This is a genomic window from Neobacillus cucumis (assembly GCF_002860255.1).
Lineage (GTDB): Bacteria > Bacillota > Bacilli > Bacillales > Cytobacillaceae > Neobacillus > Neobacillus cucumis_A.
In genome coordinates this window covers 115,344-173,014 of sequence record NZ_PGVE01000012.1, presented here as the reverse complement: position 1 = coordinate 173,014, position 57,671 = coordinate 115,344, and the positions used below count along the sequence as shown (strand labels likewise).

General features: G+C 38.5%; 54 protein-coding genes (2 of these 54 cut by a window edge). 41 read left to right on the top strand and 13 right to left on the bottom strand.

From position 1 onward, the window contains the following. Together CVD27_RS01705 and CVD27_RS01700 are read left to right on the top strand one after the other, a co-directional pair. Positions 1-11 carry the final stretch of a mechanosensitive ion channel family protein gene (locus tag CVD27_RS01705; protein WP_257984220.1) on the top strand. 1,105 nt of this gene lie to the left of the window's left edge, so only the last 11 of its 1,116 coding nucleotides appear in the window; the start codon falls outside the window, past its left edge; the stop codon is at positions 9-11. 283 nt (positions 12-294) lie between these two features. Next, on the top strand, positions 295-1,173 hold the full coding sequence (locus tag CVD27_RS01700; protein ID WP_257984219.1) for an alkaline phosphatase family protein: 879 nt from the start codon (positions 295-297) through the stop codon (positions 1,171-1,173). 85 nt (positions 1,174-1,258) lie between these two features. Here the strand turns inward: CVD27_RS01700 and CVD27_RS01695 are convergent, their stop codons facing one another. Next, positions 1,259-2,140 carry a VanW family protein gene (locus CVD27_RS01695; RefSeq protein ID WP_101646166.1) on the bottom strand — a complete coding sequence of 294 codons (882 nt, stop codon included), beginning with the start codon at positions 2,138-2,140 and terminating at the stop codon, positions 1,259-1,261. A 176-nt stretch (positions 2,141-2,316) separates the two neighbouring features. On the opposite strand from CVD27_RS01695, the gene CVD27_RS01690 reads away from it, so the two are divergent. The 12 genes from CVD27_RS01690 (at position 2,317) to CVD27_RS01640 (ending at position 14,079) form a co-directional block, all read left to right on the top strand. Continuing rightward, the gene (locus CVD27_RS01690; protein WP_101646165.1) at positions 2,317-3,162 is read left to right on the top strand and encodes a D-alanyl-D-alanine carboxypeptidase family protein; all 846 of its coding nucleotides are present in this window, start codon (positions 2,317-2,319) and stop codon (positions 3,160-3,162) included. Positions 3,163-3,733: 571 nt separating this feature from the next. Further along, on the top strand, positions 3,734-5,050 hold the full coding sequence (locus CVD27_RS01685) for an ABC transporter substrate-binding protein (RefSeq protein ID WP_101646273.1): 1,317 nt from the start codon (positions 3,734-3,736) through the stop codon (positions 5,048-5,050). 75 nt (positions 5,051-5,125) lie between these two features. Next, on the top strand, positions 5,126-6,073 hold the full coding sequence (locus tag CVD27_RS01680; RefSeq protein WP_101646164.1) for a carbohydrate ABC transporter permease: 948 nt from the start codon (positions 5,126-5,128) through the stop codon (positions 6,071-6,073). Positions 6,074-6,080: 7 nt separating this feature from the next. Then, positions 6,081-6,917 carry a carbohydrate ABC transporter permease gene (locus tag CVD27_RS01675; RefSeq protein ID WP_101646163.1) on the top strand — a complete coding sequence of 279 codons (837 nt, stop codon included), beginning with the start codon at positions 6,081-6,083 and terminating at the stop codon, positions 6,915-6,917. Then, a complete protein-coding gene (locus CVD27_RS28565) occupies positions 6,917-7,087 on the top strand; it encodes a hypothetical protein (RefSeq protein WP_257984233.1) in 171 nt (56 codons plus the stop codon). Before CVD27_RS01675 ends, CVD27_RS28565 begins: the two co-directional genes overlap by 1 nt. Then, complete coding sequence (locus tag CVD27_RS01670; RefSeq protein WP_257984230.1) at positions 7,038-7,925, top strand: four-carbon acid sugar kinase family protein; 888 nt, start codon at positions 7,038-7,040, stop codon at positions 7,923-7,925. Before CVD27_RS28565 ends, CVD27_RS01670 begins: the two co-directional genes overlap by 50 nt. A gap of 6 nt (positions 7,926-7,931) precedes the next feature. Then, a complete protein-coding gene (locus CVD27_RS01665; RefSeq protein ID WP_101646161.1) occupies positions 7,932-8,573 on the top strand; it encodes a GntR family transcriptional regulator in 642 nt (213 codons plus the stop codon). A gap of 160 nt (positions 8,574-8,733) precedes the next feature. Continuing rightward, complete coding sequence (locus CVD27_RS01660; RefSeq protein ID WP_101646160.1) at positions 8,734-9,759, top strand: zinc-dependent alcohol dehydrogenase; 1,026 nt, start codon at positions 8,734-8,736, stop codon at positions 9,757-9,759. A 43-nt stretch (positions 9,760-9,802) separates the two neighbouring features. Then, positions 9,803-11,350 (top strand): alpha-N-arabinofuranosidase, encoded by a 1,548-nt coding sequence (locus CVD27_RS01655; RefSeq protein ID WP_374703028.1) that lies wholly within the window; start codon positions 9,803-9,805, stop codon positions 11,348-11,350. Positions 11,351-11,545: 195 nt separating this feature from the next. Next, positions 11,546-12,526 carry an ABC transporter ATP-binding protein gene (locus tag CVD27_RS01650; protein WP_101646158.1) on the top strand — a complete coding sequence of 327 codons (981 nt, stop codon included), beginning with the start codon at positions 11,546-11,548 and terminating at the stop codon, positions 12,524-12,526. Further along, entirely contained in the window at positions 12,516-13,289 is a 774-nt protein-coding gene (locus CVD27_RS01645) for an ABC transporter permease (RefSeq protein WP_101646157.1), read from the top strand. Before CVD27_RS01650 ends, CVD27_RS01645 begins: the two co-directional genes overlap by 11 nt. Before the next feature lies 1 nt (position 13,290). After that, positions 13,291-14,079, top strand: a complete 789-nt coding sequence (locus CVD27_RS01640) for an ABC transporter permease (protein ID WP_101646156.1) — start codon at positions 13,291-13,293, stop codon at positions 14,077-14,079. A 110-nt stretch (positions 14,080-14,189) separates the two neighbouring features. Here the strand turns inward: CVD27_RS01640 and glsA are convergent, their stop codons facing one another. Then, positions 14,190-15,119, bottom strand: coding sequence for a glutaminase A (gene glsA, locus CVD27_RS01635; protein WP_101646155.1), 930 nt, complete (start codon positions 15,117-15,119; stop codon positions 14,190-14,192). Positions 15,120-15,668: 549 nt separating this feature from the next. Between glsA and CVD27_RS01630 the strand changes: the two genes are divergently transcribed. Then, positions 15,669-16,883: a sugar efflux transporter gene (locus tag CVD27_RS01630; RefSeq protein ID WP_101646154.1), complete on the top strand. Its 1,215-nt coding sequence runs from the start codon at positions 15,669-15,671 to the stop codon at positions 16,881-16,883. A 187-nt stretch (positions 16,884-17,070) separates the two neighbouring features. Here CVD27_RS01630 and CVD27_RS01625 read toward each other — a convergent pair whose 3' ends face one another. Next, positions 17,071-17,310: an HPr family phosphocarrier protein gene (locus CVD27_RS01625; RefSeq protein WP_101646153.1), complete on the bottom strand. Its 240-nt coding sequence runs from the start codon at positions 17,308-17,310 to the stop codon at positions 17,071-17,073. A gap of 111 nt (positions 17,311-17,421) precedes the next feature. Further along, entirely contained in the window at positions 17,422-17,904 is a 483-nt protein-coding gene (locus tag CVD27_RS01620) for a CBO0543 family protein (RefSeq protein ID WP_101646152.1), read from the bottom strand. A 223-nt stretch (positions 17,905-18,127) separates the two neighbouring features. Here CVD27_RS01620 and CVD27_RS01615 point away from each other — a divergent pair, with 223 nt between their 5' ends. Further along, positions 18,128-19,888 (top strand): PAS domain S-box protein, encoded by a 1,761-nt coding sequence (locus CVD27_RS01615; protein ID WP_101646151.1) that lies wholly within the window; start codon positions 18,128-18,130, stop codon positions 19,886-19,888. A 79-nt stretch (positions 19,889-19,967) separates the two neighbouring features. On the opposite strand, the gene CVD27_RS01610 is transcribed toward CVD27_RS01615, so the two are convergent. Beyond that, entirely contained in the window at positions 19,968-20,870 is a 903-nt protein-coding gene (locus CVD27_RS01610; RefSeq protein WP_101646150.1) for a LysR family transcriptional regulator, read from the bottom strand. Between the two features lie 133 nt (positions 20,871-21,003). Here CVD27_RS01610 and gltB point away from each other — a divergent pair, with 133 nt between their 5' ends. Further along, positions 21,004-25,548, top strand: coding sequence for a glutamate synthase large subunit (gene gltB / locus CVD27_RS01605; RefSeq protein WP_101646149.1), 4,545 nt, complete (start codon positions 21,004-21,006; stop codon positions 25,546-25,548). A gap of 16 nt (positions 25,549-25,564) precedes the next feature. Further along, entirely contained in the window at positions 25,565-27,031 is a 1,467-nt protein-coding gene (gene gltD, locus CVD27_RS01600; protein ID WP_101646148.1) for a glutamate synthase small subunit, read from the top strand. A gap of 126 nt (positions 27,032-27,157) precedes the next feature. Here gltD and CVD27_RS01595 read toward each other — a convergent pair whose 3' ends face one another. After that, positions 27,158-27,361 carry a hypothetical protein gene (locus tag CVD27_RS01595; protein WP_101646147.1) on the bottom strand — a complete coding sequence of 68 codons (204 nt, stop codon included), beginning with the start codon at positions 27,359-27,361 and terminating at the stop codon, positions 27,158-27,160. Between the two features lie 315 nt (positions 27,362-27,676). On the opposite strand from CVD27_RS01595, the gene CVD27_RS01590 reads away from it, so the two are divergent. Continuing rightward, positions 27,677-28,462: a C40 family peptidase gene (locus tag CVD27_RS01590; protein WP_101646146.1), complete on the top strand. Its 786-nt coding sequence runs from the start codon at positions 27,677-27,679 to the stop codon at positions 28,460-28,462. 67 nt (positions 28,463-28,529) lie between these two features. Here the strand turns inward: CVD27_RS01590 and CVD27_RS01585 are convergent, their stop codons facing one another. Further along, positions 28,530-28,748: a PCI domain-containing protein gene (locus CVD27_RS01585; protein ID WP_101646145.1), complete on the bottom strand. Its 219-nt coding sequence runs from the start codon at positions 28,746-28,748 to the stop codon at positions 28,530-28,532. Between the two features lie 98 nt (positions 28,749-28,846). Here CVD27_RS01585 and CVD27_RS01580 point away from each other — a divergent pair, with 98 nt between their 5' ends. The 7 genes from CVD27_RS01580 to CVD27_RS01555 all read left to right on the top strand — a co-directional run bounded on the left by CVD27_RS01580 (position 28,847) and on the right by CVD27_RS01555 (position 36,405). Continuing rightward, a complete protein-coding gene (locus tag CVD27_RS01580) occupies positions 28,847-29,641 on the top strand; it encodes a formate/nitrite transporter family protein (protein WP_101646144.1) in 795 nt (264 codons plus the stop codon). Between the two features lie 38 nt (positions 29,642-29,679). Further along, positions 29,680-32,664 carry a formate dehydrogenase subunit alpha gene (fdhF, locus tag CVD27_RS01575; RefSeq protein WP_101646143.1) on the top strand — a complete coding sequence of 995 codons (2,985 nt, stop codon included), beginning with the start codon at positions 29,680-29,682 and terminating at the stop codon, positions 32,662-32,664. Beyond that, positions 32,639-33,133, top strand: coding sequence for a DUF1641 domain-containing protein (locus CVD27_RS01570; RefSeq protein WP_101646142.1), 495 nt, complete (start codon positions 32,639-32,641; stop codon positions 33,131-33,133). Before fdhF ends, CVD27_RS01570 begins: the two co-directional genes overlap by 26 nt. A 17-nt stretch (positions 33,134-33,150) precedes the next feature. Then, on the top strand, positions 33,151-33,375 hold the full coding sequence (locus CVD27_RS01565) for a heavy-metal-associated domain-containing protein (protein ID WP_101646141.1): 225 nt from the start codon (positions 33,151-33,153) through the stop codon (positions 33,373-33,375). Beyond that, complete coding sequence (locus CVD27_RS27850) at positions 33,372-33,509, top strand: hypothetical protein (RefSeq protein WP_180960115.1); 138 nt, start codon at positions 33,372-33,374, stop codon at positions 33,507-33,509. Before CVD27_RS01565 ends, CVD27_RS27850 begins: the two co-directional genes overlap by 4 nt. A 39-nt stretch (positions 33,510-33,548) precedes the next feature. Then, positions 33,549-34,343, top strand: coding sequence for a formate dehydrogenase accessory sulfurtransferase FdhD (fdhD, locus tag CVD27_RS01560; protein WP_101646140.1), 795 nt, complete (start codon positions 33,549-33,551; stop codon positions 34,341-34,343). Between the two features lie 355 nt (positions 34,344-34,698). Next, entirely contained in the window at positions 34,699-36,405 is a 1,707-nt protein-coding gene (locus tag CVD27_RS01555; protein WP_101646139.1) for a bifunctional metallophosphatase/5'-nucleotidase, read from the top strand. Positions 36,406-36,541: 136 nt separating this feature from the next. Here the strand turns inward: CVD27_RS01555 and CVD27_RS01550 are convergent, their stop codons facing one another. Then, positions 36,542-39,439 carry a glycosyl hydrolase family 18 protein gene (locus tag CVD27_RS01550; protein WP_101646138.1) on the bottom strand — a complete coding sequence of 966 codons (2,898 nt, stop codon included), beginning with the start codon at positions 39,437-39,439 and terminating at the stop codon, positions 36,542-36,544. A gap of 379 nt (positions 39,440-39,818) precedes the next feature. Here CVD27_RS01550 and CVD27_RS01545 point away from each other — a divergent pair, with 379 nt between their 5' ends. After that, entirely contained in the window at positions 39,819-39,998 is a 180-nt protein-coding gene (locus CVD27_RS01545; RefSeq protein WP_101646137.1) for a hypothetical protein, read from the top strand. 79 nt (positions 39,999-40,077) lie between these two features. Here the strand turns inward: CVD27_RS01545 and CVD27_RS01540 are convergent, their stop codons facing one another. Next, on the bottom strand, positions 40,078-40,590 hold the full coding sequence (locus tag CVD27_RS01540; protein WP_101646136.1) for a DoxX family membrane protein: 513 nt from the start codon (positions 40,588-40,590) through the stop codon (positions 40,078-40,080). Positions 40,591-40,882: 292 nt separating this feature from the next. Between CVD27_RS01540 and CVD27_RS01535 the strand changes: the two genes are divergently transcribed. Then, positions 40,883-41,776 carry an AraC family transcriptional regulator gene (locus CVD27_RS01535; RefSeq protein ID WP_257984218.1) on the top strand — a complete coding sequence of 298 codons (894 nt, stop codon included), beginning with the start codon at positions 40,883-40,885 and terminating at the stop codon, positions 41,774-41,776. A gap of 284 nt (positions 41,777-42,060) precedes the next feature. On the opposite strand, the gene CVD27_RS01530 is transcribed toward CVD27_RS01535, so the two are convergent. Then, complete coding sequence (locus tag CVD27_RS01530) at positions 42,061-42,597, bottom strand: helix-turn-helix domain-containing protein (protein WP_101646134.1); 537 nt, start codon at positions 42,595-42,597, stop codon at positions 42,061-42,063. A gap of 239 nt (positions 42,598-42,836) precedes the next feature. Between CVD27_RS01530 and CVD27_RS01525 the strand changes: the two genes are divergently transcribed. Genes CVD27_RS01525 through CVD27_RS01515 form a run of 3 tightly spaced genes read left to right on the top strand, consistent with a single transcriptional unit; the run spans position 42,837 to position 44,721 of the window. Further along, complete coding sequence (locus CVD27_RS01525) at positions 42,837-43,481, top strand: alpha/beta hydrolase (protein WP_101646133.1); 645 nt, start codon at positions 42,837-42,839, stop codon at positions 43,479-43,481. 21 nt (positions 43,482-43,502) lie between these two features. Beyond that, complete coding sequence (locus CVD27_RS01520) at positions 43,503-43,925, top strand: DoxX family protein (protein ID WP_101646132.1); 423 nt, start codon at positions 43,503-43,505, stop codon at positions 43,923-43,925. 19 nt (positions 43,926-43,944) lie between these two features. Next, positions 43,945-44,721, top strand: coding sequence for a dioxygenase family protein (locus tag CVD27_RS01515; RefSeq protein WP_101646131.1), 777 nt, complete (start codon positions 43,945-43,947; stop codon positions 44,719-44,721). A 42-nt stretch (positions 44,722-44,763) separates the two neighbouring features. Here CVD27_RS01515 and CVD27_RS01510 read toward each other — a convergent pair whose 3' ends face one another. Continuing rightward, positions 44,764-45,126, bottom strand: a complete 363-nt coding sequence (locus CVD27_RS01510; protein WP_101646130.1) for a hypothetical protein — start codon at positions 45,124-45,126, stop codon at positions 44,764-44,766. Positions 45,127-45,357: 231 nt separating this feature from the next. Here CVD27_RS01510 and CVD27_RS01505 point away from each other — a divergent pair, with 231 nt between their 5' ends. Both CVD27_RS01505 and CVD27_RS01500 read left to right on the top strand, forming a co-directional pair. Then, a complete protein-coding gene (locus CVD27_RS01505) occupies positions 45,358-45,642 on the top strand; it encodes a DUF3219 family protein (RefSeq protein ID WP_101646129.1) in 285 nt (94 codons plus the stop codon). Positions 45,643-45,656: 14 nt separating this feature from the next. Beyond that, positions 45,657-46,655, top strand: a complete 999-nt coding sequence (locus CVD27_RS01500; RefSeq protein WP_101646128.1) for an LLM class flavin-dependent oxidoreductase — start codon at positions 45,657-45,659, stop codon at positions 46,653-46,655. A gap of 41 nt (positions 46,656-46,696) precedes the next feature. On the opposite strand, the gene CVD27_RS01495 is transcribed toward CVD27_RS01500, so the two are convergent. Beyond that, positions 46,697-47,863 (bottom strand): glycosyl hydrolase family 18 protein, encoded by a 1,167-nt coding sequence (locus CVD27_RS01495; RefSeq protein ID WP_101646127.1) that lies wholly within the window; start codon positions 47,861-47,863, stop codon positions 46,697-46,699. 200 nt (positions 47,864-48,063) lie between these two features. Here CVD27_RS01495 and trhO point away from each other — a divergent pair, with 200 nt between their 5' ends. Together trhO and pepF are read left to right on the top strand one after the other, a co-directional pair. Continuing rightward, a complete protein-coding gene (trhO, locus tag CVD27_RS01490) occupies positions 48,064-49,014 on the top strand; it encodes an oxygen-dependent tRNA uridine(34) hydroxylase TrhO (protein WP_101646126.1) in 951 nt (316 codons plus the stop codon). A gap of 154 nt (positions 49,015-49,168) precedes the next feature. Beyond that, on the top strand, positions 49,169-50,956 hold the full coding sequence (gene pepF / locus CVD27_RS01485) for an oligoendopeptidase F (protein ID WP_101646125.1): 1,788 nt from the start codon (positions 49,169-49,171) through the stop codon (positions 50,954-50,956). A gap of 45 nt (positions 50,957-51,001) precedes the next feature. Here the strand turns inward: pepF and CVD27_RS01480 are convergent, their stop codons facing one another. Further along, the gene (locus CVD27_RS01480) at positions 51,002-51,691 is read right to left on the bottom strand and encodes a hypothetical protein (protein ID WP_101646124.1); all 690 of its coding nucleotides are present in this window, start codon (positions 51,689-51,691) and stop codon (positions 51,002-51,004) included. Positions 51,692-51,883: 192 nt separating this feature from the next. On the opposite strand from CVD27_RS01480, the gene CVD27_RS01475 reads away from it, so the two are divergent. The 6 genes from CVD27_RS01475 to CVD27_RS01450 all read left to right on the top strand — a co-directional run. Further along, positions 51,884-54,037, top strand: a complete 2,154-nt coding sequence (locus CVD27_RS01475) for a sensor histidine kinase (protein ID WP_180960114.1) — start codon at positions 51,884-51,886, stop codon at positions 54,035-54,037. 13 nt (positions 54,038-54,050) lie between these two features. Continuing rightward, complete coding sequence (locus tag CVD27_RS01470; protein ID WP_101646122.1) at positions 54,051-54,716, top strand: response regulator; 666 nt, start codon at positions 54,051-54,053, stop codon at positions 54,714-54,716. 124 nt (positions 54,717-54,840) lie between these two features. Continuing rightward, positions 54,841-55,755: a hypothetical protein gene (locus CVD27_RS01465; protein ID WP_101646121.1), complete on the top strand. Its 915-nt coding sequence runs from the start codon at positions 54,841-54,843 to the stop codon at positions 55,753-55,755. Positions 55,756-55,779: 24 nt separating this feature from the next. Continuing rightward, the gene (locus CVD27_RS01460; RefSeq protein WP_101646120.1) at positions 55,780-56,421 is read left to right on the top strand and encodes a DUF4129 domain-containing protein; all 642 of its coding nucleotides are present in this window, start codon (positions 55,780-55,782) and stop codon (positions 56,419-56,421) included. Beyond that, positions 56,418-57,554 carry a DUF4350 domain-containing protein gene (locus CVD27_RS01455; protein ID WP_101646119.1) on the top strand — a complete coding sequence of 379 codons (1,137 nt, stop codon included), beginning with the start codon at positions 56,418-56,420 and terminating at the stop codon, positions 57,552-57,554. The genes CVD27_RS01460 and CVD27_RS01455 overlap by 4 nt, the downstream gene beginning before the upstream one ends. Next, positions 57,551-57,671 carry the 5' end (the start) of an AAA family ATPase gene (locus CVD27_RS01450; protein ID WP_101646118.1) on the top strand. It continues 809 nt past the right edge of the window, so the window shows 121 of its 930 coding nt (coding positions 1-121); it begins with the start codon at positions 57,551-57,553; the stop codon falls past the right edge of the window. The genes CVD27_RS01455 and CVD27_RS01450 overlap by 4 nt, the downstream gene beginning before the upstream one ends.

Below are 57,671 nucleotides of genomic sequence, written 5' to 3'. Positions count from 1 at the left end.
CTTTTGATTGATTGGGCTGCTTCGGCAGTCCTCTTTTTTTTGAAAAAATATCCCAAGGTAAGTAGTGAAGGGTATAAGCCACAGAAAGAAGTACAATCTAATATTGTTACAACCACATAAACTCCCACACTTGTCACCTGATAAGTAGAGGATGTGTATGTGGTGTTTTTTTAATTACAGTCAATCTGCACTTGCTTTTAGTAAGGGAATATAACCATATGATAAAAGATTTTTCACTCGTATTCCAGATTTAATAGTGGTATTCTTTTTGTAAAAACTAAAGGGGAAGAAGAAGTGAAGAAATACTTTCTTTTACTTGCAGGCATGATGATCGTATTAAATGCTTGTACGCCAAATGAACCAAAGAGCCGGCCTTCTAAACCAAAGATGGCTCAAAAGGAGATAGAAAAATCAATCCTACCAAAGATTGACCATGTTTTAATTGTGGTGGAGGAAAATCACTCTAAAAGCCAGATTGCTGGTAATGCATCCGCACCTTACATGAATTCATTAATGAAGCAGGGAGCAAATTTTACCAATTATCATGCAATCGAACATCCGAGTCAGCCAAACTATTTAGCTTTGTTTTCAGGATCCAATCAGGGAGTAACGGATGATAAAATGCCGAGATCAAAATTCTCTACTGATAACTTGGCTAGTGAATTGATTGAAAAGAACTACACATTTAAAGGGTATTCGGAAGGTCTGCCTTCCGTTGGTTATGATAAGGAGTCTGCTGGAAACGGATATGCACGAAAGCACAATCCTTGGACTAACTTTACGAATGTTCCGAGAGATAGTAATCAACCATTGGGAAATTTCCCAAAAGATTTCTCTAAATTACCCACAGTTTCATTTGTTATTCCGACACTTGATCATGATATGCATGATGGGACGATCAAGGAAGCTGATCAATGGTTAAAAGCGCATATGGATCCCTATGTACGATGGGCAAAAACACATAATAGTCTGTTGGTTGTTACATGGGATGAGGATGAAGGTTCAGATCAAAACATCATACCAACCTTCTTTGTGGGACCCATGGTAAAAACAGGTCAATATAACACAAATGTGAATCATTTTAACTTATTAAGAACTATAGAAGATATTTACGGTTTGTCACATGCAGGTAAGGCTAAAACTAGCCAACCTATTACGGGTATATGGAAGTGAATTTATTGTCTCAATGGAGGGCCGTTCTAATTAAGGAACGACCCTTCATTATGTTAATCCATAATGAGTTTCGTTTACTATCTTATTAATAACGAAGATATGGAACTTTTTTCGGGGTATAAGTGATTACATCAGATGAATAGATCTCAACCTTTAATTTGGTCCGTAACATTTTTGCTTGAATGAGTATTGGTTGATTGTATTCATTCTTGAAAATCAAATCAGGTCCATTCCAGCTGACCGTGGCATCCCGCCTTGGTGGAACGTAAGATACCTCTCTACTGTGTGAGTATCGATGAATTACTTTTATACCCGCATTATCAACGGCATTAAAAAGGGTAGATGATACTTGGCAAATGCCGCCGCCAAAGTCTTCTGAAAGTTCCCCTTTAACAATCACCGTAGCAGGCAAATACCCCTTCTCAGCGGTTCTTTTTCCCACAACCTTATTAAATGAAAAAACCTCACCTGGAAACATTACATAGTTATTAATCGCTTTTGCAGCCAGATAAATATTATGATTTCTTTCTTTATTATGGGAATTGAAGGTCGTTACATATGTCCCAATTTTTTCGCTTCGAATTGTACCAAGTAATTCACTATCTACTCTCGGATAAATGATTTGTAAAGGGACCTCCAATTTTGAGGAACGCTTTTTAAAATAATAGGAAAAAAACTTATCAGTGAACATTGGTCGGTTTAGACGGTAACCTACTTGTTCGGGTATAATATTTCCCTTTTGATCAATCAAGGCATTTTTTGGTTGGGAAGAAACCTTTTGATCAATTTCCTCCATAAACTTGTTTAACTTTTTTGTATTTATAAACGGTAATTCAGATAAATTCGTTGAGAATTCAGTTCGATTTACTGCTGAGATAGGATGCCCGTTATTTGTGATTACTAAATCTTCTGGCATATTCACTTGCTGATACATAATTAATAGTCCAATTAACCAAGTAGAATTCATATTCACCGAAACCTCCTTGTTCTTAGTAGTATGCAGTGAAATTCACCATTTCATGTAATTCACCCCATGTATGAAACGAATAAAGGGGGAATATTTCGCTGCAAAATAAAAGTAATTTTAGCAAAAATGGAACAAAATAATACGAATAATTGAGGTTATTATATTGGAGGTTCATTATGACAAACATCAAGAAGTTCGTAATAACAACTTTTTTATCTTTTTTGATTATGAATGGAATGTCAGCAAAAGAAGTGAGTACCGCAGAGGCAAATGTCCCGCCAATTGTGGGAGAGTTAGGAGTGACTATTGATGCCGTGTCAGGAGAGGTCCTTTATAACAAAAATGCCTATTCAAAAGCCTATCCTGCGAGTATGACGAAAGTCTTAACGGCTACTATTTTGGATGAAAGGATGAAAGATGGGGAAATGTTAATCGTTAGTCGAAATGCTGCTAATCAAGAATGCCTTTGTTTCGGATTTACAGCAGGTGAATTAATTTCAAAAAATGATGCCATGAAAGCTTTATTATTACTAAGTGCAAATGATGTAGCTGTAGCTATTGCTGAAAATGTGGCTGGAAGCGAAGAAAGATTTGCCGGCCTTATGAATCAGAAAGTCAAACAATGGGGCCTTAGAAACACTCACTTTGTTACACCAAACGGTCTTCATCATCCTAACCATTACACGACACCTTATGATATGGCGATTATCACCAAAGAGGCTATTCAACACCCTGAGGTTTTGAAAATCATGTCTACTCAAACCACCAGAATTAAAACAAATAGACAAGAAAGAACGATTCGAAACCTAATTAATTATCAAAGCAATCCTCACGTCATAGCCGGAAAACCAGGGTTTACCGATGCAGCTCAACATACGCTTGTTGAATATTTAACAAACGGTAATAATAAAGTTATTTCTGTTGTAATGAAATCGGATAAAAGGTCAAAATATAAAGACATTCAAACGATGGCGAATTATACGTTTGCAGAAATGAAAACACGTTCAATGGCTAATCAATAATATTAAAATGATTAAAAGGTTGCGGAGGCAGCCTTTTATCTTTGGAAAATCGTTTAAGATATAATTTTAGAAAATTCAAAATAGTTATTGAAATTAAAATGCTTACCATTTATTATTAAAATAAATAACAAACATACGCCACTGACTTTCTGTGATCCATAGTCACTAGAACTCTTTTTATGACACTCTACTATTAACAGCATAAATAATGCATACTATATGTTTTTATTGATAGCATTTTTCAAAAGCGTGCTGGAAATCCCCATTTTGCAATAAAATAATCCTCCAAAGATTTTACTATATTATATATGATTCCGATGCAGAGTTTATTTTTTAGCCCAACATAGATCTAAGTTGTATTTAACTTAGATACTTTATTAGGTGTTTTTTTACTTTTAATATAAATAGTAATCTGATTAACAATTTGTTTTTTTAGATCTTACAAAGAACTAAGTTATATTTCATTTAGATTTATCATAAAAATTGTAAGCGCTTATTTCGTAAGATAGTTAACTTATATTTTAAGTTGATTATAAATTTAACCATTAATCAAGGGGGAAAGTAAGTGAAGATCAAGAAGATTTATAGTGTAATAATTGCTTGTTTGCTAGTTGCATCACTGATTCTTGGAGGTTGTTCTAGTTCTAGTTCAGGAACAAGTGAGTCCGAAGGCGGTGCGAAGTCTGGGGGTCCTACTAAATTAACCCTTTGGACCTTTGTACCCTTACACCTAGAATTATATAAGGATGCCGAAAAAAGGTGGAATAAAGAACATCCTGATAAACAAATTAAGTTGGAAACTTCGAATTATCCTTATGATGATATGCACAATAAATTACTAGTCTCGCTTCAATCCGGAGTAGGCGCACCAGATATTTCCGATATTGAATTTAGTCAATTCCCCAATTTCTTAAAGGGAGAACCTCAGCTTGTTGACTTATCAGATATTGTAAATAAGGTTAAGAATGATTACGTTCAAGCTAGATTAGATATCTATAGTAAGGATGGTAAGTATTACGGGATACCTACTCACGTAGGAGCAACAGTAATGTACTACAACAAAGAGATTATGGATAAGGCTGGCGTAAATATTGATAATATCAAGACTTGGGATGATTACATTGCCGCAGGAAAGCAAGTTGTAGCCAAAACGAAAAAGCCAATGACTACTATCGAAACAGGTGGCCCATGGACATTCTGGCCATTAATCTCTCAACAAAACTCTGATTTCTTTGATAAAAATGGAAAAGTGACTCTCGATAATGAAACAAATGTAAAAACACTGCAGTTTATGTATGATCTCATTTATAAAGAAAAAATTGCTAAACTTACTCCTGGTGGAGTTCACAATGGTGAGGAATATTATGGATTTATGAATCAGGGCGGGGCTGCCTCTGTGTTGATGCCATTCTGGTACATGAGTAGATTTGTATCCTATATGCCGGATTTAAAAGGAAAAATTGCTGTAAGACCATTGCCTGAATTTACACCTGGCGGTAATCGATCTGCAGGTATGGGCGGTACAGGAACAGTCGTTACGAAACAATCAAAGCATATTGAATTAGCAAAAGAATTCTTGGCCTTTGCAAAAACAACTAAAGAGGCTAATATCCAAATCTGGAAACTGCTTGGCTTCGATCCTGCTAGAACAGATGTATGGGATTCACCAGAATTAAGAGAACCTAATAAATTTACGGAGTATTTTGGAAATGATATTTTTGATACTGTAAAACCATTACTTAAAGAAATAGCGCCAATTCATCTTACGGAACAATCGCCACAAGCCAGGTCTGTTCTCCAAACAGGAACTTTAGACGCGGTTCTTAGAAATAAAACGATGAAACCTGCAGAAGCGTTAAAGGATGCTGCTGATAAGCTTCCTAAATAAATGTAATTGGGGTTCAGTCATGTGATTGAACCCCAATCATAAAACTTGGATCTTTAAGAGTAAAAGGAGGGTATTATGAAACCTGAATTGAACCTTTCAATCAAAAATAAAGAAACAGTCCAACGTACAAAAAACAATATAATTAAAAATTTGTTATTTTCACAGAAAATAACTCCTTATGTTATGGTCTCACCGTTTATCATATTATTTTTAGTGTTTTTCTTATATCCATTATTAAGTACGATTAATATGAGCTTTTATAAAATCCTTCCAGGGGAAAGTACTTTTATTGGTTTAGAAAATTATAAGAGATTATGGAATCCTGATTTCTTTTTAGCGCTAAAAAATTCGGCTGTATATACCCTCTGGACTCTTGTTGTTCTAATCCCAATACCATTATTGTTTTCAGTCTTCTTAAACTCACATCATCTTCCAGGAAAAGAAATTTTCAGATCTGCTTTATTTATGCCAATTTTAACCTCCGTTATTGTTGGAGGGGTTATTTTTAAACTGATGTTTGCTCAATCTGATACAGCGTTGATCAATTCAATAATAACTAAACTAGGTTTTAATTCTCATGAATGGCTAATGGAAAAAGGGTCAGGAATGTTTATGATGGTCATGCTTGCTTCATGGCGCTGGTTAGGGGTCAATATTCTTTATTTCTTATCAGGGCTGCAAAATATACCTAAGGAATTATATGAAGCAGCTGATATTGATGGGGCAAATAAAATGAAAAAGTTCTTTTTAATTACTGTTCCATTGCTAAGGCCTGTCACGGTCTATGTAACGACCATTAGTATTTTTGCCGGATTTCGAATGTTTGAAGAAAGTTATGCACTGTGGCAAGGTCAGTCTCCATCGAATATAGGCTTAACAGTGGTTGGATACATTTATAGACAAGGATTTCAATTCAATGACATGGGGTTTGGAGCTGCTATTGGCGTTGTTCTTCTCATTATTGTACTAACAGTAAACCTGATTCAATTAAAGTATACGGGTGCTTTTAAGAAGGAGGACTAAATCAATCATGCAAACGAAAAATAAAGGAATAAGTATTTTGCTGTTTATCTTTTTTTTAGTTATCAGTTTGCTGGTTTTGTTTCCGTTTTTTGCTATTTTATTAGCTTCCTTTAAGCCCTCAACTGAATTAATGCGGTTCGGGTTAAATTTAAAGCTTCAAAGGGACCTATTAAGTTTACATAATTATACTCAAATCTTTACACAAGGTAAGGAGTATTTATTATGGTATAAGAATAGTATTTTCATCACTTTTCTTTACACTACCTTGTCCCTTTTCTTTTCTTCCATTGTGGGATATGCGCTCGGTGTTTATAAATTCAAAGGAAATAATACTATTTTTGTGTTAGTTTTAATTGTATTAATGATTCCGATCGAAATTATGATGATGCCTCTTTATAAGGAAATGATTGCGTTTAAATTAATGAATACTTATATGGGTGTTGTGTTCCCGTTTATCGCTACACCATATGCCATCTTCTTTTTTAGACAATATGCAATGGGCTTGCCAAAGGATCTATTAGATGCTGCAAGGATGGATGGTTGTAATGAATATGGCATCTATTTTAGAATAATGGCACCAATCATGAAGCCAGCTTTTGGTGCAATGGCTATATTGCAGGCAATGCATGGTTGGAATAACTTTTTGTGGCCGCTTATTGTTCTTCGTACAAATGATATGTTTACGTTGCCCATCGGACTTGCGGGGCTTATTTCACCATACGGAACGAATTATGACTTGCTTATTTCCGGTTCCGTCTTAACCATTATCCCTATTCTAGTACTCTTCTTATTCTTCCAAAGATATTTTATTTCGGGTCTTACATTAGGTGGGGTAAAAGGATAGTGGAAGGTAAGGGAGAAACTCAGTTGCTCCTGGCATTTTACGGAGATGACTTTACAGGTTTGACGGATGCTTTGGAGGCGTTGCCGTCATCCTGTCCTGTCCAGTCATCCTGTTACACCTATGAATGGGGCGGATTTACGAAACCATTTACGAAAGCAACTAGAAGCTGATATAGGATTAATGGATATAAATGAATTGAGCCAGGATGGTGAAAATGTTAAGGAACAGTATTTTAAAAAGATTCAAAGTCATGACATTTTACTGCTTGATGCATTAAATCATGAAAATATGAGAGTAATAGGAAGATTACTGTGGGAAAAACCCAATAAATCTACCCAATTTGTTGTGGGTTCTTCAGGTGTTGAATATGCCCTAGCAAGCTGTTGGAGAGATATAGGGATTCCTACTTTAAATTTTTCAAACTTTTATCGTAGTGGTACTATTAGGGAGAATGTGTTAGTAGTTTCAGGAAGTTGTTCAATGATTACCCACCAGCAAATTGCTAATGCCTTATCAAATGGATTTCATGGAATAAGAATTCCCATTCATTTATTTACGAACAACCAACAGTATTTAAAAAGCTTTATTGAAGAGGTTGTTGAGTTACTGATAGGTGGGAAAAGTGTTATATTATATACCGCGTTGGGTTCAAGAGATGGTTCCATTGGCGTTACAAGGGAACACCTAAATGCTTTGGGAATTCAACCTAGAGAATATGGCCATTTTATTGGTAAGCAATTAGGCATACTTACCAATGAGATTATGAATAAATGTAGGATTGGCCGTCTAGTGTTAGCCGGAGGGGATACCTCTGGTTTTATTACCAAAGAACTTGGGATTTATGGATTGGAAATGATTCACCAAGTATCACCAGGAGCTCCATTGTGCAGAACGTACTCTGATAATCGCCATACTGATCAAATTGAATTGGCATTAAAGGGAGGGCAATTAGGTGGTAAGAATTATTTTGAAGATCTATTAAAATTAAACATGATAAGAAAGTGTTGATTACTTATGGAAGAAGTAAAGAAATCTCTATTGTTAAAAGATATAGCGTATAACAAAATAAAAGAAAAAATACTTGAAGAAGAATTTAAACCTGATCGTTTTTTATCCGAAAGAGAGTTAATTGATCTATTACAAATGAGTAAAACCCCTATTAAATCTGCACTTGACCGCCTAGAGACAGAAGGGTTTGTAACGGTTTCTTCTAAACAGGGGATTGCCGTCAAAGATCTTTCCATTGAACAAATTATTGATATTTATCATTTGCGGGTGGCAATCGAAACGTATAATTGTGAGCAGATCTATAAAACGATAACAGAAGAACAACTGAATTTATTAAGAGAAAACTTAACTTTAACTAAAAACTCGGTTGAAAAGAGAGATGTAAAGGAATTTGCCAAAAATGACCATGAGTTTCACTTTTTAATCGCTAAATTTGCAAAAAACAAAGAAATTCAAAAAATATTGTTAAATTATAATTCACATCTTTTGAGAATCACACTAAGACATCTAAATAGAAATCCTAACCGGATGGAAAAGTTTCTACAGGAACATGAGGAAATTTATTTACAGTTGGAAAAGAAAAATAGACGATGTATTGATTTAATGCGTAACCACTTAAAAGATTCAATTAAATTGCTTTTTAGTTAAATCACTAAAAAGATAGTTCATCCATTTTAAGGAGCAAATAGAAGGGAGCTAAATTTGGGAGTTTATAAGCCTAGAAACAGGTGTTAAAAAATAGTATTTAACCTGTATAAATAAAATTCTATTTAAAGTTCAATTTAACGGGGCAGGGGGGAGTTCTTTTTTGAAAGCAATTTTTGTAGAAGAACCATATTTGGTCGTTTGCAAGGAAGTTGAGCCGCAATCAATTAAAGCAAATGAGGTAAAAGTTAAAGTAAAAGTTGCTGGAATTTGTGGATCCGATATACACACCTATAAAGGCATACATCAGTTTCGTAAACCCCCTGTAATTATTGGCCATGAAATCGCTGGAGAAGTGGTTGAGATTGGTGAAAATGTAAAAAAGGTCAAAGTAGGCGATAGAGTTACAGTTGAACCGCAAGAAGGTTGTGGCCATTGTGAGCCATGTTTGCAAGGTGAAACCAATTACTGTATGAATCGAGCAGCGCCAGGAATTAATGAATGGTATGGAGCAATGGCTGAATATTTTGTTGCACCTGAAAAAAGTGTGTTCATTTTACCTGATGAATTAAGCTACGAGCAAGGCGTGTTAGCTGAACCATTAGCTGTTGGTGTTCATGCTGTTGAAAAAGCAAATATTCGACCAGGTGATCGTGTTGCCATTATTGGGATGGGACCCATTGGATTATTAAGTTTAATTGCAGCTAAAGCAGCCGGTGCCACTACAATTTTAGCAGCAGATATTATGGACTACTGTTTGGAAAGCGCTTTAAAATGTGGCGCTACAATAACCATAAATATAAGAGATCAAAATAATTGGATGGAAGAAGCAAAAGCACTTGTTGATGGTGAATTCGATAAAGTACTTGTGGCAGCTGGAGTTCCAGGTATTGTTAATAATTCTTTAAGTCTTCTTAGAAGAGGGGGAAAGCTTGTTGCCATAGCCATGTTTCATAAAGAAGAGACAATAGATATTGTTCAACTGCAAAATCAAGAAAAAGAAGTGATAGGATCTTTTTGTTATACACATAAAGATTTGAAAAATGCTATTAATCTATTGAGGGATGGTAAAGTTTTTGAGGATGTCATCATTTCTCATCAACTTTCTTTTGAAGAAGCGGCTAAAGGCTTTGAACTAGTCGATAAAAAGTGGGATCAATCATTAAAGGTACTAATTCATTTTAAATAACCTGAGTTATAAAAAACTACTAAAAATTAAGAGGGTGAAAGATTTGGCATCTATTTTGGATTTAGACTTAAGTAAAGGCAAATATGTAATCAGTAAACATATTTATGGTCATTTTGCGGAGCATCTTGGCCGTTGTATCTATAATGGTCTCTGGGTCGGTGAAGATTCTCCGATTCCTAATACTCGCGGTATACGTAATGATATCGTCGAAGCCTTAAAAGAAATCAACATCCCTAATTTACGTTGGCCGGGAGGCTGCTTTGCAGATAATTATCATTGGAAAGACGGGATTGGACCTCGTGAGGATCGTCCCTATATGATTAACACAGATTGGGGGCATGTTGTAGAAAATAATCATTTTGGTACACATGAATTTATGGATTTGTGTGAACAACTTGAATGTGAACCCTATATTTGCGGCAATGTTGGAAGCGGTACCGTAAAGGAAATGCAGGAGTGGGTTGAATATTTAACCTTTGACGGCGAATCCCCTATGGCCAATTTAAGAAAGAAGAATGGCAGGGAAAAACCATGGAGTCTTAACTTTTTTGGTATTGGCAACGAAAACTGGGGCTGCGGCGGTCTTATGAAAGTTGAAACATACGTTGAAAAATACAGACAATATCAAACATATGTCAGCAATTACTCTGGTAACGAGATAAAGAAGATTGCTTGTGGTCCTAGTGAAGCTGATTATCATTGGACCGAAGTAGTCATGCGTGAATGTACAGGACAAACACCTCAACTTGAAAACTCAACACATGATAAACCGATAAAATCTGCTTGGGAATATTATCGACCACAATTATGGGGTCTTGGTCTTCATTACTATGTTAGAAATCGGCTAAATTATACTAGCGCTACAAAATTTAATGAAGATTTGTGGTTTGAATATATGCAAAGGGCAGTTTATATGGAGGAGCTCATTACAAATCACTCTAAAGTTATGGATAAATATGATCCGGATAAAAATGTTGCGCTTATAGTGGATGAGTGGGGATCATGGTATGAGCCGGAGCCAGGGACACATCCTAGGTTTTTATATCAGCAAAATACACTGCGAGATGCTTTAATTGCGGGGATCAATCTTAATATTTTTAACAATCATTGTGATCGAGTTAAAATGGCAAATATTGCTCAGCTAATAAATGTTCTGCAGGCATTAATTCTTACTGAAGGCTCCGAAATGATTTTAACTCCAACCTATCATGTTTTTGAAATGTACAAGGTACATCAGGACTCAACTCTTATTCCAATCAATATAGAAACAAGGGATTATCAGTTTGGAGGAGGATCTCTTCCAATTGTTAACGCCTCCGCATCCCGTGATCAACAAGGAAAAGTACATCTTACATTATGTAATCTCGATCCTCATAATAGCGAGGAAATTACTTGCAGATTAGATGGAGATAAAGCAATTTCAAGCGTGAATGCCCGGATTTTAACAGCAGAAACGATGAATATGTGTAACACATTTGAACAACCAGAACAGATTAAACCGATCACCTTCGATGATATTAAGATACAAGATAATCTTGTTTCGTTCGTTTTGCCTGGAAAATCTGTATTAGCCGTAGAACTAGAGTTTTAATAGATTGAAAAATCTGAAGAACCGCAGGTAAAAAAAAACCATGATTTCCTTACTAATAAGTAAGAAATCATGGTTTTTTCATAAGTAGGGGCACTATTAAAAATGTTACTCGCATTCTCATTTTTATGATTGTGCTCCATAAACTTTTAAACTAAACTTTTAGAGTATGATCATATTTTCATAGTTGGAGGAAACATGTCGATTCAAGTTCAAGATTTAAATAAGTTTTTTCGCGTTCATGTCAGGCAGGAGGGCTGGACGGAAGCATTACGTAGTTTGTTCAAACGGGAATACCAAACCGTTGAGGCAGTAAAGGATGTATCCTTTACCATAAATACAGGAGAAATTGTGGGATTTTTAGGTCCAAATGGAGCAGGTAAAACGACCACGATTAAGATGTTAGCTGGTTTGCTGCATCCTACTTCTGGAAGAATTGAAGTGAACGGTTTTAAACCACAGGATCAGAAAAATGAGTTCAAAAAAATGATGAGTTTGGTTATGGGGCAGAAGAGTCAATTGATTTGGGATATCCCCCCCATGGAGACCTTCCTAGTAAATAAAAGCGTCTATGAGATTGATGAAAAAGTGTTCCGTCAAACATTAGATGAACTCGTTGAATTGCTTGAATTAGCTCCTTTACTCGGAAAACCGGTTCGCAATCTAAGTTTGGGTCAGCGAATGAAATGTGAATTGGCCGCTTCGTTACTTCATCGACCATCGATTCTTTTTTTAGATGAACCGACGATTGGGTTGGATGTGGATACCCAAGAAAAGGTACGACAATTCATTGCCAAATATAATCGTGAACATAAAACAACCATTCTCCTAACCTCTCATTATATGGGAGATGTTACTGCACTTTGTGAGCGGGTATTGATTATTAATCACGGGAAACTTCTATACGACGGAGAATTACAAGTATTAACGGAGAGATTAACCCCTTATAAATTATTAGAGGTCCGACTTCCTTCTGGTTCACAAGGTCAATGGGATGCCTTCGGTGAAGTGGTTTCATTCGTAGATGGAAAATTGACACTTCGAGTTGCAAGGGACCGTGTACCTTTTGTCTCATCTGAACTGCTGGCTAATTTTGAAATCAATGACCTAAATATCCAAGATCCTCCGATGGAAGAAGTGATTACCTTAGCTTTTCAGGAGGAGTCACATGATTACTAAATATGGAGCTATTTTACGGATGAAGTATGTGGAGATGTTTTCTTATCAGCTCTCTACAATGGTTTGGATGTTTGGGACGATGGTCCAGCCTTTAATCACCATGATGGTGTGGATGAATATCTATCCTGAAAAAGGAGATTCTTTTATTTTATATTTTATTTCACTCATCATGGTAGAGCGCTTGACAAGTGCTTGGGATATTTGGGAAATGGATCGTCAGATAAGGGAAGGGACGTTCTCCTATCAAATTGTGCGGCCTTTTCATCCGATCCATTGGGCGATTGCAGAAAATGTCGTATATAAAGGTTTGTTCTTAGTTGTCCTTGTACCTTTATGGCTTATTCTATCTTTCTTCGTTCCTTCACTCCAATTACATTTGTCACTAAGTCAATGGATATTATTTTTAGCTGCACTCATACTCGGAGCTATTATTCGATTTGCTTTTAGTTATATGTTCGGTATTTTGGGCTTTTGGATGACCAAGGTAACCGCAGTTTATGCCACGTTTGAAACCGTATCGTTATTTATTTCTGGTCGGATTGCGCCTTTTTCACTTTTACCTCCCGTAGTCAAACAAATCAGTACCTTCTTACCTTACCGATATATGATTGGATTTCCTTTAGAAATCTTAACAGAGACAGCCGATCGGCAAACCATGTTGGTTGGGTTTGTCGGTTCCTTCATCTGGACTGTTCTTCTCATTGGGGCCATTGGGTGGCTATGGAAGGCTGGATTAAAGAAAAACCAGGCGGTGGGAGGATAACATGAGGCGATATTGGCGTATATTTAAAGAATTTTTTCGAACTTGTCTATTAGAGGAGCTTGAATATCGCAGCGAGTTTATAGGAAATCTCTTTTCGAGTCTATTTGGTATCATCGTCTCGATTTTGATGGTTCAAATTTTCTTCTATCAAACGGATGAATTGGGCGGCTGGGCCTATGCCGATGTTCTGATTCTTCTTGGTATTTTTAATACCTTACAAGGATTAGTGGATTTCGCCCTTCGTCCAAATATGCCGCGGCTGCTTTTACATATTCGGATGGGAACCTTGGATTATGTGCTGACAAAACCGGTTGATAGTATGTTTTTCGTGAGCCTGCGGCATTTGGTTTTCTGGCGCTTGATCGATGTTCTATTAGGGATAGGTTTACTGGTCTATGGTCTAGTTCAAAAGCATTTCTTACCATCCTTGCTTGATGTGGGGTTCTTTTTCGTCAGCATCTTTGCAGCGTTATTGATTATTTATTCTTTATGGATGTTATTGATGACCACGGCCTTTTGGGTAATTCGGATGGATGATTTGTCTTTCTTATTTAACTCTTTCTTTGAAACAACGCGGTTCCCAATCACTATGTATAAAGGATGGTTGCGTATGGCTTTAACGTATGTGTTACCTGCTGCGTTTCTAACGTTTACCCCGGCTAGCTCTTTAATTGGAAAGTGGGATGGGGGAACAACGGTTGCGTCACTAATTGTAGCTATAATTTTCTTTTGGCTGGCTCGTCGATTTTGGAAGTTTGCACTTGCCAATTACACTAGTGCAAGTAGCTAAACATCATAGTAGTTTTTAATCTTACGGAAGATCAGATGTAAAAAGGCAAGCGATTGAAGCTTGCCTTTTTACATTAAAAAAGAGTATGCCTTTATGGAAAAAAGCCCTCCTTAAAACATACTCAATTTATAATTTTTGGATAAAAGCTCCAAGAGTTTTATTCCCGCTACACTGTTCCCTTTTTCATCTAATGCAGGCCCAAAGATTCCAATTCCAAATTTACCCGGAACAGCTCCCAAGATACCTCCGGATACACCACTTTTAGCAGGAATACCAATTTTTATGGCGAACTCACCAGACGCATTATACATTCCACATGTAACCATAAAGGTTTTGCAAATTCGTGCAACATCCTCAGGCATGATTTGTTTGCCGTTAAGTGGATCTCTGCCATCCATGGCAAAGATCATCCCGATCCTCCCTAAATCTAAACAGTTCATTTCGATTGCACATTGTTTTGTATATAAATCCAATAATTCTTCGACATCTTCAGTGATGATTTGATGCTGCTTAAGAAAATAACATAATGCCCGGTTTAAATTCGCTGTTTCGTACTCAGAACGGGCTACTTTCTCACAATAGCCGATGGCAGGATCGTCAGCCAACTCCCTAATAAAGCCTAATAACCGATGAAATCGATCCTCTACTGAATCCCCATTAATCATGTGGGTCACAACAAGAGCTCCTGCGTTTATCATGGGGTTTAAAGGCTTAGCTGGTGCCATTGTTTCTAATTTGGCAATCGAATTAAAAGGATCTCCAGTCGGTTCCATTCCAACCCGCTCAAATACATAACTAAAGCCTCTGTCCATTAAAACAAAAGCTAAGCTAATAACCTTTGAGATACTTTGAAGTGTGATCTTTTTATCTATATCTCCAGCTGAGATACATCTTCCGTCAGGATAATGAATGGCAATGGACAAATCATCTGGATTTGCTCTGCCCAGTTCAGGAATATAATCTGCAACCTTGCCATCTTTTGTATATCTTTTTGCTTCTTTCACTAAAAGTTTTAATTCACCACTTGTTTGACATGGCATTATACATCACCCATAGTAGTATAGCCCCAATTGGTTGGCAATCATTCATTTATATAATGCATCGTAAGTTGTTGTGAGAGGAATAGGCAATCATTTGAGAGAATTGAGATAACGCTCGGTTGTTCGTTTGTCTCATAATAAGGCTATCAATCATTAAAGGGGAGGAAATCATTCAAAACTAGATATTTTATACTTTTTCGTATATTTAAAGAGATATTAAACAATTTTTATTTATTTGTTTAATAATAAACAGATTGTATGTATTTAACGATTGTAAGCAAACGTATTCTGTTTATAATTAAAATTAGATGACAATAATGATTTTAGATTATTGGATTGTTAGTGGTGTTCGCAGGCAAAACCTATTGGATTGTTACTGGTCACCAGGCAAAACCTAAATCGCTTAATTTGTAGACTTATTATGTCTTCAATTTTAGTGGTTTGGGTTTTTCTTTTAGAAAATTGGTACTTATAGTCGGACTAGACCCAGATTAAAAGATTAATTGATTCAGAATCATATGCATATTCAAACATTAAGGGGGCTAAAAGTTGTTTATACGGTTAAAAAAAATGTTTGAGATCAAAGGCTACAGCTTATTCGTCATTTGTATGCTTCTGGTTGGTATCGGAATTTCCATTTCCATGCCTTATTTATCCTTGTTTTCTACGGAAAAATTAGGGATGAGTGCAGGAGCCTTTGGCTTTTTTATGGCCGTGAGTTCATTGAGCGGAGTGGTGGTGAATTCATTTATAGCTAAACGTTCAGATAGCGGGCTGGATAGGAAATGGATTATTATCGCAGCCATGCTTTCATCCGCTTTGGGGTATACATCTTATTTGGTGTTTCAAAACTTCTATATTCTGTTGATTGCCGTGACTCTCTTTAATGGACTAGGGGCTGCAGCCATGCCTCAAATTTATGCCTACGCACAGGAATCAGCAAATGCAAGTAAATCAGAAGATAAGACCTTTGCGATGTCTTCCTTACGTTCTCTTGTGTCTCTCGGATTCCTCGTGGGACCATTAGGAGGAACATTCATATTGGGAGCTTTTGGATATAAAGGTCTCTTTTTGGGGACATCCGCCATATTTCTTACCATTGCATCTCTTGTTTTCCTATTTTTGCAGCAACGAAAAACTGTTCAAGGCATGAAAAGGCAGGGGAAAAGTACCTCATCACTTAAAAACAGGATGATCAGGCAGCCATTTATCGCCTTTATCTTTCTGTTTGCGGTTAATGCCATAAATGGGATCAACACACCGCTGTTTATTGTAAATGAGCTTCATGGTACGCATACCGAAGTAGGGTTGGTCGTTAGTGTTTGTGCTGGTTTGGAAATTCCTATTATGCTAGTACTTGGTGCAATGAGCAGGAAAATATCGAATCACGCCTTGATGATTATTGGCTGCTTCATCGCTGTTCTCTATTATACAATCTTAAGCTTATCGACCGATTCATGGCAGCTTATTGCTGCGCAGCTTCTGCAGGCATCGTTTGTGGCTATTGTCATGGGCAATGGATTAACCTATTTCACAGATCTGCTTCCTAACTCACCAGGGCTGTCCGCAACCATCTACTCCAACGGGTCAACGATTGGAAGGTTAGTAGGAAATCTTGGCGGTGGTTTTATTGCCCAGTTTGCCGGTTATCGTCATGTTAATTGGGTATGTCTCGTCATAGTGGTTTTATCGTTTCTCATCTTATGGAGAACAAGACCAGATGTGGATATGGCAGCAACAACAGGAAATCCTCGATCGGTATAATAATCTTTTGATGCCGGTAAGTTTGCAAAAATAAGGAATGAAAACCATAGTGCCTTCCCACACTATGGTTTTCATTCCTTGAATAATGTCACATTTTTATTATAATTGTAAATGAAGATACCTCCAAGTTTTCTTGAGAGATTTACTAACTCACTTTTTACATCACCATGTCACCACTCAATCCAAATCATAATAATAAATGGGATATGGCCTTTAATGCTTCTTCTTCATCATCCCCCTGTGTTATTAAGGTTACTTCTAAACCAGCCCTCACCAATGTTAGGACACCAATAATACTTTTGGCATCGATTGTAAAATTCCCCCCTTTTATCCTGATATCGCTTTCAAAAGTGTTGGCAGTTTCAATAAATTTAATTAAACTATCTACAGGTAAGTTTTTAATAATCTTCATTTCTTTTACTCTCATTTATTTTCTTCTCCTGTTATGTAGTAATATTATTATTTCTACGAATGTATGAATTCTCCTGCAAGTAAAATCATGAGTGAATTTGGTAAAAAAAGACAAAAACAACCAGCATTATTCTGGTTGTTTGTCGGCGGTTTTTCTAACTAGTGTCATCAGGAACCTAACCATTAAAAAAGTAGCAGCGATTGAAAAGAAACTATGTAAGGATGTCCAGGATTTTTTATATTTGACTAATTTGGTGTTTTTCTCAAGCCAATGTTCGGCAATAGTAGAGGGGACGCTAAAGACTAAACACTTAATCAGGATTCCTTTAATATTTGAATTTCTTGTTACTTGATTAAAATAAATACAGGTAATGGGATAAATTAAATAACTAAAAATAGCACTTATGTCAAAGGTCTTAAATAATTTGAAAGGATACTCAATATAACCCTTTTTCACAACAAAGGTATCTAAAATGGAGGCAATATAACTTTTTAATAAAAAGATAATTAACCAATCTTTCATGGGAGGCTTTCTGATTAAATTGAAAAAAGAAGCAATACCGAAAACGAACAGTAATCTTAAAACCGTTTTTTCAAAGCTTTTTCCCATTTTCTTTCCTCCTATCTCACAATAATTATGTTATCCAAAGGATTGGAGAAATATTGTATAAAGTAAAACTTTAAACCAGTTAGAAATAGAAAAAAAATTTTTTTAGGCTGAAAAATCCGAATAAATATATTACAAATAATTCCACTCTAATATACAATATATTTAGGGCAAAAGATTCGTAATAAATGCGCACAAGTACCATTCATTTATGAGGAGTTAAAATATGCACGCTCAATTAGAAGATGCTTTCGAAATATTAGAACGTATTACAGATGGATTTTTTGCAGTTGATAAATGTTGGAACTTTACATACATTAATAAAGAGGCCGCACGTTTGCTCTTTCGAAGTCAAGCTGATTTAATTGGTAAGAATGTTTGGACGGAATTTCCTAAAGCTGTCGATTTAAAATTTCATGAACAATATCATAAAGCCATTAACGAACAAGTTCCTGTAACATTTGATGCCTATTTTAGCCCACTTAGCACTTGGTTTGATGTTCGTGCCTATCCATCACCCAATGGTTTAACTGTGTATTTCCGAGATGTTACTAAAGCAAAAAGGGAATCAGTCCAAAAAGAACAGCACTATAAATCACTTTTTCAGCAAAACCCTGATGCGGTGTTTTCTTTTGATTTAAAAGGGAATTATCTTGCCGTTAATCCTGCAATGGAAAGGTTATTGGGGTACAGCGAAGAAGAATACCTGCAAAAGACATTTGAGCCAATGGTTTCAGAAGATGATAAAGATAGAACCTTACATCATTATAATATTGCTGTAGGGGGGACCACACAAAGATACCAGAACAAAGCCTTGCATAAGGATGGTTCAATTATTCATGTAGATGTAACCAATATGCCTCTCATTGTTAATAACGAAGTGATCGGTGTTTACGGAATAGCAAAGGATATCACGTCTAAAAAGAAATCTGAAGACGCATTAAAAGCGAAAACCTATCAATTAGAATCGTTTATTGAAAATAATGGCGATGCTATTCTAATCTTTGGTAAACAAGGAAAGGTTATTCAGGTAAATCAAGCATTTGAAAATACATTTGGCTGGTTCAAAGAGGAAATTATTGACCTGCCGTTATATAAACTGCCTATTATTCCATCAGAGGTTATTGATGAAGTAAAAAAATTCGAAGCAATGGTTAAGAAAGGTCATTATGTAATAAGGTCAGAAACCACTCGTTTACATAAGGATGGATCCACAATAAATGTATTGCTGTCTATCTCACCTATTAAGGATGCAATCGGGCATAATGATGGTTGGTCCGTGATTTTAAAGGATATTACCGAGTGGAAAAAATCTCAAGAAATGATGCAAAATACGGAAAAGCTATCCATAGCTGGTCAGTTAGCTGCTGGGATTGCCCATGAAATCCGAAACCCGATTACTGCCATCAAAGGATTTATTCAATTAATGAATTCAGACATTGATGGATACAATGAATACTTTGATATCATCATTTCCGAAATCAAACGAATTGAACTTATTCTAAGTGAACTATTAATTCTAGCTAAGCCTCAAGTAAAGAAACTTGAACGAAAAGATATCAATGTCCTGATGGATCAGGTGATTACTTTATTAGATTCGCAGGCAATCTTAAATAATGTAGAAATTATCACAGAGTTTGATACTGAAGATACCTATATCCAATGTGACGAGAACCAATTGAAACAAGTTTTTATTAATTATATTAAAAATGCGATAGAAGCTATGCCTAAGGGCGGTAAACTATTGATTCAAATAAAACAGCGGGATGAAGATAAACTAAATATTTGTTTTAAGGACGAAGGAGTGGGGATGACAATAGAAACTCTTTCTAAGCTAGGCCAGCCCTTTTATACTACGAAAGAAAATGGGACAGGCTTGGGCTTTATGATTAGTAAGAAAATCATTGAAAACCACTTAGGTGAAGTACATATCATGAGTGAGCCTAACCAAGGAACAACGATCGATGTGATCTTGCCTTTAGAATAAAACTTTATTCATTACAACGGAACGCTTAATAAGCCAATACATCTCATATATGTATTGGCTTAATCTATTTTAAAATTGATTATTTATACTGTTCCAACCTGTTGAAAAACTGGATAAGATATTGATAGAAATTTTTTTCGGATGGTGCTAGGTCTCTATTTTTCGGAATAATGACACCAACTGTACGCCTCGCCTTTGGTGACTCGAGCGATACTTTCACTGTGAATCGGGGAATAGAGTCATAGAAAGTGCTCTCAGGTAATAGGCTGACGCCAATGCTTGCGGAAACGAGTCCTTTTAACGCATCCATGTCTTCCCCTTCAGAGGCAATATTTGGTTCAAAGCCAGCCTCATGACAGGCCTCTACTGCTATTTTCCGAAGAACATACCCATTTGGAAATAAAACAAAAGGATCCGTCCGCAAATCACTTAAAGGCAAACTTTTTCTATCAGCCAATGGGTGGTGATTAGGGAGCAAGGCAACGATATTTTCCATAAATAAAATCTTAGCCTCAAGATCCGGATCCTTCATGGGAACGGGGCCGAGAAAGGCTAAGTCAATTTCACCGTTTTTAACCGCATCGATCAAGTATGCATAGGAGCCTTGACGCAAATGGAAGTTAACATGTGGCACCTCTTTCTTATAAGCTGAAATAACATTTGGAAGCCAATATCTGGCGAGACTCGTCGGATAACCAATTTTAATTGTTCCTGCTTGCGGATCGAGATATTCGTTTACTTTTTCCTTTGCTTCTTCAATTGTTTTTAGGGCATTTATTACATATTGTAAAAAAACATTTCCGATCTGTGTTACCTTGATGTTTCTACCCACTCGTTCTAATAGCTTAACCCCCAGCTCTTCTTCCAGCTTTGTAATTTGATAGCTGACGGCTGACTGTGCAACATTAAGATTTTCAGCTGCCTCTGTCACATGCTGCCGTTCCGCTACTTCGATAAAATAACGTAATTGACGAAGCTCCACTTTTGATTCTCCTTTTACTTATATAAATTTTAGATGAATTTAATATAAATAATATATTGTTTGTATTATTAAGGTAACCTAAAATGTATTTATATGCAATATTTCGACAACAAACTACAGGGAGAGATTTAATATGACATATCATCAACTACCAAAAGCGCAAGGTCTCTACCGTCCTGAATTTGAACATGATGCATGTGGAATCGGTTTGTATGCTCATATAAAAGGAAATGCCACTCATGATATCGTGGCAAAAGGACTAAAAATGCTTTGTCAATTGGATCATCGCGGCGGTCAAGGGAGTGACCCATTTACAGGCGATGGCGCGGGTCTTATGGTTCAAATTCCGGATTTATTTTTCCGCCAAGAATGTTCAGACATGAACTTACCTGAAAAAGGGGAATACGGTGTGGGGATGCTGTTTTTCTCAAAGGATGATGCGGAACGGGAAAAAATAGAATCATATATTAATCAATTGGTCGAACAAGAGGGACAAACGGTGCTTGGCTGGAGAACGGTTCCAGTCGATGCTGAAAAAATAGGGGAAACGGCGAAAGAAAGCTGTCCGGTTATTCGCCAAGTGTTTGTTGGCAACGAAAATAGTACGGATTCATTAACGTTTGAACGAAAATTGTACGTGATTCGGAAACAAGCAGAAAAATGGGCAAAGGACTCAGAATATCGCTTTTATTTTGCGAGTTTTTCAAGCAGAACCATTGTATACAAAGGTCTGTTAACACCAGAACAGGTAGATCAGTTCTATTTGGACTTGCAGGATGAGAATTTTATCTCTGCGTTTGCCTTAGTGCATTCACGCTTTAGTACAAACACCTTCCCAAGCTGGGAAAGAGCCCATCCAAACCGCTATTTAATTCATAACGGTGAAATTAATACCCTTCAGGGAAATATTCACTGGATGAAGGCGCGTGAAAAACAATTCGTTTCTGAAGCTTTTGGAACGGATTTGGAAAAAGTAATGCCAATTTTAGATACTGATGGAAGTGATTCCTCGATTTTAGACAATGCCCTTGAATTCTTGGTTCTTGCTGGCCGTAAACCAGCGCACGCAGCGATGATGCTTGTTCCGGAGCCTTGGTCTGAAAATCCTCATATTTCAGATGAGAAGCGAGCATTTTATGAATATCACAGCTCATTAATGGAGCCTTGGGATGGACCGTCAGCGATTTCCTTCACAGATGGTAAACAAATTGGAGCTATTTTGGACCGTAATGGTCTTCGTCCGGCCCGTTACTACGTTACAGAAGATGATTATATTATTTTTTCATCAGAGGTTGGGGTTATTGATGTAGAACCTGAAAAGGTATTATACAAAGAGCGCCTGCGCCCAGGGAAAATGCTATTGATTGATTTGGAAGAAGGCCGGATTATTTCTGACGAAGAAATCAAATCTGAAATGGCACAGGCACAGCCTTATCAGCAATGGTTAGACGAGCAGCTTGTTCGTTTGGAAGAGAAAGTTGAGATTAAGGGAGAGGTTCCTTCTGATTTACTGACTCGCCAAAAAGCGTTTGGATATACCTATGAAGATATTCAAAAATATATCCTTCCAGCCGTAAGTGAAGGCAAGGACCCGCTTGGAGCGATGGGGAATGATATGCCGCTTGCTGTATTGTCAGACCGTCCTCAATCTTTGTTTAATTATTTTAAGCAATTGTTTGCCCAAGTAACCAATCCGCCGATTGACTCGATTCGTGAAGCGATTGTAACTTCAACGATTTCTTATCTAGGCGCGGAAGGGAATCTGCTTCATCCATCGGCAGAAAATTGCCGTCGAATTCAGCTGGAGACACCGATCATCACCAACAGCCAGTTAAAAGATTTAAAGACTAGCGAAGCATTTAAGAGCCAAGTCATCGACATCTTGTTCGCTAATGATCTAGAGAAGAGCCTTGATGAAATTTGCCGTCAAGCAGACGAAGCTATTGCAGCAGGTGCCAGCTTGATTATCCTGTCTGATCGTAACATGAATCAAACAGAAGTAGCGATTCCATCATTATTGGCAGCGAGCGCACTTCATCAGCACTTGATTCGCGAAGGATTAAGAACAAAGGCTAGCATCATTGTAGAAACAGGAGAGGTAAGAGAAGTTCATCATTTTGCGGTCATGCTTGGATACGGCGTCGATGCCATTAACCCATATCTTGTTTTCACTATTTATCAGCAGGCAGTTCAGGAAGGAACTTTATCATTCACCTATCAAGAAGCTGTTGAAAAATACGTTTATGCAATGACCGAGGGTGTTGTAAAGGTCATGTCAAAAATGGGGATCTCAACCGTACAAAGCTATCGTGGTGCTCAAATTTTTGAAGCAGTGGGGATTAGCTCAGAGGTAAATGACCGCTACTTCACTGGAACCGTTTCTCAACTTGGAGGAATTGGTCTTGAGACCATTGCAGAAGAAGCGAAGTTACGCCACGCGGATGCTTATGCAGAATCGACTGACAAGACATTAGATTCAGGAAGTAACTTCCAGTGGAGACATGATGGTGAACACCATGCCTTCAATCCTGGAACCATCCATACCCTTCAATGGGCTTGCCGTAACGGTGATTATGACTTATTTAAAAAATATTCGAATCTTGCAAATGAAGAAAGACTTGGCTTCTTACGTAACTTATTCTCATTCAATGGTTCACGTCAAGCTTTGGCGATTGATGAAGTAGAATCCGTGGATTCCATCGTCCGCCGCTTTAAAACAGGTGCGATGTCCTTTGGATCGATCAGTAAGGAAGCACATGAAACATTAGCGATTGCGATGAACCGTTTAGGCGGGAAAAGCAACTCGGGTGAAGGCGGGGAAGACCCAAGCCGCTTTGTTCTAGATGAAAATGGCGACAACAGAGGAAGTAGGATTAAACAGATTGCTTCTGGACGTTTTGGTGTAAAGAGTCATTATCTTGTCAATGCCGATGAGCTGCAAATTAAAATGGCACAAGGCGCGAAGCCTGGTGAAGGTGGACAGTTAATGGGTAAGAAGGTATATCCATGGGTTGCTGATGTACGTGGAGCAACACCAGGTGTCAGCTTGATTTCACCTCCACCGCACCATGATATTTACTCCATTGAGGATTTGGCTCAGCTGATCCATGATTTGAAAAATGCCAATCGTGATGCCCGTATCAGCGTAAAGCTTGTATCAAAGGGCGGCGTTGGAACGATTGCAGCAGGTGTAGCAAAGGCAGTAGCCGATGTTATTGTTATCAGCGGTTACGATGGTGGAACGGGAGCTTCACCGAAAACGAGCATTCAGCATGCTGGATTGCCTTGGGAGCTTGGATTAGCAGAAGCACACCAAACGCTAATGCTGAATGGTTTACGTGACCGGGTTGTTCTTGAAACAGACGGAAAATTAATGACAGGTAAGGATGTTGTCATGGCAGCGTTGTTGGGAGCGGAGGAATTTGGCTTTGCAACGGCACCACTTGTAGTGCTTGGCTGTGTGATGATGCGTGTTTGCCACTTGGATACATGTCCTGTTGGTATTGCTACTCAAAATCCTGAGCTTCGTAAAAAGTTTACGGGAGAAGCAGATTATATCGTTAACTTTATGCGATTTATTGCACAGGAAGTGCGAGAAATTATGGCAGAGCTTGGTTTTAGAACAGTAGAAGAAATGGTTGGCCGTACAGATGTTTTAACGGTAAGTGATCGTGCAAAAGCACACTGGAAGGCTCAGCATTTAGATTTAACTGCTTTACTTCACAAGCCTGAAGGAGCACGTACGTTTAAACGCCCGCAAAATCACCGAATTGAAGAAACCCTTGATGTGAAATACATTCTGCCAGCTGTTCAACAGGCATTAGATTATGGTACACCTGTCGATGCCAGCTTCCCAATCACGAACGTCAATCGTGTGGCGGGTACCATTGTGGGAAGTGAAATTTCTAAACGTTACGGTGAAGAAGGACTTCCAGAGGATACGATTACCTTAAGGTTTAATGGGTCTGCCGGCCAAAGCTTCGGAGCCTTCGTACCGAAAGGAATGACGCTTGAACTTACTGGAGATGTGAACGATTATGTGGGTAAAGGTCTGTCTGGCGGTAAAATCATCGTCCGAGCAGATGAACACACGAAGTTTGCTTCAGGCGAAAATGTCATCGCTGGAAATGTTGCTTTTATCGGGTCAACAAGTGGTGAAGCTTATATCAATGGACGTGCTGGAGAACGTTTTGCCGTTCGTAACAGCGGTGTAAATGTGGTTGTTGAGGGCATTGGCGATCATGGCTGTGAGTATATGACAGGCGGACGTGTGGTAATTTTAGGCGACGTTGGCAAAAACTTTGGTGCTGGAATGTCCGGCGGAATTGCTTACGTACTAGCTGAAGACAAGGATACGTTTAAGAATTTATGCAACCAGGAATTGATTGAATTTGAATCGGTATCAAGTCCGGCCGATGAGGATGAGCTAAGACAGTTAATCGAAAACCATTTCCGTTACACAGAAAGTGTAAAGGCAAGCTGTGTTCTAGAGGACTGGGAAGAGTGTGTTAGAAAATTTGTCAAAGTGATTCCGAAGGATTATAAACGGATGATTCAATTGATCGAGGAGCAAAAATTAGCAGGCCTTTCAGAAGATGAAGCCGTTATGAGCGCCTTTTTAGCGAATTCCGGAGCAAAGACAAAACCAGTAAAACAGCAGGAAGCTGCAATCCGCTAAGAAAGGGGACAGGAAAATGGGGAAAACAACAGGATTTATGGAATATGCTCGTGAAAAAGTGGGAGAAAGAGATCCCCTCACACGACTAAACGATTGGAAAGAGCACAAACTTCCTTTTTCTGATGAAAAATTAAGCATACAGGGGGCGCGGTGTATGGACTGCGCCACTCCCTTCTGCCATATTGGGATGGAGATTCAAGGAGCCACTTCTGGTTGCCCAATCCACAACCTGATTCCGGAGTGGAATGATCTGGTTTATCGCGGTCGTTGGAAAGAAGCATTGGATCGACTGATGAAAACAAATAATTTCCCTGAGTTTACAGGCAGGGTTTGTCCAGCACCTTGTGAAGGTTCATGTACGGTGGCGATTTCCGATCCTGCGGTAACGATTAAGAATATTGAACAAGCCATCATCGACAAGGGCTTTGAAAATGGCTGGATTACACCAAGAATCCCAGCTTCACGCACTGGTAAGAAAGTAGCTATTATCGGATCTGGTCCAGCTGGTTTGGCTGCGGCTGATCAGCTTAATCAAGCAGGCCACTCAGTAACGGTTTTTGAACGTGCCGATCGTCCAGGCGGTTTACTCATGTATGGTATTCCAAACATGAAGCTGGAAAAAGAAGTCGTGGAACGCCGAGTTCGTTTATTGACACAGGAAGGCATCGACTTCGTTACGAATACAGAAGTGGGGAAAGATATCACAGCTGCAGAACTTCAAGCACAATTCGATGCCGTTATCCTTTGTACAGGCGCGCAAAGGCAGCGTGATTTAGTGATTGAAGGACGCGAAGCAAAGGGAATTCATTTTGCGATGGACTATTTGACTCTAGCAACTAAAAGTCTATTAGATTCAAATTTTGAAGATGGTCAATTTATCAATGTTGAAGGCAAAGATGTGATCGTTATTGGCGGCGGAGATACAGGTGCAGACTGTGTGGCTACAGCCCTTCGTCAAAATTGCCGCAGTGTCGTCCAGTTTGGTAAGCATCCGCAATTGCCTGTAGAACGTACTTCTAATAATTTATGGCCAGCCTATCCAAACGTTTTTACCATGGATTATGCTTATAAAGAAGCGGAAGCAAAATTTGGGGAAGATCCTCGTCAATATTCCATTCAAACAAAGAAAATCATTGCGGATGAGAATGGAAACCTAAAAGAGCTTCACACCATCCAAATGGAAAAATTAAAGGATGAACAAGGTCGTTATTACTTTAAAGAAATTCCAGGTACTGAAAAAGTATGGCCGGCACAATTTGTGTTTATCGCGATTGGTTTTGAGGGAACAGAGCAGCCTCTATTAAACCAATTCGGTGTGCAGGCTGTTAACCAGAAGGTTCAAGCTAGATACGGTGAGTTCAGAACCAACGTTGAAGGTGTGTTTGCTGCAGGCGATGCGAGAAGAGGGCAAAGCCTTATCGTTTGGGCAATCAACGAAGGCCGTGAAGTCGCTCGTGAAGTTGATAAATACTTGATGGTTTAACAATTGACCATTTCAATAGATGGTTAGAATCTATACTATTCTATAGGTACTATAGAACAGCAACAGGCATCATCTCTATAAGATGGTGCCTGTTTTATTTATAGAAATAAAAATCAAAAAAGAAAATTAGCTCTTCTTTAAGCGAATATTTAAAAACTTAAGTATCATGAAAATGCTTAATATAATTATAGCTATCTCAATTTCTATTGCCCAACTATTAAAGCTTCTATCAATAAAAATCCCCACCGCTGAACCTATTGGAAAAGATATCGTTGCCCCCAATAACACACCTGTAATTAAGCCGATCAGTATCCCAAGTATTAACCCCATGGAAATAGCCCCTTTCAAATTTAATCGTTCACTTTTGATACTTTAATTATATGGGGTTTTCACTATCATGTGATAGTTTTCACAAAATGAACCATTTTTTGTCTCGAATCTGTTTAAAAAAATTCATCATTTATCTATTGATTTTCTAATAAATCTCCTAGATTATTATTTTAGCAAAAATGGATAATTAATGGATATTTTCCAATGAAATAGGGGTGTAAAGCACTCGGTTGGTTAGGTTATGATAATTTCCGTTGAAACAAAAAAAGAATTTATGCAATACAAAATCTACCAAATTGAGGAGTGTTCAAACACTTGAAAAAACAATTCATCACTACGATTGCTGCGTTAGGAATCCTAGCGGTTAGTTATTCCAGTCAAGCAAGCGCACATGAGTTGATTTATACGGTCCAATCAGGCGATTCATTATGGAAAATTGCTACTACAAATAAGCTATCTGTAGAGCAAGTTATGCAATACAACCACTTATCTTCTTCTACCATTCGTATTGGCCAAAAATTTTCATTACTTGCTCCACATGCACACACTTCAGAAAAGTCTACTTATACGGTTAAGTATGGTGACAGCCTTTCTTTAATTGCCAAAATTCACAATACTTCTGTATCTGAAATAAAATCTATTAATCATTTAACCACTGACCTGATCAAAGTTGGACAGGTACTTAAAATGCCAGGAGTATCGGTCACACCCTCTCCTGCACCAGTTCCAGAAGTGAAAAAAGCTTTTAATGCAGATGCATTAATTACGGAAGCGAAAAAGTATTTAGGCGTACCATATGTGTGGGGAGGAAGCACACCAGCTGGATTTGATTGCTCGGGATTTTTAAATTATGTTTTTGCTAAGCAAGGCGTATCGCTTCCAAGAACGGTTGCTTCGATTTGGAATACAGCTGCTCCTGTTTCCGCACCAAAAAAAGGAGATATAGTATTCTTTAATACAGCAGGTGGTCCTTCCCATGCAGGTATTTATATCGGCGACAACAAATTTATCCATGCGGGTTCAAGTACAGGCGTGACCATAACAGATATGAACAGCAGCTATTGGAAAGTCCGTTATTTAGGAGCAAAATCAGCAAAGTAACAGAAGAGATTAAAGAAGAGCTCACACTAATTCCTTTCAAAAGGATTGTGTGAGCTTTTCTCTTTGATTATTGAAGCATAAAAACCTCTTTATATGGCGGTTGATCAAGCTTTGTGGTAGTTAAGCGTCCATCGGCTATTAATTCATTTAAGCCATTCTCTACGTCTGATAGGGGGACTCCAAGTAAATCGGCAACTTTTACCGTTGAGATGGACATATATTTCGGTCGATGGGTTGATGATGTAATCATTGAACTTACATATTGATACAGCTCTTCTGTTTCCAAAAAAGAACCCTCCTTTCATTTAGTTTTATAAAATTAGTTTTTAATAAATTTCCCAAATCAGTAAATATTATTATGAGAACCCATTTAGGAGGGAAGCCATGGCATTTCTAAAACCATACGAAATAGCGGAGACAGCGATTGATGCAGGCTTAAAAAAGGCAAAGCTCCCTTTAGCCAAGATGTTTATCTTGGGCATCCTCGGAGGTGCTTTCATCTCTATAGGCTATCTTTTGGATATTCGTGTGACAGCCAATCTCCCAAAAGAGTGGGGAACCTTTGGTTCCTTTCTTGGGGCATCTGTATTTCCTTTAGGTCTTATTCTAATCCTTTTAGCAGGCGGAGAATTACTGACTGGAAATATGATGGCGTTAGCGATGGGCTACTATGCGAAAAAAGTTTCGTTAGGAAGGCTTATTTACAATTGGATATGGATTACCATCAGTAATTTTGTTGGTGCTGTTTTTGTGGCGTATGTTTTTGGCCATCTCGCAGGTCTGACTAGTGAGGATCCATTTCTTACTAAAACTATTGCCTTAGCTCAAGGAAAGATAAGTGAAGCCTTTTGGCCCTCCTTTTTTTCTGCGATTGGCTGTAATTGGCTAGTAGGTCTTGCTGTTTGGCTATCCTACGGTTCACAAGAAATGAGCGGAAAGGTTTTATGTATTTGGTTTCCGATCATGGGATTTGTAGCCATTGGATTTCAGCATGTAGTTGCAAATATGTTCGTTATACCGGCAGCCATATTTGCTCAGCACTTTTCTTGGAATGATTTTGTAAGAAATTTTATTCCTGTTTTTTTAGGAAACGCGGTAGGAGGGAGCATTTTTGTCTCACTGGCGTATTGGCTATCTTATAAAGATTACATAAAAAACCAATCGGGTAGTAAAAGCTAGTAACATTTCATACAGGATTGAATAAAGGAGGCAGGATCGTGGAAGAGTCAACTTTTTCAATAGAGATTAACGGAAAAAAGTATGACGCAAAATCGGGTCAAACTATTTTAGAGGTTGCTAGACAGCAAGATGTCTTTATACCGGGAATTTGTTATCATCCTAATTTAGGTACCATTCAAACGTGTGATACGTGCTACGTAAATGTTGGCGGAGAACTCGTCCGATCATGTGCAACAAAGGTAGAAGCTGACATGAAAGTGGACAGTCAATCTCCTTTAGTCCGTGACGCTCAAAATGAAGCCATGGACCGTATTTTAAGAAATCATGAACTTTATTGTACGGTTTGTGATAACAATAACGGGAACTGTACGATCCATAATACGGTCGAATTAATGGGGATTGAACATCAAAAATATCCATTTGAAGCCAAGCCCTATCCTCCTGATAATTCGCATCCATTTTACCGATATGAGCCTGATCAATGTATCTTATGCGGTCGTTGTGTAGAAGCATGTCAGGACCTGCAAGTGAATGAAACCCTTACAATTGATTGGAATCGAGAAAGACCGCGTGTTATTTGGGACAATGATGTACCGATTGATCAATCCTCTTGTGTTTCTTGCGGTCATTGCGTTAGCGCTTGCCCATGTAATGCTCTGATGGAAAAGTCCATGCTTGGTAACGCAGGATTTTTAACCGGTATTCCTCCAAAAATTTTAGGTCCCATGATTGATCTGACAAAAGAGGTGGAGCCAGGTTATAAGGAGATTTTTGCAATCTCAGAAGTGGAAGCTTCGATGAGAAAAGCCAGAATTAAACGGACGAAAACGGTTTGTACGTTTTGTGGTGTTGGCTGCAGCTTCGAGGTATGGACAAAAGACCGTGAAATCTTAAAAATTCAGACGGATACAGAGGCACCCGTTAATGGAATTTCAACCTGTGTAAAAGGGAAATGGGGCTGGGACTTCGTTAATAGCGAAGAACGTTTAACTAAACCATTGATTCGTAAAGGAAATGAATTTGTGGAATCAACATGGGAAGAAGCTCTTGATTTGATTGCACATAACCTTTGGAAAATTAAACAAGAACATGGTCCCAATTCGATTGGTTATATTGCTTCTTCCAAATGCTCCAATGAAGAAAACTATTTATTTCAAAAGTTTGCCCGTGCTGTGATGGGAACCAATAATGTTGATAACTGTTCAAGATACTGCCAATCTCCTGCGACTGCAGGTCTGTTAAGAACCGTCGGTTACGGAGGAGATTCGGGAACAATGGAGGATCTTATTAAAACCGAACTGATCATTGTTATTGGAGCTAACCCTGCAGAATCTCACCCTGTATTAGCAACTAGAATTAAACGGCAGCATAAGCTTCATGGACAAAAGTTAATCGTTGCTGACTTACGCGAGAATGAACTGGCTCAAAGGGCAAACCTTCATATTCATCCGAAGCCTAGCACGGATTTAATTTGGATTTCAGCTGTTACAAAATATATCCTAGACCAAGGCTGGGAGGATAAAGAATTTTTGAAAAATCGTGTGAGCGGTTTAGAAGACTATATTACGAGTCTTGAAAAGTTCACGTTGGAGTATGCCGAAGAAAAGACAGGATTAAACCAAGAGGTACTTATTCAATTAGCCGAAATGATTCATGAAGCAAAATCCGCCTGTATTTTGTGGGCCATGGGTGTTACGCAGCATAAGGGTGCAACAGATACCAGCACCGCCATTTCTAATTTGCTATTAATTACAGGAAACTACGGCCGTCCAGGAACAGGAGCTTATCCGCTTCGCGGCCACAATAATGTTCAAGGAGCTTGTGACTTTGGAACCATGCCAGCTTGGATGCCTGGATATGAACCAGTTCAAGATCCTGAGGTTCGCGCAAAATATGAAAAAGCTTGGGGTGTAAAGATTCCGGAAGAACCAGGTCTTGACAACCATCATATGGTAGAGGGCATGGATAAAGGAAAACTAAAGGCGCTATACCTATTTGGTGAAGATATGTCATTGGTTGACGCCAACTCCAACCATGTGGATTCTGCGTTCGAAAGATTAGAGTTTTTTGTTGTTCAAGATATCTTTTTTAGTAAAACAGCTCAGTTTGCGGATGTTGTTTTACCTGCTGCACCAAGCCTTGAAAAAGATGGAACGTTCACCAATACCGAACGAAGAATTCAACGTTTCCATAAAGTGTTAGAGCCTCTTGGTGAGTCAAAGCCCGATTGGGAGATTTTCCAAGAACTGGCCAATCGACTTGGAGCGAATTGGAACTACAAACATCCTAGTGAAATCATGGCTGAAGCAGCAAGTCTTGCAAAATTATTCTCAGGAGTTAGCTATGACCGCCTAGAAGGATGGAATAGTCAAGTATGGCCGGTATTAAAAGACGGCTCAAGCACGCCGCTTTTATATGAAAACCGCTTTGCTCTGCCTGAAGGAAAAGCCAGGTTAGTTGCCGTAGATTGGACGCCTCCATTCGTGTCTGGAGAAGAATATGATTTACACCTAAACAATGGCCGTTTGTTAGAGCATTTCCATGAAGGAAACATGACCTATCATAATGAAGGTTTAACCCATAAAGTACCACATCCATGGCTGGAGGTTTCGCTTGAGCTTGCAAAAGAACGAAATTTAGAGGATGGGACATTGGTGAGGTTGACATCCCCGTATGGTCAAGTAAAGGTAAGAACCATGGTGACTGACCGAGTAAAAGGGAACGAGCTGTACTTAACCATGAATACAAGGGAAGATATCGAGGCTGTCAATCGTCTTACGAGCAGCTATCATGATTTGGTTACCCATACACCGGCTTACAAAGAAGCGGGCGTTAAAATGGAAGTACTTGAATTTAAAGGAGAACCACCGTTGCCAAAACATAATCATCGATTTGGTAATAGACTGCCTCAAATCAGCGTGAAGGTTGAAGATAAGTGGAATCGTGAAGATTTCACACCAATTCCAGATTATATCCAACAAATAAAGGGTGACGAATATGGCGAAGGCAATTACGCAAATTAGGGAAGTGCCCCATCCAGAATTAGAACATGCACAGGCCATTTCAGAGATTATGAATGAGTTGGTTGAGAATAAGGAAGTTATTTTAAAAACACTCCGAATTATGAAGGGCCTTAATGATACAAAGGTGTTAGATGCGGTTGAATCCATGATTGATCAGAGGACGGAAATAGGTGCCATTGCCATTCAGCAAGTGAATCAGCCTGCGATGCGGAATGTCATTAAAAATGGGATGAATGCCTTCGCATTCTTAGGTTCCCTTCAACCTGGCCAGCTTTCTGACGTATTGGATGGATTATCTCATGGATTCAAACGGTTGGCGGAGTCAGGGCAAGAAGGGAAAAAGCAAAGTCTTTGGCAACTGAGAAAACGGTTATGGAGTAAGGAAATGCGGGCAGCTATGACAAGTATGGTGAATTTTATGGATGGCTTGGGCGAAGTCTTTTTACGTAACAAGCGGGAAAATTCTTAGCAAAGGGATGAGCGGTTTTGGAAACGCGGGTTGTGACGATTAAAAATATGGCAAATCAACAGGATGCAAATAAAGTTCTAGAAGCCATCGAGCACGTTTGGGGGAATACTCAAGCTGAGATAGATTTATCTAAAGGGAAGGCCATATACAGTTTCGATGAGAACATGGCCTCCGGCCAGGATTTTGAACAAGCAATTATGGATTTAGGCTACGAGATCATCCCTCAGGAGGCTTCGAAATGAAAGTTTGTGAAATTTGCGGAGTGAAAGAAGAAATGGAGCCAAATATGGAGGGAACGATCCAGTCGGTCGTCCTCCATGTTTGCAAAAGCTGCCAGGAAGATTGCAAGTGGCACACTTTTGACGATGTGGAATAAATTTTTATAAAGATTGAAGAAGACAGCAGGTGAAACACAGTGAAACCAATTGAGGTTAAGCGAGAAATTCTTCGGCTTGGTAAGGGATATAGTGAACAGGTTGAAGACAGTGTTGTAACCGAATATCCAGTTACCATTAAAATAAATGGGGAAGAATTCGTCACGTTAATATGTTCACCAGAACATATTGAGGATTTAGTGATTGGTTACTTAGCATCTGAAGGTGTTATTCGCACGTATGAAGAAATTGAAGAAGTATGGATGGATGAAAAAAGTGGTTTCGTACATGTCAAAGCGAGTAAAATCAACCCATATTATCAAAGGTTTCATAATAAGCGTTATGTCACTTCCTGCTGTGGAATGAGCAGACAGGGATTTGTATTTGTCAATGATGCGCTGCAAGTGAAAAAGAGGAACACCATTCAAACCAAAATTTCCTCTAATGAATGCTTTAAGCTTATGAATGACTTGCAGCAATCCTCGATCACGTTCAAAAGCACAGGTGGAGTTCATAATGCATCCTTGTGTCTGGCCGATCAAATGTTAATTAATCGGATGGACATCGGCCGGCACAATGCATTGGATAAAATCTACGGCTATTGTCTGCGGAATGATATTTCTTTAGAAAATAAATTACTCGTTTTCAGCGGCCGGATCTCATCGGAAATTCTTTTAAAGGCAGCCAAAATTGGCTGTGAAATGGTCCTGTCAAAATCTGCACCAACCGAACTGGCTCTCCAGCTAGCCGAGCAGCTCGGAATCACGACAATTGGTTTCATCCGCAACGAAAGCCTAAACGTCTACACCTGTCCCGAAAGATTCGAAGTCGGCTAAAGATTAGCCAAGTTTTCAATGATTACAAGGTATTCTAGGTTTTCACTATATCTGAATTATATATGGTGACAGGCACCTTCTGTGTACATTTGTACGTTCTAGGGGGACAATGTCGCAAGGCAATCGGATGATTTCGATTGCTTTTTTGTTTATATGTTTTATTTAGTCCATTTCTTTTTAGTTGAAAGTCGTAAAAAGAATTCAATTATTAAATTTATGTATTTATCATATTAAATGAGGGGAATTTTTCTAATAATCTGATAAAATATAGGTACTCTACGAATATAGTTTGTAGAGGAAAAGACTGCTAGATATTAATTAATAAAAGAAATATTTAAAGAGGGGGAGTTTCTGAATGATTGATCAAAAAAAGTTTACTCGTAAGTTTTGCTCTGTTTTAGCCGCTGCTGCCATGACTACATCTGTTACAGCACCTGCTGCTTTTGCTAGTGCACCAGTAAATAACACTCCAGCATCCCCGAAGACCACTATACATACTGATGTGAAGAAAGCCAAAAAGGAGAAAACGTATGATTTAACTATTATGCATACTAATGATACCCATGCCCACTTAGATAATATTGCTAGACGAATTTCTGCCATTAACCAAGTACGTGCAGAAAAGCCTAATTCCCTTTTATTAGATGCAGGGGATGTTTTTACAGGAACACTGTATTTTAATCAGTATGAAGGACTGGCAGATTTAGAATTTATGAATCTAGTTGGTTATGATGCTATGACATTCGGAAACCATGAATTTGATAAGGGAACAGCGACTTTGGCTAATTTTATAAAAAGGGCACAGTTCCCATTTGTCAGCGCTAATGTCAACTTCCAGAAAAATAGTAACATAAACGAAATTTTTAATGATTCCATTACAAAGCATCCTAATAATGGAGAAATATATAATGGTATTATTAAAAAGGAGAATGGAGAGAAAATTGGAATCTTTGGTCTGATCACAGCAGAAACAAAAGATATCTCCAGCCCTGGACCTGATGTGGAATTCGAAGATTATCTTACACAAGCTAAGCAAGCTGTTAAAGCATTTAAGGAAAAAGGGGTTAACAAAATTATTGCCCTCACACATATCGGTTACAATGACGGAGGAGGGGATAACGACCTAACTCTAGCAAAGGAAGTAGAGGGAATTGACGTAATCGTCGGAGGACACTCTCATGATAAATTGGACCAGCCTGTAGTGGTGAATGCGGGTGAGGAACCAACTGTTATTGTCCAAGCTAATGAATATAGCAAATTCCTTGGAACAGTTGATGTTCAATTTGATAAAAAAGGGAAAGTAATCAACTCTTCTGGTAAACTCATCGACCTTGATCAAAACGTAAATGGATCTTATGTCATTCCAGATGATCCAGAAGCCGCTCAGATCTTAGAAACAAAGTACAAACCAACTATCGTGGAAATGCAGCAAACCGTGATTGGAAAAACAACTGTTGACCTAATTGGTGGAAATCCGCCTGCACGTACAGGGGAGACAAATCTAGGAAACTTAGTGACAGATGGTATGCTGGCAAAAGCAAAAACCATTAATCCAAACACAGTCATTGCTTTACAAAACGGCGGTGGGATTCGTGCAACTGTTCCCGCGGGGGATATTACGTTAGCAAAGGTTTTTGAAATCATGCCATTTGGCAATACTCTTGGCATTATGAAACTAACAGGGGCAGAAATTAAAGAGGCCTTAGAGATTAGTGTGAAGGACGCGCCAAAGTCTTTTGGCGGGTTCCTGCAAGTATCAGGGTTAAAATTCACCTATGATAGCAGCAAACCTGTAGGACAAAAAGTTCAATCCATAGATGTAAAAGAAGATGGAGTGAACTATGTTCCTATAGATTCTAGTAAAACTTACGTTGTAGCCACAAACACTTTCACAGCAAAAGGCGGAGATGGTTATACCGTTTTTGCCAAAGCCTATAGTGAAGGACGAGTTAGTGAGCCGGGGTTTGTAGATTGGGAAATCTTTACGGATTTTATTGCATCCCAAGCAGGAAAAACAGTTAGCCCAAGTATCGAAGGACGGATCGTTAATCTAGCAAATTAAGAAATTTCTAAGGTAACAAGGTTTGTGACCATAGAAAGAGACAAAAAAGGTGCATGACCCCAATGAAATATGTGGGGTTCAAGCACCTTTTTTACTGATATCTTTATCATTAATAATAGAAGAAAATTATTATAGGCTACTTTAGATCCTTCCCTAGTTGATTCAATAAGGCTTCACTAGGGTCTTGACTAATCTCCCAGATCATTGCTCCGGCTAATCCTTTTGATTTTATATAGGCTGCCTTTTGAGCCATGGATTCCGGATCATCATAGCTGACAAAGGTGGACCCATTCCATAAATATGGGACCCGTGATTCACTACTCCAGTAACGTACGAACCCATTTTTACCTACAAAGTTTTTTTCAATTTCCCCATAACTATCCGAAAAAACAGCTCCGGTGTGAGTTTGATATAATCCGTTGTTCGCATTGTTGACCTCTTTATAATCATAGCCATAAAACGGTACACCCATGACGAGCTTGTTTGCCGGAACCCCATTATCTAAAAATACTTCTACTGCCTGAGATACATTTGGGGCATTTGCGGGTTCGGCGGAACTAGCGTAAAGCGGGGCATTAAATCCGGTCACGCTATCCCAAGGACCGTGTAAATCATATGTCATGAGCTGAATATAATCGACGATTTTACTAATTTGATCTAATTGGGTAGTTTGAGCAAAATTAGCGGAAGCCCCAGCAGCAATGGACATAGTATATTTCTTGCCATCCAGCGCTTGTTGGGCATTCAGCTTTTCACGTACCTTTTGCAGAAGCAGGGTGTAATTTTTTTCATCAATCGGTCTACGCACATTTGTCTTCATTCCCCCGTTTACCGGATACTCCCAATCAAAATCAACCCCATCAAAGCCGTAAGTTAAGAGAAACTTTACAACACTATCAGCGAAAGCAGTACGGGATGCCTCAGTCAAAGCTACTTCAGAAAACTTTTCCGACCAGCTCCATCCGCCAACTGATATCACCGTTTTTAGATGGGGGAATTTTTGTTTCAGTTTCTTTAATTGATTGAAATTCCCTTTGAATGGATCAGTTGCTGAATCTCCTGGGAACTCTTTTTGTGTATCGGCATAAGAATCACCAACCTGCATTTTTAGATCATTGCCGATATTAGCAAAAGCATAGTTGATCTGTGTTAGTTTGGAGGCATCAATGTCCGATACCTCTGATCCGCTATAGGTTGACCAGCCGGAATAGTACCCGGCTATGACATGACTAGGTGGCGTAAGCGGCACTGAACCAGTAGAAACGGTTATCTCAGAGCTTGCCGGCGACACATTGCCTTTTGCATCCTTTGCGGTCACATAAAAGTTGTATTTCGTATTCTGCGTTAGGCCGCCTACGACAAAGTTCGGACTGTTCGTTTCAATGATTTTTACTTTATTTTGATAAACGCTATAGCCGGTCACAGTGTAATTATCATCAGGTACATTCCATTTCAATGTGATTGTTTTATCAGTGGATTGAGATGAACTAAGTATTAGGACCTCCGGTGCTTTCGTATCCAGGACACCCGTTGATAAGGTCACTGATTGGCTCGCCTCTGATAAGTTTCCTGCTGCATCCTTTGCCTTAATCGTTAAGGAATAAGATGTATTTGGATTCAGGTTCTTTACAGTTGTACGTAATCCTGAAGCAGTGGCTAAGAGTGTCGGGCCATTATAAATCTCATACTTAACATTTGGGCTGATGTTATCGTAATTATCCTTTGCTGCATCCCATTCCAACTTAACGGTCGTATCCGTAACGGAAGTTACCTGTAAATTGGCTGGAGCGAATGGAGGGATCGTATCTTTCGATGTCTCTGTTGTTACTCGGACCGTAATGCTTGCTGAAGAAAAATTCCACGCCCTGTCTCTTGCTTTTACTGATAGATTAAAAGCTTTACCGGGATTTAGATCTTTTAACGTAACACTATTGGTTGTAGAAGTCCCAATGCGAACCAATCCGTTGTAAATCTCATACTCTATCACACCTATATTGTCTGTTGAGCTATCCCATGCCAAGGAAATGGTTTGATCCGTTTTTGCTGTCACATGGAAATTAGCCGGGGTTGAAGGTGAAATTTTATCATTCTGAATGTAAACGGGACGGGACGATTCTGTTTTTTGACCAGCTTTATCATAGGCAATCGCCTTTACCACCTGCTCACCGTCAGGGACCCAGGGATCGGTTGCCCAATTAATCGTATATGGTTCAGATGTCTTTGTGCCAATTAGATACCCGCCGTTTGCACTGTAGAATTCGACCTTTGAAATACCGGTGTCATCTGTTGCGTTGATTGAAAGCTTCACATTACCTGCTACCGATTCTCCGTCATAATCCAACGGAGCTACCCCTAAGGGACTCACTGTTGGCGGAAAATCTTGGGTTGTTTCAATAATGTTATTACTTGCTTGAGAAACGTTTCCGGCCCGGTCCAAGGCTTTTATCGATAAATGGTAGGTTGTGCCGGGAGTTAAGTCGCTCAGAGTAACACTCGTGCTGGTGGAGGTTCCGATCCTAATTTGATCATTGTAAATTTCATACTTTACCACGCCTACATTATCCGTAGCCGCACTCCAGGCGAGAGAGATGCTATTGTTTGTCTTGGCTGTCGTGTGCAAATTAGTGGGAGCGGAAGGTACCGTTTTGTCATTCTGTACATACACCGTTCGGGAAGTTCCGGCTTTTTGTCCAGAAGTGTCGTAGGCAATAACTTTTAAAACCTGTTCACCGTCTGGAACCCAAGGATCCGTCGCCCATTTTACGGTATAAGGCGAGGATGTCTTGTTCCCGATTAAATATCCGCCATTGGCACTGTAAAATTCGACCTTTGAAAGCCCTATGTCATCCCCAGCCGAAACAGAAATTTGTACATCTCCTGATACAGTGATCCCATCACCAGCCAAGGTAGATACTTGGATGGGGCTTACCCAAGGAGGATTGTCTGCTGCTTGAGCCATAGGGAGGGGCAAGGTCGAAAATAGAATTACAGATAAAAATCCTGACGAGAACTTTCCCCATACATTTTTAGCCATTTATTCAACTCCTCTCATTCTGTTCGTATTCGTTACCAACGAAAAGTATTCTATATTCATATGATTCGATTTAAAAGGTAGGTTCTGGGGGGGGAAATCAAGACTGTTCCTATTCGATATAAGAAATTATTTTCTTTAAGAATTAGATTTATGAAGTTGCATAGTTCTTGTTAAACAAAGATTTTAAATAGATGAAACCAATTCCATGTAAGAATCGACTAATAGGCAGAAAAAGAGGGCAAAACCAGTTGAGCTTTCGACAGAGCAGTAAATAATTAAATGTAAAAATGGAAATAATTAGACGGCTATGAAATGAACAAAATAAAGGTTTGCCTTACGTTAAGACATTCGTACTCGCTCGATAAAAGGAGGATATTTGATGGATCAAACAAAATTACCGACATTTTCTGTTGAATATGAATTAGGCGGGATGGTTTTTTACAAAAATGTAAATGCCGCCACTATAGAAGAAGCTAAAAACCAAGTTCAGAGCCAGCAAACAAATGCAACCATTCAGGCTGTATCGATAGTAGACGAAAATGAAAATTATGCTGGTTAGATCATTATTTTTGATCAGACCATCAACACCATGTGTTGATGGTCTTTATTCATTTTATGTACATTTTTACCTTAATTGGTTAAGCATCCTGAGGAATTCGTGTTTGTTTTCCTTCTTTAAATAAAACACTTTTAAGAAACGGATTTAACCAGCGATCCAATCCAATCTTTCCTGCATTGAATCCAGCTGCAAGAATGAACATTCCTAAAACGATCATCTGAGGATTTGTACTTGTTGTTCCTGAGAACATATAAGCAAAATTCATCGTTAGACCCATAAGTACTGAAAAGGAAGTAAAAACACCTAAAAGTAACCCTAGACCTACTAAAAATTCACCCCATGGAACAATGACATTAAAGAAATCAACATAGGGTATAGCTACATCTTTTAAAAAATTTCCCCACCAAGGTTGAACCGATGGATGCTCCCCAGTCATATTTTTTACGGCACCATACATAAATCCACTGGCATCAAATTCTCCACTCGTGATCTTACCCAATCCAGCCTGTAGCCACTGCCATCCCAGATAAATTCGAAGTGCGGTTAGAATTAGTGAAACATACCGGTTTTCCTTTAACAGTTGAAGAAACATACTAAAACCTCCGTTTAATTGATAATTATTATCATTGATAACGATTATCATTATCGTTTGTTTTGATTGTCTCGTCAACAAGTTAAAAGTACTAATTATTTTCTTTATTATAGAACTATGTCCCTAATTCTCATTGGTCGTGTGAAAAACCTTTAATCCATAAATATCCGACTATAATCATTTTCTGTTTTTTAATGAAGGGAACTTCATAGTTATGTTGAATTAATTATGTAACTTATAGAAATAAAACAGCTAAATGCTCACAATATTTTTTGTAAGGGAGGAAGGCCGGTTGGATGATAAAAAAATAATTGCCAGGTATCGATTGGTGAACACGGTAAAATCCTATGAAGACTTTACTTTTCACTCACATGAAAAGTATGAAATCTATTATTTTCATGGCGGAACCTGCAAATATTTGATTAGTGACCATATTTATGATTTACAGAAAGATGATATCATTATCATGAATGGGTTGACATTACATCGAGCATATCCAGAACCTGGGATTCCTTATGAGCGAAGCCTAATTGAATTTTCATCTGAATGGTTACGGCCTATCTTATATAATTTAAACGTTCCTGAATTGTTAAATCCCTTTAACCAACTAAGTAATACTTTATTTCGTGGAGTAGACAGCGAGATCTTAATGGAAATTAAAGAGTTAATTAGGAGAATTGTCTTGATCGATGTAAATAATTTCTATGAAGATGAAAATTCAGTAGAAAGTCGTTTGCGTGAGGGGGAAATATCCAATTTAGTTGTTCAACTTCTTTTTAAAATCTATGAAATAAGCCAACAGCAGCTCGTTAAAATTGCTCCGATCGAATCTGAAAAAAATACTCATGTTAAAAGAATGATATCTTGGATGGAAAAGAACTTTTGCAATCCCACTTCTTTAAACTGTATCGCTGATAGCTTAAATTTAAGTAAATATTATATGTCCAGGATTTTTAAAGATGTAACAGGATTAACTATCATGCAATACTTAATGACATGCCGGCTCAACCGTGCAAAATATTTGTTAGAGATTCATCCGGAAAAATCCATTCTAGAAGTAGCTTTACAATCGGGATTTGAAGATGCCTCACACTTCAGTCGTTTTTTTCGAAAACAAATGAAAATAACTCCATCAGACTATCGCAATCGCCGAGCGCCACGTACACAAAAAACCATAAAGAAATGATCGTTCCTACAAACTTCTAGACTAAGAAGACACCTCTCATGGGTAACGGGTTGCGTTAAGTATCGCAAACACTAAAAATGTAATGCAAAACTTCGTCATTCGTAATCCGAAGAATTAGCAATTAAAAGAAAAAATAACAAGGGTATAAACCCTTGCTATTTCTAATGTTTTTTAATCGCTCTAGCCTTACAAATGGTCCTACATTGGTTTGCATTTTCCTGTGCAAATTGACGTTTTGCGATCGGACACGGAACCCGTTAATGTGGGAGTTCCTCTTTCTTTTATTATAGTGCTCCATTTTTTGTATCTGAATGAACGGCAATTAATACGACTGCTTTTTCCGTTCCAATATTTTTAACCGTATGGGGAACACTAGCATTCCAGCTAAAGGAATCTCCTCGTTCCAAAACAAAGGAATCTTCTCCTTGTTCCGCAAGTATTTTTCCTTCCAATACTAAATGACACTCGACCCCCTCATGTGCATGGGCATCGCCAATAGATGCTCCTGATGGAAATTCCACGCTTCTTAACGATAATCCACCTTTTGAAGAAATGTGCTCCACTTTTAAATTATTCATTGCAGAAAACGTTCTTTCCTCTTTTCGTACCACCTGCATATGCTCCTTTTTTTCTAAAAGCAAGTATGGAAGAGGTACGTCCAAATAAACTGCAATGGTCTGTAGTGTGTTAATGGACGGGGAAGTATTATTGTTTTCAACATTACTGATAAAACCTTTAGAAAGTCCTGTACCTTCACACATTTGAGCAATGGTGATTTTTTTTCTAGTCCGTATAGCTCGAATCTTTGCGCCGATATCCAAATAATCCACCTCTAAAGTTTCCTAATATAGAACATAGTTTTATATTAACAAAAAAACGATTGACAATCTAGTCTATCAGTTGTTATCCTATAGACAACAAAAGTTCATAATAGAAAACATGAAAGAAATTATTTTTTTGTCTATTTGTTTTCTAATATGAATATTTTTATTCTATTTGAATATTATCTAGCTGATTTTTAAGAAAGAATACTCAAACACTAGAGAAAGGGATGAAAAATATGTCAGCACCAATGATTTATGAGCTTCGCCTGCCTGCGAAGATGGATCCGGATAAAACGTATCCAGCTTTGTTTCTCATGCATGGCATTGGCAGCAATGAACAAAATATGCTGCCATTAGTGGAAGGATTACAAGACCAATTTTTTATTTTCAGTATCCGTGGTCATTTATCACAGCCTCCAGGGTATGCCTTTTTTACAATTGAGGGGTATGGGAAGCCGCACCGCGAGGTATTTGATGAGGGAGTTGATAAACTTACCAGTTTTATTGATTATGCATGTAATCAATATCCTTTAAATGAGGATCAACTCTTTTTACTCGGCTTCAGCCAGGGGGCAATCCTTTCAATGACCTTGGGATTGAAATTAGGTAAAAGAATAAAAGGAATCGTTGCTTTAAGCGGTTATATTCCTGCTTTTGTAAAGGATGAGTACACCATTCAACCTGTTGATCAGTTAGCGGTTTTCATCTCACACGGAGAAATGGACCAGATCCTTCCATATGTATGGGGCGTTGCTAATGAGGAGTACTTCCGAAAGTTAGGTGCAAATGTAACTTTTCGGACCTATCCTGTGCCGCATACCGTTTCATTACAAAATCAGCAAGATTTTATTACGTGGATCACTGAACAATTATTGAAATAATAAATTTTTGGAGGTAAGAAAATGATAAAAAAATACGAGGCTAGCACATTCATTTTACGAGTCATATTAGGAATAACGTTTTTTGTTCATGGGTTTGTTAAATTCCAAGGAGGAATTGAAAATATCGTTGGTTGGTTTACTGCAATCGGCTTGCCAGGATTTTTAGCTTATGTAGTCGCATCCATTGAAATAGTCGGCGGAATTGCATTAATCCTAGGTTTAGGAAGTAGAGTAGTTTCAGCGTTACTTGCTTTACTCATGGTAGGTGCAACACTGAAAGTGAAATTGGCTGTAGGCTTTTTAGGTAATGGAAAAATGGCTGGCTATGAACTTGATTTAGCATTATTAGCAATAGCCGTAGTTATTGCAATAAATGGCAGTAAAATGTTCGCACTTGACCAGTTGATTTATAAAGGTAATAGGACTGAATCAAAATCCTTTTGAAAAATAGGGGGAAAATCAAATGATGCCATCTTTGTTTATTGCACATGGTGCACCATTGCTAGCCATTGAGAATAATGAGTATACTCAATTTTTAAATGAATTAGGTAAAAGCTTTCCGCGTCCGAAGGCCATCGTTTTATTTTCTGCCCATTGGGAATCACGGGCTCAAAAAGTAAGTGATGTTAATACTTATAGTACAATTTATGATTTTGGAGGTTTCCCTCATGAACTTTATCAGATTCAATACCCTGCTCAAGGAGACCAACAGGTATCCGATGAAATAAAGGACCTATTTAAGGAAAATGATATCCCGTTTGAAATGGAAACAGAACGGGGATTAGATCATGGTGCTTGGGTCGTACTTCGTTTACTTTATCCGAACGCTGATATTCCAGTCATTGCGATGTCTGTCAATCCGAAACTATCTCCAGTCGAACAATATAAGATTGGAAAGGCTTTATCAGACTTAAGAGCTAAAGATGTTTTAGTGATTGGAAGCGGGGGAACAGTTCATAACTTGAGAGCGGTAAAATGGGCAGATAATGAAGTAGATCAATGGGCACTTGAGTTTGATGATTGGTTAGCTGTTCATTTGGCTAATTGGGATTTAGAGTCACTATTTAAGTATGACTCAGTTGCACCAAATGCAGAGTACGCTGTCCCTCGTTATGGGAGTGAGCACTTTATCCCTATTTTCTATGCTATGGGCGCTGCAGATGATGTGAAAAAGGCAACTTTGCTTCATCGAAGTTATCGGTATGGCAACCTGAGTCATAGTGTTTGGCAGTTTGGTTGATAAAAAAAGATCCCCAACTTATTTTTGTTGGGGATCTTTATCTTATTTTTCTTCAAGTGGTTGATGACCCATAAATTTTCCATTAATAAAAACGGCCATTTCAATGGATCTATCGGAGGAATAAAATGGTACGCCAATCATAATTGCATCACCATGCGAATGATTAATGATGACCTCAATATTCTTAACGCCTCTCCAGCTGTATCCTTCATTTTTAATAGAACGTTTAGCGTCTTTAAACTCTTGGCTGCTTATTAAATCAGCAACCATTTTATTTTTTTCAGCTCCAAAAACCGGTGATACATCACAACCACAATCCGTTGCTGCTTTTGCAGAATTCCCAGAAGTTACAAACAATGTTAATGCAACAAGTACTCCACTTAATACTGTTAAAAATTTCTTCATATTCTTCCTCCTTTTTTCCTACCATCCTTTATTTTATTCGCTCTTTTTCGACAATCTCCTTTAAAAAATTGGAAAAACATTCGACAATTTCCACTTTTTATGACAAATTTGTGGCTGCAGATGAATACTGATACCTATTTACAATGGAGATTTTTACCTAAGTTCCATTGATTGATTGAGGAATTTCCTAGTGTTATTCTTTATGTAGATATGACTAAGGAGACGATTAATTTGGTGACCGAATTGGTTATAAATGATACCTGTATTAAATTAAAACATTACGAAGAAGAAAAAATAAATAATTTATATAAAATAACTGTGATTTTTATGGTAACAAGTATGGATTACCATGATATTACCACCTTGCTTTATAAAGGTACCTTCGATGTGAAAATACCAGAAAGACATCTAGCGTTCAAAGCTTCAATTCAAGAATATTCTACTTCGATTACCAACTTATACGAAAGGGATCAGGTGGGGGAATTTAAGGTTAGTCTGCTTGAAAAACACGATTAAAGGAGATGGGAGTCGTGAAACTAAGTATCCTAGACCAAGCTCCAATTTCATCTAATCAAACCGCACGTGAAGCTCTGAACGAATCGATGAAGTTGGCCCAGATGGGAGAAAAATTCGGTTATATCCGTTATTGGATTGCCGAACATCATGATTTGCCAGGTCTTGCTTGCTCTGCGCCAGAAGTGATGTTAAGTTATATCGGTGCCAACACCTCAAGGATTAGAATTGGTTCAGGAGCGGTTTTACTTCCGCATTATAAACCTTTTAAAATAGCAGAAGTCTACAATATGCTTGCTACGCTTTTTCCCGGCCGGATTGATATCGGGATTGGAAGGGCCCCAGGCGGGTCAGCGGAGGCGTCAAATGCCTTGTCTGATAACTTTTTACAACAGGTGTGGAACATGCCAAAATCTGTAACAGAGCTCCTCCACTTTTTGGAAAATGATTTTCCTCCTGATCATGAGTTTAAAAAATTATCGGCATCTCCCGTTCCACCAGTATCTCCTTCACCATGGCTGCTCGGAACCAGTAAAAAAAGTGCCATCTTAGCTGCAGAAAATGGAATGGCTTACGCGTTTGGACAGTTCATGAGTGATAACGACGGTGAAGAGATTATTCAACAATATCTAACTTCTTTTAAACCTAGAAAACAAAATGATAAGCCCGAAGTGATTGTAACAGTGAATGCCATATGCGCAGAGACAGATGAAAAGGCGGAAGAAATGGCATTAAGTTCAATTGTTTGGAGAATCAAACGAGGCAAGGGAGAGGAAGGCGGCGTTCCATCCGTTTTAGAAGCAAAGCAGTATAAGCTAGATGACAAAGAACGAGAAACTGCGAGGAAAATGATGGAAAATATGATTATTGGCAACCCAAAGAAGGTTGCTAAAAAGCTAAGTGAAATCGCTAAACTATATCAAGCTGATGAAATTATGGTTGTAACGATTACCCACTCTCCAGCAGATAGAGTGAAATCCTATCAATTGATAGCTGAGGGGATTTTTCATTCTTAAAAAAGGCTGCACGCTCGAAAAGGAGCGTACAGCCTTTCGTTTTATTGGGCCTTTACGACCGTATAGTATTTCACAGGAGAATGAGCCGAATTTTCTATTGTTTCAGAAATAGAACTTGTCAAACTATAGGTGCCTTTTGCATCAAGACCGAGCTCCCATAACATCATTCCACCGAACCCATGATCTACTGCCAGTTGGGTTTTCTTTTTCATGGTGGATGAACCGTTATAATAGTAGGTAGTTCCGTTCATATTAACAGTATCCCTATTCGCATTTGCGGGACTTTGGTTAATGATGGCACCGTAGGATACCTGCTTAATTTTAGGATCTGTTGGCTGGGCATAAAAAGGAACCCCGAGCACTAATTTTTCTTTTGAAATGTTTTGTTCTTCAAACAAACGGGACCAATAGTTGACGATCTTCTCTGTAAATGGATACGGTGATAGATTAGCTGCATGATAGCCATCGTCCCATTGTCCGTCATAGGCCATAATATTAACATGGTCCACGTCTTGAAACATGGATGGTTCGTATTGGACGAAGCCGACTTCAGTGAGAGTCACGGCATGGATCTTAGAATAAACAGCTACAGAAACTTCTTTCTTTTTCGGATGAAGCTGCGCGCTTAATTCCTTTGCAAAAGCGGCAAGATTTTCAGCATCCGCTTTTGAATGGGGATGTTCGAAATCAATATCTATTCCATCGAGATTCTCACGGTCTGCTAAACTAGTAAGCCCGTTCACTAGCTTTGTCCGGGATGTTGGATTAGAGATGGCTGCTTTAAAATAGGGATAGGATTCTCCGCCGTTCATATGAAACCAGCCGCCGACAGCTAACATCACTTTTGTATTTGATTTTTTGGCGTTTGCCACAGTTGTTCGCAGGTTTTTTAACGCCGAATCACCATTCAGTAAGATACCGCCATCCTTTGTCGGGTGGGCAAATGAGAAAATTACATGAGTTAATTTACTGTAATCCACTTGATTTGGATCACGGAAATCTTGTATATAACCGATGAGCACTTTAGAAGTTCTCTTTTCCACTTTGGGTAACTCTTTAGTCTCTGGCTTAATCGCTGATTGAGGAGCCTTTTTAAATTTAACTGGTTGGTTCTCAGATTTGGATGATGTAAATTGGATCCCTGTATAGATTCCTCCAAGAAAGGTAAGAACGATTACCAATGCAAGGAGGAGATTACGTTTTTTCATAGGATGGTATCCTCCTTCAAATTCTATAAAAATTGTAACAGATATAGTGTAGAAGTATGGCTGGTAATATCCACCTTATGAAGCACCAATTAATTACCTGGGTAAATAGATTTGAAAGGATACTCAGTTTCTGATATAATATTAAGGTTAATGATGAAAACTAGATTATTTTTAATATAAAGATTTAAGGGTGGTTAATAATGAATCAAGAATATAGAGTGTTACTTTATTATAAATATGTACCAATTGAGAATGCTGAGGAAGTGGCAAATGAGCACCGTCAATTTTGCCATGATCTTGGACTAAAGGGTCGGATTATTATTGCTTCTGAGGGGATTAATGGTACGGTGTCAGGGACTGTAGAACAGACGGACGCTTATATGAAATACATGAACGAGCATCCGTTGTTTACAGGAACTTGGTTTAAAATTGATGAAGCATCTGAGCATGCTTTCAAAAAAATGAAGGTCCGTTTCCGACAAGAGCTTGTCACTTTACGTTTGGAAGACGACATTGATCCTAACGTATTAACAGGTAATCATTTAAAGCCAAAAGAATTTTTTGAGGCAATGCAAAGAGAAGATACAGTTGTGATCGATGCCCGTAATGATTATGAATTTGATCTCGGTCATTTCAGAGGCGCCGTACGTCCAGATATTTTAAACTTCCGCGACCTTCCAGAATGGATTAGAGAAAATAAAGAGCAATTTGAAGGCAAAAAAATCCTTACGTATTGTACGGGCGGGATTCGTTGTGAAAAATTCTCCGGCTGGCTGCGTCAGGAAGGCTTTGAAGATGTATCACAGCTTGAAGGCGGAATTGTTACTTACGGAAAAGACCCTGAAGTTCAAGGAGATTTATGGGACGGACAGCTATATGTGTTCGATGAGCGCATTAGTGTTCCAGTTAATCACAAAGAGCATGTCGTGGTCGGCAAGGATTACTACACAGGTGAACCATGTGAGCGATATGTAAACTGTGCGAACCCTGAATGTAACAAAAAAATCCTGTGCTCAGAAGAAAATGAGCACAAACACTTACGAAGCTGTTCGCATGAATGCCGGGTTCACCCAAGAAACCGCTATGTTGCTCAGCATGGATTAACGGAAGAAGAAGTAAATGAAAGATTAATGGCGTTAAGCCATAACTAATAAAAAGAGTAAGCAGGTCATGTTTATGGCCTGTTTTTCTTTTCCCATACGTTTTCATAACATAAAAAAGGAAATTCATTGATACATATGGAATATACTTGTGAGTTATTTTCTTTTTTAAAGAAAAATAGAATACCCTGAAGGGAGCAGGTCCATGACCACCTATACAAACAGAAACGAAGTCCCCGTTCATGAAAAATGGAATTTATCAGATATTTATCCTAAAATCGAGAAATGGGAGAATGATTACCAGTTAATTGAGGAAATCACTGTCTCCTTAAAGAAATTCGACGGAAACATTCATGATGGTCATTCTCTATATGAATACCTCAAACAGAGAGAAGAACTATCTTTCCATTTTAACAAAGTTTACGCCTATGCCATGCTAATGGTAGATGAGAATACAAGAGAGACCTTGCCGCAATCCTACTTAGATAAGGCGAAGCAGCTTAGTGTAAAAGTCAGTGCGGCCACTTCCTTCTTTATGCCATATTTACTTAGCTTAGATGAAGAAACCTTAAGGAGTTATATCAAAGAAGAGGGAAGATTAACCTACTTTGAAGAAGATTTACTTGATTCCTTCCGTTATAAAGAGCATGTTTTAAGCAAGGAGCAAGAAGAAATCCTATCCAAATTAGGAGAAGCTTTATCGGTTCCTGGTCATACTTTTGGAATGATCAATAATGCAGATATTAAATTCGGAGAAGTAACCAATGAAAATGGTGACCGGATTGAATTAACACGAGGCATGTATTCGAAATTAATTGAAGATGAGGACCGTGAAAAGCGGAGAGAAGCTTATAAGGCTTATTACCAGCCTTATGTTCAATTGAAAAATTCAATTGCCGCTACCCTTTCAGCAGCTATCAAAAATAATGTAACCTTAGCTAAAATCCGCCACTATCCATCGGCGCTTGAAAAAGCACTGTTTGGAGATAATGTCCCAAGAGAGGTATATGAAAATCTGATTCAAACAACAAAAGACAATATTAGTCCCCTTCACCAGTATACAAGGATTCGCAAGGAGAAATTAAAACTGGATGAAATTCGTCAATATGATATGAGTGTTCCGCTTGTCAGCGGGGTAAAACAAGTCATTTCGTACGAAGAAGCGTATGAAACCATGTTAAAAGCTCTCGCTCCTTTAGGGGAAGATTATCTTACTATTTTAAAAGAGTTTAAAGATAAGTGCTATATTGATGTCCGCGAAACACCAGGTAAACGATCTGGTGCTTATAATTTGGGTGTCTATGGTGTACATCCCTATATACTATTAAATCACCAGGACGATTTAGATAGTTTATTTACCTTGGTCCATGAATGCGGGCATGGAGTCCACAGCAAATTAAGTTCACAGTATCAGCCGCAAATCACGGCTGGTTACAGTATTTTTGTAGCAGAAGTAGCTTCGACTGTAAATGAGGTTCTCCTAATCAACTATTTATTAAATAACGAATCTGATCCTGAAGTTCGTAAACACCTGCTTAATCATTTTATCGATCAATTTAAGGGCACTTTTTTCACTCAAGTCATGTTTGCCGAGTTTGAAATGAAGACACATGACATGGCCGAGAGAGGCATTCCATTAAACGTGGAAGTGTTCAATCAAACGTATGAAACTTTGTTTAGAGAATACAATGGAGAGACAATCATTTTTGATGAGGAAGTCAAATACGGCTGGTCCAGAATTCCACACTTCTATCGCCCGTTCTATGTGTATAAATACGCGACAGGCTTTGCATCTGCCATCCATTTAGCGACAAAGATTTTAGAAGGAGATCAAGAAACCATCCACTCTTATTTAGAATTTTTAAAGAGTGGAAGCTCTGACTATCCGCTTGAGTTACTGAAAAAGACTGGTGTGGATTTAACTACACCAGACCCAATTCAAAACGCCCTTAAACGTTTCGGGGAGCTCGTCGAAGAGTTCTCCCAAATCTAAACGAGGAAACCCGAGGTATGAACAACGCCTCGGGTTTTTTTGTGGTTAAATTGAAAGCTTTTTGCCCTCTTGAACGGAAGAGGTTGTTGCTTTTTCAAAGGCTAATATCGTCCCGAACCAGACAAAAATGAGGTGAATATAAGCAAAAGAAATTTCTAGCAGGTGAATATGAACAGGGACCACCATGCCGATGATTTGAATAACTAAAACCACTAATGTAAAGATGGCGGGTGCCTTAGGTAAAACCTTTGCACGGAGAGCAGAGATTCCTAATAAAATAAGCCCAATAAAGATACCTGGGATAAGTGGAATAAAAATGGCAAGCTGTAATGGGAAACGATCAATAGCCATGCTGTTTAATAGATTACTAACATGCTGCAAATCTTTCGCTGTGTGAACAAAATCAAAGATGATTGGGTAGGCGATAATTTGTACTGGACCATGAAAAATTTCAAACATTAAACCTATAAACAATAAAGGAAAGGCTATCCATCCCCACCATTTTAAACCAGCAGACTGCCGTAAAAATAGGGCTGGCAAACCGATTAGGATCAATGTCGATGCATAGGCTAAAAGAACATGGATATTTACAGCTCCCTTAAGAAAATCTGGGATATCTTTTACCGTTTCTGGTACATCACCGAGATGAATTAGCTGCCCGGTAAACCCCATCATTCCCCCTATTAATAACATGAACCCGCTAAACTTTAGAAACCCTTTTGGAACGGTAATCATTGATATTCCTCCTGTGTCATTTTGTTTGTTTTTTGTTTACACCTGAATCATATCATCCCACCATTACCCGGCCGGTAGAGGCACTTCTTCCCGAAGAGTAGGAACTAAACCGGGAATCTAAAAATAACATTTACAGAACAATCTGATTATTGGTACAATTTCCCTATCACTTGATTGATGGGAGAAGAGTTTATGGTATCGACGACTCCTTTATTTTCTAACAGTAAGATTGTCTTGCTGCGCAGGACGGTCATAACAATAAGTTTGCTTACTGTGATTCTTTTTATCGTCAGTGCCCCACAATACTACCAATATATTAAAAACAATTGTATCACTCTGAGCTGTGAAGCCTTTTATAACCCTGCCCCTGGGAATCAGTGGCTGAAAGACCATGGCATTACACCAGAAGAGTATTCTTTTGCCTACGACACAATATATATTGTTTTTGGATTGGTTTATATCCTTATTGGTTTAGTGATTTTGTGGAAAAAATCGACTGACATAATTGGACTCCTAGGAAGCTACATGCTTATTTCTCTAGGAGGGACCTTTACTCCAATTATGTGGGGGCTAAAGGTCATTCATCCTTTATTAAGTATCCTAGTTCAGATCATTGAAGCGGGAGGAATGGCAGCCTTTATACTTTTCTTTTTCCTCTTTCCCAATGGACGGTTCGCCCCTATCTGGTCTAAATACTTATGTTTTATGGTGATCCTTCTCCGTATTCCGGGAATGATTTTTCCAAAGACCTATGTTGATTTACAATACATGTCTAAATGGTTATTTGGATGCTGGTTTATTATCTGGATTGGCAGCTTGTTGTTTGTTCAGATTTATCGATATAGACATATCTTAACTCCAGTAGAAAAGCAGCAGGCCAAATGGGTAGTATACGGTGTGGTGATTGCCTTACTTGGGCTATTTAGCTTAACTGCTTTGTTTATTGTTACGGAAAAAAAGATCCAGACAATGCCAAACCATCTGTTTTACATGGAAATAGGGATTCATAGCACCATGCTGATTATTCCAGCAGCCATTTTGATGGCAATGATGAAACAACGTTTATGGGATATTGACTTCATTGTCAACCGAACCCTGGTATACGTAATTATGACTGCTTGTACGGTCATTGTTTATGTTATCGGGGTTTGGTATTCAGGTTTGTTGTTTCAATCAAGCAACAATCTGATTAGTTCACTTATTGCAACAGGGATTGTTGCTGTCTTGTTTGCACCTGTAAAAGCTAAGGTTCAGCGATTTATTAACAGAAGAATGTTCGGAGAAAACGAGGAGCCTTATACGGTTTTATTTCGTATGGCAAAGGAATTAGAACAACCGAATGATCCGGATTCTGTATTGCAGCTAGTGGTAAGAACCATTAAAGACTCCTTAAAAATTCCTTATGCATCTTTATCACTTTATCAAAATGGTGAAACAGTAGTAACAGCGGAAGAAGGTATTTTTAGTCATGATTACCTGTCGTACCGTCTAGTTTATCAGGGAGATGATATAGGGGAAATAAAGTTGTCACGACGCGCTCCTGGGGAGTCCTTTACTTCTTCCGATCAAAAATTCATCGATATGCTAATACGACAAGCCAGTGTCGTCGTTCAAAGTGCCAAAGTGTCCAAAGATTTAAAACTATTAGCTGAAGATTTGCAAGAATCGAGGGAGACGATCGTATATGCTAGAGAAGAGGAACGGAGAAAGTTAAGAAGCAATCTTCATGATGACTTAGCTCCTCGTCTTGCTGCATTAGCATTGACGGCTGCAGCTGCAGAGGAATTAGTAGATAGTAATCCTTACGCCACTAAGGATATTCTCGGAGAATTACGGACAACAATTCGCCAAACTGTTTCAGAAATCCGCGGTTTAGTATATGATTTGCGACCACCTACTCTCGACGAAATGGGCTTAATTGGGTCCATTCATGAACGGATAAAAGATTTGTCAGCAGCTAGTGCGACTCAGCGAAGTGCAGCAGAAACCGACAGGGTAGTCTTTACTTTAAATACCCCTGGCAAACTGCCTGATTTACCTGCTGCAGTGGAGGTTGCTGCTTACCGAATAACAACGGAAGCAATTGTAAATTTGATTCGCCATTCTAAAGCAAAGAATTGTTTGATAAGTTTTGCGTTTTCCTATACAGGTGAAAAAGGATTAGTGATATGTATAGAAGATGACGGAATTGGTGTTGATCCTGTAAGAAAAAGAGAGAAGAACTCAGGAATCGGGATTGGTTCAATGAATGAAAGAGCTACAGAATTAGGCGGACGGTTTCAACTGGAGACCAATGGACATAGAGGAACAGCAATCACTGTATTTTTGCCGGTTAATAATGATTAAATGGGGGAAGAACATGAAAAAGGTTAGAATTTTAATAGTTGACGATCACCCTCTTTTCCGTCACGGTGTAAAAACCCTGTTTTTGACCACACCAGACTTGGAAGTAGTTGGGGAAGCAACTTCAGGAGAGATAGCTATTCAAATGGCGCAATCTCTTATTCCTGATGTGATTTTGATGGACCTTCGGATGTCAGGATGTAATGGAATTGAAGCAACTAGGGAAATTATAAAGTATAACCCAACTACACAAATTTTGATTTTGACAATGTTCCAGGATGATCATTCTGTCTTCGCTGCTATGAGGGCTGGTGCTAAAGGATATGTGTTAAAGGATGCGGAGAAAGAGGATTTGTTAAACGCAATCCGGGCCGTAGCAAATGGCGGTGCTATCTTTAGCCCAGGAATTGCTTCTAGAATGATCGATTACTTTGCAATGGCCCGGCCGGCAGCACCTCGAGAAGCTTTTCCTGATTTAACGGAGCGGGAGCGGGAGGTCCTCTATTTGATGGCAGACGGGACTATCAATTCAGGTATAGCTGCGAAGCTAAAGATTAGTGGGAAAACAGTCTCTAATTATGTCACCAATATTCTTAACAAACTACAAGTTGCTGATCGAGAAGAAGCTATTCATTTGGTAAAAGAGTCACGTTTAGGAAATGAAGAGGGAACCGAAGAATAATCATAAAAGCAGGCCAGACTCATAATTATTGAGTCTGGCCAGTTTTTGTGATTATTTACAGCATTTTACTATAAAGTTTTGTTAAAATATATCTGATATACAAAAATTATAGGGGGAAAAGAATTTGGATTCTAAGTTTAAAAAACCAAAAGCTTTTGGGGAAATTTTGGATCACACCTTTAGTTTGTGTAAAAATCGCTTTAAGGAATTTTTCATGATTTTAATTATTTTTATGGGACCGGTCTACTTGCTCCAAGCAATTATTCAAATGGCTACCGGAACAAGCTTTTTTAGGGAGATGGGTACAGGCGGGCAATGGTATGAACAAATACTCTCAAGCTTCGAAAATTCCGGTTCCATTGATTCAAGCGGCTTTGGTGCGGATATCGGCTTAATTGTCGTTGCTTTATTAAGCGGCTTACTTTTTCCAGTTGCGGAGGCAGCCATCCTGTTCGCTGTTAATCATATCCGTAAGGAGGAAGAGTTTTCGGTTAGCTCTGTGGTTAAGCAAGCATTTCGCCGATTTTTTCCGATGCTGGGCAGTTCGATTTTGTTTGGGCTTATGCTTTTAGGAATTATCCTAATCCCTATTTTAATTGTTGCTTTTTCAGGCGGTGCTTTGGCAGCGGTTGTCCATCCAGTTTTAGGCATATTGGTCGGAGTACTGTTGTTTATTGGTTTCGCCATTGGCATGGGCTTGTTAATCACACGCTGGAGCTTTTATTTTGGCTCCGTTGTCCTTGATAAGGTATCACCTGGATTTTTAAGAAGCTGGCGCCTGTCACGAAAACGGACCTGGGGACTGTTTGGATTATATATTGTTTTTTATTTAATTGTTTCCATCATTAGCTTTGCCGTCCAAATGACGTTTGGCGCGTTATTGGGCAACAGTGTTTTATTAGGACTTATAACCAACTTAGCCTCCTTATTTACAACAATGATTTTTTCTGTTGGTTACGGTATTATGTACCTTGATTTAAAGACTAGAAATGATGCTGATGATTTAAAGGAAATGATAGAAGATTATCAATCGATCTGAAAACCTATATGTTAGGTGATGGTTATGTTAAATGCAAACAAAGCAAGAGATGATATTCAAACGATATTAAAAAAAGAAGAATACCAAATTTATTACAAACAGTCGAAGGGGTTAATCGAAACATGGTGGGAAAAGGCAAAAGAATGGATTGCCACACAGCTTGAAAAACTATTCCCTTCGGTTAAATCCGCTAGCAGTGCTTCCAGTGTAATTTTGATCACCGTAATGGTGGTCATCCTTTTACTGTTAACCGTCACAGCCTTTATTCTTATCCGGAATACACGAAGAAATCGGCTGCTGCGGAAACAGAAACCGCTTCAATCCCTAAAAGATAGGAATTGGACATACATGCGGCACCTAGAGGAAGCGGAAAAATTGGAAGCCAGCGAGGACCTTACAGGTTCTACCCGCCACCTTTTTCTTGCCATGCTGCTTTTTTTTCACGAGAAGGAATGGCTTGAAGCGAGAATATGGAAAACCAATTGGGATTACTTCGAAGAACTAAGGAAAGTAAGCCAGCATAAAGCCGATCAATTTAATGACCTGGCTCAGTTTTTCGAAAATGTTACCTACGGTCAACATTACGTGAGTCCTGAAGAATTTCAACCGTTTCGTACAAAAATCCATAACATGTTGGGAGAAAGGGGGATGGAACAGCATCAATGAAGACTCATTCGAAAAAACAAGGATTGCTTTGGTTTATCGCACTTTTATTGTTATTTATAGCCGTTAGCTATTTTGCTTATCAACCAAAGCCAGAGATCTATCCAAGTTATGTCACTGTCTCTCCTTCTCCCACAGGTGTTAAGGCATTATATACATACCTAAAAAAAGAAAAAGAGGTGAAAAGCTGGATTCATTCGCCCGATTTACTCCCTAAAGAGAAACATAATCAACTGCTTGTAATGGTGGGTCCCGCTTTTACACCTGAAAAAAAATGGATGCAGCAATATATTAATTTTATGGAAGCAGGGAATACCATTCTGCTTATGCAAACCAATCCAAAGGGAATGTTTAATATTGAGACGGATTATATTCAAAGGGGTTCTTCTCAAAGTGATAAGTGGACGAAGGTCAAGGATGAAAACGGTAAAACGTATCGAGCTGAAGTTGATTCGGACATTCGAATACGTACTGTGAAGAACGATGATATTCTCCTTTCTGATCAGTCTGGTGCAATTGCTGCAAAAAGAGCCTATGGTAAAGGTCAACTAATTATGGCAATTACCCCTCAGTGGATGACCAATGAGAAGCTATTAAAAAAGGACCATTTACCATTAAGTTTTCTTCTATTAAAACAAGGAAAAGCGGATTCCATCTTGTTTGATGAATATATACATGGAGGGGAAAATGAATCCTCCATTTTAACTGTTTATCCAAAATGGTTTCTTGTTCTAATTTTACAAGGAATACTACTAGTAGTACTTTGGCTGTGGTACAAGGGGAAACGGTTTGGGCCGTTATTAAGCCCTCGAGAAGAGTGGGTCAGGTATAGTGATGAGAAAATCCAGGCGATTGCGGCCTGGTATCTTAGAGGCAGGCGTTATCAAGATTCACTCCGAGTTCAAGCGGATTATGTCAAACTATTACTGCAAGAACAATGGCAGATTCCTTATAGTAAGGACTGGCAAGATCTTAGCCCCTATTTTGAGAGGAAGTGGCTGAAAATGCCTGCGAATGAAATTCAAACTTTTCTAGGCGGGATAGCGGCCATATTAAATCAGGACAAAATCAATCAACAGGAATACCTATTATGGTCAAGAAAACTAGAGGAATTACGAAACGAGGTTGAATCATGAAAACAGAAATCATATCCCTATTAGAAAAATATGAGGAACGGATCTTAGGGCAGCGGCTAAATCTTAAGCTCCTTCTATCGGCAATTCTCTCAGGAGGACATGTCCTTTTGGAAGGTG

Excerpts from the sequence above, each read along its gene's own strand:
- CVD27_RS01695 (WP_101646166.1), bottom strand. The coding sequence starts at position 2,140 with ATGAATTCTACTTGGTTAATTGGACTATTAATTATGTATCAGCAAGTG.
- CVD27_RS01690 (WP_101646165.1), top strand. The coding sequence starts at position 2,317 with ATGACAAACATCAAGAAGTTCGTAATAACAACTTTTTTATCTTTTTTG.
- CVD27_RS01680 (WP_101646164.1), top strand. The coding sequence starts at position 5,126 with ATGAAACCTGAATTGAACCTTTCAATCAAAAATAAAGAAACAGTCCAA.
- CVD27_RS01675 (WP_101646163.1), top strand. The coding sequence starts at position 6,081 with ATGCAAACGAAAAATAAAGGAATAAGTATTTTGCTGTTTATCTTTTTT.
- CVD27_RS01670 (WP_257984230.1), top strand. The coding sequence starts at position 7,038 with ATGAATGGGGCGGATTTACGAAACCATTTACGAAAGCAACTAGAAGCT.
- CVD27_RS01665 (WP_101646161.1), top strand. The coding sequence starts at position 7,932 with ATGGAAGAAGTAAAGAAATCTCTATTGTTAAAAGATATAGCGTATAAC.
- CVD27_RS01650 (WP_101646158.1), top strand. The coding sequence starts at position 11,546 with ATGTCGATTCAAGTTCAAGATTTAAATAAGTTTTTTCGCGTTCATGTC.
- CVD27_RS01645 (WP_101646157.1), top strand. The coding sequence starts at position 12,516 with ATGATTACTAAATATGGAGCTATTTTACGGATGAAGTATGTGGAGATG.
- CVD27_RS01640 (WP_101646156.1), top strand. The coding sequence starts at position 13,291 with ATGAGGCGATATTGGCGTATATTTAAAGAATTTTTTCGAACTTGTCTA.
- glsA (WP_101646155.1), bottom strand. The coding sequence starts at position 15,119 with ATGCCATGTCAAACAAGTGGTGAATTAAAACTTTTAGTGAAAGAAGCA.
- CVD27_RS01625 (WP_101646153.1), bottom strand. The coding sequence starts at position 17,310 with ATGAGAGTAAAAGAAATGAAGATTATTAAAAACTTACCTGTAGATAGT.
- CVD27_RS01620 (WP_101646152.1), bottom strand. The coding sequence starts at position 17,904 with ATGGGAAAAAGCTTTGAAAAAACGGTTTTAAGATTACTGTTCGTTTTC.
- CVD27_RS01615 (WP_101646151.1), top strand. The coding sequence starts at position 18,128 with ATGCACGCTCAATTAGAAGATGCTTTCGAAATATTAGAACGTATTACA.
- gltB (WP_101646149.1), top strand. The coding sequence starts at position 21,004 with ATGACATATCATCAACTACCAAAAGCGCAAGGTCTCTACCGTCCTGAA.
- gltD (WP_101646148.1), top strand. The coding sequence starts at position 25,565 with ATGGGGAAAACAACAGGATTTATGGAATATGCTCGTGAAAAAGTGGGA.
- CVD27_RS01595 (WP_101646147.1), bottom strand. The coding sequence starts at position 27,361 with ATGGGGTTAATACTTGGGATACTGATCGGCTTAATTACAGGTGTGTTA.
- CVD27_RS01580 (WP_101646144.1), top strand. The coding sequence starts at position 28,847 with ATGGCATTTCTAAAACCATACGAAATAGCGGAGACAGCGATTGATGCA.
- CVD27_RS01570 (WP_101646142.1), top strand. The coding sequence starts at position 32,639 with ATGGCGAAGGCAATTACGCAAATTAGGGAAGTGCCCCATCCAGAATTA.
- CVD27_RS27850 (WP_180960115.1), top strand. The coding sequence starts at position 33,372 with ATGAAAGTTTGTGAAATTTGCGGAGTGAAAGAAGAAATGGAGCCAAAT.
- CVD27_RS01555 (WP_101646139.1), top strand. The coding sequence starts at position 34,699 with ATGATTGATCAAAAAAAGTTTACTCGTAAGTTTTGCTCTGTTTTAGCC.
- CVD27_RS01550 (WP_101646138.1), bottom strand. The coding sequence starts at position 39,439 with ATGGCTAAAAATGTATGGGGAAAGTTCTCGTCAGGATTTTTATCTGTA.
- CVD27_RS01545 (WP_101646137.1), top strand. The coding sequence starts at position 39,819 with ATGGATCAAACAAAATTACCGACATTTTCTGTTGAATATGAATTAGGC.
- CVD27_RS01540 (WP_101646136.1), bottom strand. The coding sequence starts at position 40,590 with ATGTTTCTTCAACTGTTAAAGGAAAACCGGTATGTTTCACTAATTCTA.
- CVD27_RS01525 (WP_101646133.1), top strand. The coding sequence starts at position 42,837 with ATGTCAGCACCAATGATTTATGAGCTTCGCCTGCCTGCGAAGATGGAT.
- CVD27_RS01520 (WP_101646132.1), top strand. The coding sequence starts at position 43,503 with ATGATAAAAAAATACGAGGCTAGCACATTCATTTTACGAGTCATATTA.
- CVD27_RS01515 (WP_101646131.1), top strand. The coding sequence starts at position 43,945 with ATGATGCCATCTTTGTTTATTGCACATGGTGCACCATTGCTAGCCATT.
- CVD27_RS01510 (WP_101646130.1), bottom strand. The coding sequence starts at position 45,126 with ATGAAGAAATTTTTAACAGTATTAAGTGGAGTACTTGTTGCATTAACA.
- CVD27_RS01495 (WP_101646127.1), bottom strand. The coding sequence starts at position 47,863 with ATGAAAAAACGTAATCTCCTCCTTGCATTGGTAATCGTTCTTACCTTT.
- trhO (WP_101646126.1), top strand. The coding sequence starts at position 48,064 with ATGAATCAAGAATATAGAGTGTTACTTTATTATAAATATGTACCAATT.
- pepF (WP_101646125.1), top strand. The coding sequence starts at position 49,169 with ATGACCACCTATACAAACAGAAACGAAGTCCCCGTTCATGAAAAATGG.
- CVD27_RS01480 (WP_101646124.1), bottom strand. The coding sequence starts at position 51,691 with ATGATTACCGTTCCAAAAGGGTTTCTAAAGTTTAGCGGGTTCATGTTA.
- CVD27_RS01475 (WP_180960114.1), top strand. The coding sequence starts at position 51,884 with ATGGTATCGACGACTCCTTTATTTTCTAACAGTAAGATTGTCTTGCTG.
- CVD27_RS01470 (WP_101646122.1), top strand. The coding sequence starts at position 54,051 with ATGAAAAAGGTTAGAATTTTAATAGTTGACGATCACCCTCTTTTCCGT.
- CVD27_RS01460 (WP_101646120.1), top strand. The coding sequence starts at position 55,780 with ATGTTAAATGCAAACAAAGCAAGAGATGATATTCAAACGATATTAAAA.
- CVD27_RS01455 (WP_101646119.1), top strand. The coding sequence starts at position 56,418 with ATGAAGACTCATTCGAAAAAACAAGGATTGCTTTGGTTTATCGCACTT.